Consider the following 57,671-nt stretch of genomic DNA (forward strand, 5'->3'; position numbering starts at 1 on the left):
GAGAACGTCATCGCGAGGGACTTCGGCGCCGAGGGGCCGTGGCAGAAGCTCGGCACCGACGTCACCGAGTTCAAGGTCGCCGGCGCCAAGGCCTACTGGGCCCCGGTGCTCGACTTCTGCACGAAGGAGATCGTGGCGAGCGACATATCGACCTCGCCGGACCTCGCCCAGCAGCACAGGATGCTCGACCGGCTCCTCGAGGCCCTGCCCGACGGGGCGGCACCGACCATGCACTCGGACATGGGCTGGCAGTACCAGCACGAGTCCTACGCCTCCAGGCTGGAGGGGGCGGGCATCACCCAGAGCATGTCGCGCAAGGGGAACTGCATCGACAACGCCGCCACCGAGCAGCTCTTCGGCCACGTGAAGGACGAGTTCTACCGCGGCAGGGAGTGGGGCAGCTTCGAGGACTTCAAGCGCGACCTGGAGGAGTACATAGACCATTGGAACACGCGGCGCAGGCAGGTAAGATTGAAGGGCCTGACGCCGGAGGAGTTCCGGAACCGGGCCCTTGCGGCGTAGTCGCTATTTGTTCAGTCCAAGTTTCGGGGCGCAGTTCACTGTCCCCTTTGTGGTGGTTTTGACCGGAAAGCTAGTTGGCGGGGCGGAAGAAAGCTACGGCTACGGCGCCGGGGCCCACGTGGGTGCCGATGGTGGCGCCAATGGTGTGGATGGGCAGCTCGTTCTCGGTGTGTCCAGCCCACAGTGCCGCGCTGTCCTCGATATACTTCTTGAGCACGGCGTCCGAAAGGCCCGTATAGCCCAGCGCCAGCGGCATGGAAAAGTCGACGCCGCCCGCTTTTTCGACCTTCTGGTTGAGCAGGTTACGGCCGTTCTTGGAACCGCGCGCCTTGCCCAGCTGCACGATCAGGCCGTCCTCGGCGGCCACCACGGGCTTAACGTTGAGCAGCGTGCCCACAGCGCCCGCAGCAGCAGACAGGCGACCGCCACGCACCAAGTACTCCAGCGTCTCGAGCAGACCGATAACCACCACACGGTCGCGCACGGCCTCGACGGCCGCCGCGATCTGGGCCGCGCTACGGCCCTCGTCCACCAGACGCAGGGCATACTCGACCAGGACACGCTCGCCCAGAGTGACGTTATTGCTATCCACCACGTACACGTCGCCGCCCGGCGCCTCGGCAAGTGCGGTACGGGCACTCTGATTGGTGCCCGAAAGCTTAGTGCCCACGGTAATAATCACAGCCTCATCGCCGGCCTCACGCGCCTCGGCAATAGCCTGCGAAAACGCGTACGGGTTGACCTGGCCGGTCTTGGGCAGCTCATCGCGCTCCACGAGCATCTCGTAAAAGCGCTGGTGATCGATGTCGAAGCCATCCATGTACACATCGGTGCCAAAGGTAACGGACAACGGCAGAACACGCAGAGCGGGGTGCTCAGTCGGCGACATATCGCTCGCGGAATCGGTAATAATACGAATGGACATAGCGAATCCTTTCTTTCGCGGACCTCTCGCGGGGAATTTTGACAGCAATGCCCCGGCACGGCATACGCACTCAAACGGGACTATGCAGTTGTTAATTGGAAGCAAATGCCTTGGCGGCCTTAGATCTCGCGCAGGGTGTTGAGAATCGTGCGCAGCGACGCATACATCTGCTCGCGCTGCTCCACACCCATAGCCTTACCGGTGGTATCGAGCACCTCGCGAATGATGCGGTCCGCCTCGCTCATGCTCTCGCCGCCCAGAGCGGTCAGGCGCACCGGAGCACGATACTTAACGGCGGCATCGCCCGAATCATCGACCTCGACGTAGCCACCCTCCTCCAGATGCGCCAGCGTACGCGAGACGGCGGCGCGGGTCACGCCTGCCATGCGAGCCAGGTCGGCGCCAGTCAGGCCGTCCTTGCTGCGCTCAAGATAGTACAGGCACATAACGTCGGAGCCCTTGAGACCCAGCCTTGCGCCCTCAGACGTCTTAATGCGCTGGATCTCCTTGTAGAGTCCGCTGATCAGTCCGACAAAGTCCTCGAAACGTGTCTCGTCGCTCTGCTGCATGGGAGACGACCGCCTTTCGATTGCATAATGCTAACGGGTAAACATCTTAGCCGTACTCAGCGACTGCCGCCTCCACGCGACCCAATTGTTAACCAATCAACATAAAAACCACCACAAAGGGGACAGGCACCTTTGTGGTGGTCTGGGGCATCAATAGGTTCTAGGCGCCGCTACAGCTCCACGCAGGGATTGTCGCGGGTCACAAGCGTCTTAACGACAACCGTAGCGCCCAGATAACGCTCGAGCAACTCGGCGAGACGATCAACGGCAGCCTGGCATTCCCCCATCCGCTCGGGCTCCACGCACTCAATCGCCAGGAACGCATCGGCCGAATCGTCGGACAGCGCCGTGCGAACGCCGTCGCGCCAGTTCCAGCAGCGGCACACGGCGCCCGCATCATCGATGTAGGCAAGCTCGCCGGGCAGCGTCGGATCGTCCGCCTCCTCGCCAAGCGGCCAGAACGCATCGCCACCGTCGGTCACCTTCAGGCGAAGGTCTCCCTCGATCGCATGCAGATCCTCGCCTCCCACGGGCAGCGCGTAGGTCAGCGACACCGTGTTGTAGATGTCCACCGCAGGCGTAATGTGGCCCACCGGCTTGCCCTTAAGCACGCGCTTGAGCAAGTTCTCGATCGAGCAGCGGGCGCCCTTTTTTGTCTTGAACAGCCGGTACGCGTCGCGCCATGCCTTGACCGGCGCGTTCTCGCTGATAGTGTCGCTGGTCAGATGACGCTCCGCATCGATATTGGCGCGGTCGAGCAACGTCGCAATCGCATCCACGTCCTCTTGAGGAATCTGAGCCGTGGGCTTCATGCCCTCCACGACCACAACACCGACCGTTGCCTGCGGAAACAGCCCCCAGAATGAATCCTCGGCAATAAAGCTCTTCATACGCTCTCCCTTCATTGTGCGCGCCCGAGTGAGGGCGCCTAAACAAAAAGCGCCCTTACAACGGCCACCTTCAAAGTCCTACGGTGCCGTCACAAGAACGCTTGCGCTGTCCCCATCCGGAGAAGGGGACGATATGTCAGGCGTATTGTAACCCGAGTCATCCGCGCGAGCAAAACCACCACAAAGGTGCACTGGCCCCTTTATGGTGGTTTTGGGTCTAAGGCGACGCTAGTGGCGGAGTCCCAGCAGGCCGCGGCCGCGATGACGGGCCTCGGCGGACACCTGGGCGTGCGGGCCGGCGGCCTTGACGGACTCGGGCAGGTGCGAGTACTTCTTCTCGAAGTTCTCCTCGAACATCACGGCCAGGTTGTGTGCAGCCTCGTCGTAACGAGCGGTGCTCTGCCAGTACTGGCGCGGCACCAGGATGCCGTCGGGCACACCGTGGCACGTGGTGGGAATGTCGACGTTAAAGATGTCGTCGTGCACGAACTCGCTGTCCTCGATGGTGCCGTCGAGGGCGCGCGCGACCAGGGAGCGCGTGTAGGCAAGCTCAATGCGATGCCCCACGCCGTAGCCGCCGCCGATCCAGCCGGTGTTGACCAGGTAGACGCGCGTGCGGCCGTCGGCGATGCGCTCGCCGAGCATTTTGGCGTAGACCATGGGGTCGAGCGGCATAAACGGCTCGCCGAACAGCGAGGAGAACGTGGGCGTGGGCTCGGTGACGCCGACCTCGGTGCCGGGAATCTTGGCCGTAAAGCCCGTCACAAAGTGGTACATGGCGGCGTCGGCCGTCAGGCGCGAGATGGGCGGCAGCACACCAAAGGCGTCGCAGGTCAGGAAGAGCACGACGCTCGGGGTGGTGCCCATGCCCTTGGTCCACGCGTTAGGAATGTGCTCCACGGGGTAGGCCACGCGCGTGTTATGCGTGATCGAGACGTCGTCGTAGTTGGGCTTACGGTTCTCGTCGAGCACCACGTTTTCGCAGATGGCGCCAAAGCGGACGGCGTTGAAGATCTCGGGCTCGTGGAAGGCATCCAGGCCCTCGCACTTGGCATAGCAGCCGCCCTCGATATTGAAGATGCCCATGTCGGACCAACCGTGCTCGTCGTCGCCGATCAGCAGGCGCGTGGGGTTGGCCGAAAGCGTGGTCTTGCCGGTGCCGGACAGGCCAAAGAACACAGCGGTCTCGTGCGTGACGGGGTCCATGCTGGCCGAGCAATGCATGGGCAGCACGTCGTCCTCGACAGGCAGCAGGTAGTTCATGACACTGAAGATGGACTTTTTGATTTCGCCGGAGTAGCCGGTACCCGCGACCAAAATCACGCGCTCCTGGAAGTTGATGACCACGGCGGCGCTGGAGTTGAGGCCCTTGATGGCAGGGTCGCACTGGTAGCCGGGTGCCGCAAGCACGCAGAAGTCGGGCTCGCCGGTGCGCGCGATTTCACGGGCGAGCGGACGGGCGAGCATTTGCTTAATGAAGAGTGCCTGGCTGACACGCTCGCAGGCAACAAGCAGGCGACGCGTGTGGTTGCGGTCGGCGCCCGCCATGCCGCGCGTGACGAACACGTCGCGCTCGTTGAGATAGTCGACGATGCCGGCCTTGATGGCCTCATAGCTCTCGACGGACAGCGGGCGGTTGACCGCACCCCAGGCGATCTTGTCGTGAACATCGGGGGTGTCAACGATAAAACGATCGTTGGGCGAACGACCAGTGCGCTCCCCCGTCTCGATCACCAGCGCGCCGTTGGATGCCATGCGGCCTTCTTCGCGGCGGATGGCGTGCTCGACGAGCTCCGCGGCGGGTAGATCGACCAGCAGACGGGGTTGATTCTCGGCGGGATCTTCAACGAGCGTAATACCAAAGTTGGACAAAACTTCTGCAGGGGTAACACCAGGCATGGGGCCTCCTTTAAAAACGCGACACATGGACGCGGCGCGCACTTTACTCACGTAAAGCCCGTTGTACCCGATATGCAAAAACGTTTTTGCGGCAAGGACGGCAAGCCCGCCCAACGGTCAAAAATCGCAGGCAAGCGGCCTAGTCATTGGGGACGTTTTTAAACAACTAGTCATTGGGGACACTCTTGAACAGGCAACATTCAAGGAGCGCCCCCGGATGCCGGCACTTAGGGACGTTCCCAAAGTGTCGGCACATAAGGAACGTCCCTAAGTGCCGACTACAGCGGCAGGTTTTGGCCGAGCATGGCTATGGCGCTCATCAGGACCAGCATGCCGGCAGCGTAGGGCAGCACCGCGCCCAGGAGTTCGGCATCCTTACCGCGCACGAGCACGGCGGCAAGACCAATGGCGAGGGTCTGCGGCGAGATCATCTTACCGGCGGCGACGCCCAGGGCGTTCAACGCGACCATCCAGTAGTCGCTCACACCCAGCGCAGTGGCAGCCTGGCTCTGAATGGGGCCAAACAGCATGCCCGAGGACGTGCCCGAGCCGGTCACAAACGCACCGACTGCGCCGATCCACGGAGCCAGAATCGGGTACAGCCCACCGGCGACGGCGATGCAGAACGCGCTGATCGAAGAGATCATGCCCGCATAGCCCATCACCTTGGCACAGCCCAGCACCGAAAGCATCGTGATCACCGTCGGCATCATCTGCTTCACAGTCGCGGCCAGCACCTCGCCCATCATGCGTGGCGAAGCACCCTGAATGGCACCGCCGGCAAACGCCGCCAGGAAAATCCAGACGCCCGGCGTGTTGATCCACGAAAACGTAAGCGTACCGGGATTCTCACCGCAATACACCTGCACGTGGCTCGCAAACGGCGCGAGCGCGGCATGTACAGCGGGCACCAGGTTAGACGTGCCCAGCAGCAACACAAAGATCAGGATGAAGCACGACCAGGCCGAAAGCGCCGACTTAACGGTGAGCTTCTCCCCCGCCTCGATATTCATGTGAAAGCGTGCGTCCAGACGCCCCGACTTCTCGGCACGCATGGCAAGCGCAGCTGTCAGCGCGAGCGAAACGATGGATCCTACGACCACGGCCAGCTCGGGGCCCACAAACATGGCAACGACCAGAGCCGCGCCGACAAACGACACGCCGGAGAGCAACGCCACGCCGGCAACACCGTGCAGACGCTCGCCCACACTCGCGGCATTGCCCTGGTCATCGGCAACACGGCCCGCAACCAGCACAATAAATAGCGGCATCACCACAAAGAACGGCGCGAGCTGCACCAGCTGAACGGTCGCTAGGTGAAGGGAATCCAAACCCACCAGGTCGGCAACGGACACCGTGGGGATGCCGATGGAGCCGTAGGGCGTGGGCACGCCGTTGGCCAGCAGGCAGATGAGCACGGCAGGCACGGCCTCAAAGCCCAGGCCCGCGAGCATGCCGGCGGGAATGGCGACAGCGGTACCGAAGCCGGCCATGCCCTCCATAAAGCCACCGAAGCACCAAGCCACGAGCAGCGCCAGCAGACGGCGGTCGCTGCTGATGGAGGTGATCATGCTGCCGATCACGTCCATGGCGCCCGTACGAACGCACAGGTTATACGTGAACACCGCGGCGATGATCACCAGGACGATGGGCCACAGAGCCATCAAAAAACCTTCGAGCGAGGCGGTCGCGATCTGCGCTGCCGGCAGGTGCCACCATGCGAAGGCAAGCAAGCACGAAAGGACAAACGATCCGATAGCGGCCTTCCAAGCTGGCCATTTAAAGCACAGCAGCATCACGACCAGCCAAATAATCGGCACAAGAGCCAGTAAGAATGCGGCGACGTCCATAGGTAGAAGCTCCTTGGTACCGCGTGGGCGGCATCGGGGGTGTCACAAAACTTCAACAGGATACCGCACGTTTACCGACAAATTACAGCCGCCCGCCGAAATTATTGAACAATCCGTTCAAAAACACGAGCGAACACCGTCGCGTCTATACTAAAGCGCAGCAATAGAAAGGACTCCGCTTTGAGTATCACGCCCCTCGATAGCATTCGCCGCGCCATCGCCCGCCGCAACGGCACCTCCAACCCCGCTGCATCGAAGGACGGCGCCGCGAAGGCCCAGGGCGGCCGCATCGAGAACGGCCTCTTCCCTGCCTCGCACACTGCCGAGGAACTCGCACGCATCCAAGAGCTGAGTCAGCGCAACGCCGGCGGGCCCGATAGCAGCCAAGCCACACGTCGCCGGCGCGAACGCGATCGGGAGCCCGGCCCCGTCCGCCGCATGGTCAACGCTTGGTGGAACCGTCTGCTCGGCGCCGTCTACGGCGGCGGGTTCTCCATGCAGGAAGCGGAATACGAGGAGCACGCCACCCGCCGCGATTACCTTTGGAACGCTCTCGGCACCGCCGTGTGGGGCTTGGCGTTTCCGCTGCTCACCATCGTGTCCACACAGCTCGTGGGCGCCGAAGAAGCCGGCAAGTTCTCCATCGCCTTTGTCACCGGCACGCTCATCATGATCGCGTGCAACTACGGCGTGCGCAATTTCCAGGTCTCGGACATCGACGAAAAGACGTCCTTCGCCTCCTACCAGCTCAATCGTTGGATCTGCGGAGCGCTCGCCCTAGGCTGCGGCCTCATGTATAGCAGCGCCCGCGGCTATGACGCGCAGATGGCGACGATCGGCCTGGGCGTCTACCTGTATAAGGTCATCGACGGCGTCGCCGACGTGTACGAAGGCCGCCTGCAGCAGGCCGACAAACTCTACTTGGCTGGAATGAGCCAAACGCTACGCTCCGTCGGCGTCATCGCGGTCTTCAGCGTGGCGCTGTTCCTCACGCGCAGCATGCCCATCGCGGCCATGGACATGGGTGTCACCGCGATCGCCTCGCTCGTGCTGGTCACCGCGCCGCTCGCCCTGCTCGAGACCGAAAAATCGCGCCGCGTGAGCCTGCGCGAGGTCGGCCACCTGTTTGTCCAGTGCGCCCCGCTCTTTGGTGCACTGTTCCTGTTCAACCTTATCGAGAGCATGCCCAAGTTTGTGATGGAAGGCACGCTGGCATACAAATATCAGCTGTACTTTAATGCCCTGTTCTTTCCTGCGCAGGCTATTTTGCTGAGCATTGGATTTATCTATAAACCGCAGCTCCTGCGCTTGTCGAACATTTGGGCTAATCCTCGCAAGCGTCGTCGCTTTGACCTGATTATTGTTGCCGTTATGGCGCTGATCGTGGTCATCACCGGCATGTGCGCCGCATTTATGGCAGGTCCCGGTATTCCCCTCATGAGCTTTATGTACGGCCTCAGCTTTGAGCGCTACCGTACGCTGGCGCTGCTGATGGTCGTCGCCGGCGGCGTCACCGCGGCCATCGACTTTATCTACGCCATCATCACGGTGCTACGCCACGCTAGAGACGTCACCAAGATCTACCTGATCTGCTTCGCCGTAAGCGTGGTGCTGCCGGTGATCCTGATTAAGCTGCTGGGTCTGATGGGCGCTGTAGTGAGCTACCTAGCCATCATGGCCCTACTCCTGGTGCTGCTGATAATCGAGTACCGCCGCATCCGCCAACGCATCGAACGCGACCGCAACCCATACGGCGCCTAATTAGCTGCCCGGTCACCGGAATTTGCGATGGAATCACCCCGTCTGGGGTCTCGTTGCGGACAATATTCATCACGCAAAACTAAGTGAGTAGACTTTTACCGAATCCCCGACCACACCAACAGAGCACAAGTCTGTGACCTGCGGTTTTATTGAGGCAAATATGTTGGGTGCTCGGCATTTCCAAAAAAGTCTACTCACTTAGCAAGCGGGCAGCCAAAAAAGAACCGCCGCGACGTCGTTTGACTCCGTTGCGACGGTTTTTCGAGCATTTTCGCGCTGTCGAGGACGCAGACGCTCCTCATTTCTAGCGCTTACCGAGCAAGAAGGCGCTACTCTCCGAAAGTAGTCAAAAAAGCCCCGTCCCAAATTAGCTACGGTAGATCGGCGGAACAAGGTTATTCGCCCGGGTTGATGTTCGCGTAGAACTCGGCCCCGTCGTCCAGGCGCAGGATGCCCACGCGGCCGAACTCGGAGCCGGTGGCGGCGGCGCAGTCGATGTCGATGCGATCGGGCACACCAGCAGTGTCCTCGCCGCCCAAGCGCACGATCTGCCCGCGTCCCGATTCCTCATCGAGCCCCGCCAGACCACCGACCTCGCAATAGCGCCCAAGCGATACCGTGGGCGTGTGACCGCTCACCACGACCGGGCCCTTGCCCTCGGCAGAAAGCAGCCCGGTCGACGCATCCCAATAGCCATGACGAATCCACAGCAGGTCATCGGACGACTGCACCGCGAGCATCTGCTGCAGCAGCTCGCGATCGGCACCCACCGCTCCAACGCCATCGGCACAATCGACGCCATGCTCAAGCAAAAACGCGCGCGCCGCCTTCATCTCGATTCCAGCATGTACCAGCAGATACGGGCGCTCCTCGGTCTCGACCACTGCGTAGAGCGGCAGCGCGGCCATCCATCGCACGAGCTCCTCGTATGCCTCAAATTCCATGTCGTTGAGCTGCTCGCGCGTCGTCCAACCACCGTTGATATCCCAGGTCTCGGCATCGAGCGGATCCTGGCCAATGATGGCATCGAGCATGATCTGCTCGTGATTACCCTTGAGCACGTGGGCGTTGGGCAGCGAGCGCACGAGCTTAATAACGCCGACCGGATCGGGCCCGCGATCGATCATGTCGCCCAGCACGTACAGCGTGTCGTCGGACGTCAACGAGATCTTAGACAGGGCTTCGTCAAGCGCACGCACGTGCCCGTGAGCATCAGATGTCACATAGATCGCCATGGTACGCCTCTCCTTGCATTGCGGCCGAAGCCCGGCGCCGCAACTAAAACTTCAAGTTGAACTTAAACGTTACCCATTGTACTCCGTTGCAATAAAGCTGGAAAGGGTTTCCGAGCAGAGGCAAAGACGGCAGCCGTCTATGACGATATCGCGCACGCCCGCAATCCAACCCCATAAACCCACCATCTTTGGGTACAAATAACCGCAGGCAACTGACCGTGCCACGCCAACCAACCAGGAGCGGACACCATCCATGAACCAGATCCTTCTCTTTATCGGCCTCGTCATCATTCTGTGTCTGACCATCAAACCCGTCGGCAAAAAGCTCCCCTTCCCCACCCTGCTCATCTTTATCGCGCTCGGCATGCTGTTGGGCGTCAACGGCCCGGCGCATATCGACTTTAGCGACTATGCGCTCACCGAAACCGTCTGCAGCACGGCGCTGCTGTTCATCATGTTCTACGGCGGCTTTAACACCAATATCGACCGTGCCAAACCCGTCGCTGTGCCGGCGGTGCTGCTGAGCACGCTCGGCGTCGTCATCACTGCCGGCATCACCGGCGTGTTCGCCCACTTCGCGCTGGGGTTCGACTGGATCGACGGCCTGCTGTTGGGATCGGTCGTGGCATCCACCGACGCGGCCAGCGTCTTTAGCGTGCTGCGCGAGCACAACCTTTCGCTGAAGGGCGGCACCGACTCGCTGCTCGAGGTCGAATCGGGCTCCAACGACCCCGTCGCCTACATGCTCACCGCCGTGCTCGCCACACTCGCGGCCGGCGGCGACATTAACATCCCCGTGCTGCTGGCCAAGCAGATTATCCTGGGCGTGGGCCTGGGCCTCGCCATCGGCTGGGCGGCGGGCCGCCTGATTGAACGCGCGCACGCAACGGCCGAGGGCGCGCAGACCATCTATTTGTTCGCCGTGGCCATCGTCGCCTACGCGCTGCCGAGCTACCTGGGCGGCAACGGCTTTTTGGCTGTATACCTGGCCGGCATTGTGCTGGGCGCCAGCGACATCACCGGCAAAGTCGAGATGGCGCACTTCTTTGACACCCTCACCGAGATGGCCGAGATGACGATCTTCTTCTTGCTCGGCCTGCTCGTAACGCCCGCACGCCTGCCGCAGATGCTGCTGCCGGGCCTGGCACTCATGGCGTTCATGCTCTTCGTGAGCCGCCCCATCGCCGTCGGCGTGCTCCTAGCGCCCTTTAAGACGAATCCCCGCCAGGTCGCGCTCGTAAGCTGGGCGGGCCTACGCGGAGCGGCTTCGGTCGTCTTTAGTCTCTTTGCCGTAGTGGCCGGCGTTCCCGGCGGACACGACCTATTTGACCTGGTGTTTGCGATTGCCGTGTCGAGCATTGTGGTGCAGGGCTCGCTGCTGCCGGCGGTGGCGAAGAAGCTCGATATGATCGATGCGACCGGCGACGTGCGTCGCACCTTTAACGACTACCGCGACGAAGACGGCATGTCGTTCGTCAAGCTCAAAGTAGGCGCTGGACATCCGTTTGCCGGACGCTCGCTCGCCGACATTGGCAGCGCAACGAACATGCTGGTGGTCCTGGTACTGCGCGACGGTGCGCACCCGGTGTTGCCCAACGGCGATACCGTAATTGAGGAAGGCGACCTATTGGTGATGGCTGCCCCGACGTTTGAAGAGCGTGCCGAGGTTACGCTGCGCGAGGTCACCGTGACGCCCCACGGTCACCTGGCCGGCCAGCGCCTGCGCGATGTGCCGCAAGGCAAGCATCCGTTTATTGTGGTGATGCTCAAGCGCGAAGGCCAAACGATCATCCCCGACGGCAACACCCTAATATACGCCGGCGACGAAGCCGTCATCGCCACGCTCGCGTCGTAGCGGGCAGGAGGTAGCTAATTTGCGACGAAGAGATCAAGCGCCTAGAAAGCCTCATGCCTTCGCTCGCAGATTTGGATTTGCCTGAGGAGTAAAGCACCCCTCCCCCATGTAACCATCCTGCAAATCATAGCGGCGCAGTCGAGTTTTACCGTGATGCGGTCGCGCCTGGCGCTCCACTGTGCTAAAGTATCCCGAACGTTCAAACGACTACGAGGGGGAACTAGAAGATGGCACGTGTGCACAACTTCTCAGCTGGCCCGGCCGCGCTGCCTACCAGCGTGCTCGCCGAGATCGCCGACGAGATGATGGACTACCGCGGTTGTGGCATGTCCGTGCTCGAGATGAGCCATCGATCTAGCATGTACCAGCAGATTATCGACGACGTCGAGGCAACCCTGCGTCGTCTGCTGAGCATCCCCGACAACTACCGTGTCCTGTTTTTGCAGGGCGGCGCCACGCTGCAGTTTGCGGGCATCCCCATGAACCTCATGCGCCGCGGGCGCGCCGGCTACATCGTGACCGGCAACTTTGCCAACAAGGCATACAAAGAAGCCGCCAAGTACGGCGAGGCCGTGCTGCTCGCGAGCTCCAAGGACACCAATTTCGACCGCATACCCACCATGGCCGACGTCAACGCGCGCATTGCCGCCGAGGCCGCAAGCAACGGGCTCGACTACGTCTACATCTGCCAGAACAACACCATCTTTGGCACCATGTACCACGAGCTGCCCAACTGCGGCGACGTACCGCTGGTCGCCGATGTCTCGAGCTGCTTTCTGTCGCAGCCGCTCGACGTTGAGCGCTACGGGCTCATTTACGCCGGCGCGCAGAAAAACGCCGGCGCCGCGGGCGTGACCGTGGTCATCGTGCGCGACGACCTCATCGCAGATGGCTCCGCCTTTGCGCAAACGCCGCAGTACATGGACCTCAAGGCCCAGGCCGCCAAGGGCTCCATGCTCAACACGCCCAACACCTTTGGTATCTACGTATGCGGCAAGGTGTTCCGTTGGGTTGAGAAAACCGGCGGACTTGCCGCCATGGCCGAGCGCAACTGGGCCAAGGCCAATCTGCTCTATGACCTGCTCGAGCACAGCGAGCTGTTCCATAGCACTACGCAGGCCGACAGCCGCTCCATCGCCAACGTCACCTTCCGCACCGGCGACGCCGAACTCGACGCGGCCTTTGTCGCAGGCGCGGCCGGGCACCAGATTCAAAACGTCAAGGGCCATCGCCTGGTGGGCGGTATGCGCGCCAGCGTCTACAACGCCGTAACCATGGAAGACGTGCAGGCACTGGCCTCGTATATGAAGGACTTCGAAGCGCAGCATAGTTTGAGCCCGCGATCTAACTAGCCCGCAACGCGCGGGCCGACCAGCCACTTCAAACCACTTGTTTTAGACAAACCTGCTAAGGAGTTTTTCCATGCGTAAGATTAAGACCATCGACGACATCACTAAAGACGGCAAAGTCGAGTTTGGCGAGGGCTACGAATTTGTGAGCACCGCCGAAGAGGCCGACGCCATCCTGATGCGCTCGACCGACCTGCACGGCTACGAGCTGCCCGAGGGCATCCGCGCCATCGCCCGCTGCGGCGCCGGCGTCAACAACATCCCCGTCGAGGAGTACGCCAAGAAGGGCGTCGTCGTCTTTAACTCCCCCGGCGCCAACAGCAACGCCGTCAAGGAGCTCGTCCTAGGCATGCTGGTGCTCTCGAGCCGCGGCGTGGTGCAATCGATGAACTGGGTGCGCGACAACGCCGACGATCCCGAGATCCAGGTCGATGCCGAGAAGGCCAAGAAGGCCTTTGTGGGCCGCGAGCTCAAGGGCAAGCGCATCGGCGTCATCGGCCTGGGCAACGTGGGCTCCAAGGTAGCCAACGCCTGCGTCGATCTGGGCATGGACGTCTACGGCTACGATCCGTTCATTTCCGTCGAGCACGCATGGGTGCTGAGCCGCGAAGTGCAGCGCGTAGGCACGCTCGAGGACCTGTGCCGCGGCTGCGACTACCTCACCGTGCACGTACCCAGCAAGGCCGACACCATCGGTATGATCAGCACCCAGCAGATCGATCTGCTGGCACCCGACGCCGTGCTCATCAACTACGCGCGAGAGACCATCATCGACGAAGACGCCGTCGACGCCGCCCTGCGCGAGGGCAAGCTCAGCTGGTTTAGCTGCGACTTCGCCACGCCCAAGACGGTCAAGATGCCCAATACGTTTATCACCACGCATTCGGGCGCCGGCACCGGTGAGGCTGAAGCCAACTGCGCAGACATGGCCATCAGCGAGCTCAAGGATTACCTGGAGAACGGCAACATCGCACATAGCGTCAACTACCCCACCTGCAGCATGGGCAAGGCGCGCGCCGCAAGCCGCATCGCCTGCCTGCACGCCAACGTGCCCAACATGATCGGCCAGATCACGGCCATTCTTGCCAAGGACAACGCCAACGTGCAGCGTATGACCAACGAGTCCGCTGGCGAGAACGCCTACACCATGTTCGACACCGACGAGCACCTGGACAGCAGCACCATCGAGGCGCTCAAGCAGATTCCGTCGATGTATCGCGTGCGCGTGATCAAGTAGCGCCGACTGACCTGACGGGCAGCTCCCCATGTGGCCTGCCCGTCACTGACATTGAATGCCCGCGGGGGTGCCTTTCGCACGAGAGGCGCCCCCGTTTTTGTGAGCGCTCCATTAAGTGCACCGAGCCGCTTCTTGGCATACAATCTGTATGTTGACCTAACTATCTGTGAGGTGCCTATGGTTGATACAGATTTTGCTTGGCGGCTTACGCAGGGGCTCGTGCGGATCGACAGTTCCGACCCAGGTGCGTATGAGGGCGAGATTGAACGCTATATCAAAGCGTTGGTTGAGGAACGGTTAGCGCAGCTGAGCCATCCGGTACTCGATGCCGTGCAGATTGCAGAGCACGAAGTACTCCCCGGGCGCCGCAACCTTATGGTCACCGTGCCGGGACTGAGCGACGAGCCACGGCTCGTCTATATCTGCCATATGGATACCGTTACGCTGGGCGATGGCTGGGACGCGGACATTCCGCCGCTCGGAGCGATCGTGCGCAACGATAAACTCTATGGCCGCGGTGCCTGCGATATGAAGGGTGGCCTGGCCTGCGCCATTGCCGCACTGGTCCATACGCTCGAGCGCGTGGCGGCAGAAGGCGAGCTGCCCCGCCGTGGCTTCTCACTCATTTGCTCGGTCGACGAGGAGGACTTTATGCGCGGCTCAGAGGCAGCCATCGATGCCGGCTGGGTCGGCTCGCGTGAATGGGTGCTGGACACCGAGCCCACCGACGGACAGATCCAGGTGGCGCACAAGGGGCGCACGTGGTTCGAGATTGAAATGGCTGGCGTAACGGCGCATGCGAGCCAGCCGTGGAAGGGCGCGGATGCCGTCGCCGCCATGGCCGAGGTCGTGTGTTCGCTCCGTCGCGCGTTTGTGGCGCTGCCCGCGCACGATGAGCTGGGGCCTTCGACCATCACGTTTGGCCAAATCGAGGGCGGATATCGCCCCTATGTCGTGCCCGACCGCGCCAAAGTCTGGGTCGACATGCGTCTGACCCCGCCGACCGATACGGCCGCCGCAATCAATATGGTCGAGCATGCTATTGCCGCCGCCGAGGCCGCGGTTCCCGGTTGCCACGGCAGCTACGCCGTGACGGGCGACCGCCCCGCTATCGAGCGCGATCCGGTCTCTCCCCTTCTAGCTGCACTCAAGTGCGCAGCAGACGATGTAACGGGCACGGACACGACCGTCGGCTTCTTTACCGGCTACACCGACACTGCCGTCATTGCCGGCAAGACGGGTAACCGTAGCTGCATGAGCTATGGCCCAGGCTCGCTCGCACTCGCCCACAAGCCCAACGAATATGTGCCCCACGCCGACATCGTTCGCTGCCAGAGTGTGCTCATCGCGCTCGCCGACAACACGCTCTGGGGCGCGGATGGCCAAGTTGGGGCATAATAAGCCGCGAACAAACCAACTCGTGCGTTAGGACCGCCCATGAAAGCACTTCCGTTTCCCTGCATCCGCCCGGCTCAGGACCGCGTGCTCGAGGCGTTGCCCGCAATGGGCAGCATCCTGAGCGGCAACGATGCTCTGCGCGGAGCCATTGCCGATGGCCTGATGCTCAAGGACCCGGGTGCGGCGTATTACGTGTACGAATGCTCGGGGGAGCCGGGGCGCGTGACGGGCGTTGTGGCGATCTGCCCGGTTGGTGCGCTGGCGGGCGGCGACGCGGTTGCCGCCGATACGGCCGCCGCTGCGCGCGCATTCGCCGACCTCAAGGTACAGCCCCGTCCCGTAACGCTCGCCTACGAGGCCTCGCCCGTCATGGATATCATCCTGGGCGCCGCCAAAGAGGGCGCCTCGCTCTACGCCGTCACCGATCCTGCGGGCATTACACACCGCGTGTGGGAGGTTAAGCGCGAGGACGCCGTCGGCGCCATCCGTGCCATGCTCGACCAGGCGCCGGAGCCGGTACTGGCCGACGACCCTGCCTACGCTGGCGCACTAGTCGGGGTATCACAGCTCCTGGCCGATGAGGCCCGTTCCGCCGGAACGTACACCGGCAAGGAGCCGTTCAACTTTACCGTTGCCGCGCTCTTCCCCGCTGCGCAGGTCAGCGGCGGCGCACCGCAGGTTCCGACGGGTCTGCTCACGCACCAAGTCGCGCGGTTCTAGCAAGACCAGACCGCGCAGCACAAAAATCGGCAGCTCAACAAACAGGGGGCGGAGATGCAGCAGGTACATGCATCTCCGCCCCTTTTGCGTCGAGAAGTTATGCCGGCGACCCGAGCCGCCACGCTCGCGTTATCCGCGCTGCGGACCTGCAGTAGCCACAAGCGGTTCAAGGCCCAGCTCGCGTGCGTAATCCTCCTGCGTAAAAATCTCAATCAGCTCAAACGTGTCGGATTCGTCGTCAAACGCAAAGTGCAGCACCGAGCAGTTGCCCGGCACACGATCGCGTTCGTCGGTCGCCGCACCCTTCACGTGGTCCATGAACTCCTTGATGGCCGAGCCATGGCTTACCGCGAGCACGCACGTATGGTCCGGACGCTGCATAAGCTCGGTCAACGTCGCCACCATGCGCTCGCGCACCTGCATCTGACCCTCGCCGCCAAACTGGCGATAGAAGTCGCGCCACGGGCGCTCGGGCATGAGCACCACGCGCTCGGCCTCAAAGTCGCCAAAGAACCACTCACGCAGGCCGTCCAGGCGCTCGTACGCCAAGCCCGGCCACAAGTTGGCGATAGTCTGCTCGGTGCGATGAAGCGTGGAGGTGTAGGCATGATCGGGCTCAATGCCGCGCGCACGTAAAAACATGCCGGCGCGCGCCGCCTGGTCGCAGCCCAACTGCGTAAGCGGCGAGTCACTCCACCCCTGAATGATACGCTTGAGGTTGAATATCGTCTGTCCATGACGGACCAGATACAGATCTTTATTCATAGGGGTCCTTTCGTTCGTTACCAATCAAGGAGCGAAAACGCCCCGTCGCAATAGCCAAAATGAAGCACGGCGCCGTTGTCGGGTAGCTCCCCCTCGCCAGTCACATACTCAAGAAACTCCTGGCAGGCTGAGCCGTGGGAAACCGCCAGCACGCAGTCGTGCTGCGGCCTGGCCATGATGCGGGACAGCGCCGCGACCATGCGCGACTGAAGCTCACTTTCCGACTCGCCACCAAAGGCAACCGGATAATCACCCCAGGGCTGCGGCGGCATCTCGCGATTTGATGCGCCCTCCAGCGAGCCAAAATGCCACTCACGCAGGTCATCGACCAGCTCTATGGAACGGCCCTCGCCAACGATAAGCTCGGCCGTATGCCGCGCCCGGCCCAACGGCGAGGAATACACATGATCAAAGGCCACGCCACGCGCCGCAAACGCCGTACGCGCCGTCAGCGCCTGCTCGCGCCCGCGCGCCGTAAGCGACGAATCGTGCCAGCCCTGCAAAATGCTCTGCACATTGAGCTCAGTCTGCCCATGCCGCACCAAATACAGATCTGCCACACACCCTCCCCTCGTACCACCACAAAGGGGACAGGCACCTTTGTGGTGGTTTACCGTCTGATCACGCCGCGATGACGCTCAGCTACACCAGCACGTCAGCGAGCGAACGCTTAGGTACGTGGTGCACCTGCGCCTCGTCACGCCAGTAATTAATAGAGCCGTCGGGGTTGGAATCGATCGCATCGATAACTTGAGTCTCGGCCGGAACGCCAAACGCCATGATCAGCTTGAGCTCATATTTGTCGTTATCGAGCCCCATGGCATCGATCGCGCGGGGCGTAAAGGCCTTGAACATACAGGCTGCCACCTCGGGCGTGGCGCTGCGGGCGGCGAGCATCATCGTCTGCGCGGCAATGCCCGTGTCGACCTCGGTAATGGGAGCGGCTGGCTTGCCCGGAACGGCGCGCTCAGCCAAAATCGCGATGTAGCCGGTCGGGCGCTCACCCTCGGCAGGACCCGGCCAATCCTTAAGCGCACCGGCCCATGCAAGCTCATCAAATACACGCGCGCAATCCACGGCACCGCTCACCACATGAAAACGCAGACGCTGAGCATTGGCGCCGCAGGGAGTCAGGTGAGCCAGCTCTGCCAGCTCGAGCAAAAACTCACGCGGCACGCGCATGGACTCGTCAAAACGGCGGCACGTACGGGCACGACGGACCAGCGCATCAAACGCTTCCAAGCCGAGCTTTTCGCAACCCTGCTCTGCCATCGATTCGACACTCGACGGCGCCTCGGGAACTGCTTCGTTCATAGGGACCCCCAATACAAGCCAATTGTCCTTAGGAAAATCTAACCTAAAACGTAGGCAATAACGAACAGGGCTGCAATGTTCTACACCTGTTGAATAGAAAATCGCAACGTGGGGAACAACGGAAACAATTCGGGGCCTTTGGGTTACGTTTCGCCCTCTCCGACCCATACGCCAGCGCCTTTAGGCGATACTGGTTGTAACGATCAAGGCTTACGCCGCACGGAAAGGAGACATTATGGGCATCTTTAAGAACGATGACCAAAAATCGAGCCAGTTTGGATTTGACGAGAAAAGCATGGCGGGCAAAGCCGTCAAGGCCGTGCGCTGGATTTACGCCATCACGGGCGTCTTGGCGCTCGTCGCCGGCATCGCACTGCTGTTTGCGCCCGCCAAGTCCCTCGTCTTCCTAACGACCGTCTTGGGCTTCTACTTTGTGATCACGGCCGCGATCAGGCTGTTTACCGCTGTTTTCGAGCCGCTGCTGCCCACCGGCTGGCGCGTGACGAGCATCATCTCCAACCTACTCATTATCTTGGGCGGCGTCATAATCCTGCGCAACCAGGCCTTCTCGACCGCGACGCTCACCACGATGGTGGTTATCGTGGCCGGCTTTGGCTGGATCGTCGAAGGTGTCATGTCCATTCTGGAGTCCGAGCTTTCGTCCAACCGTGCCCTCGCCATCCTGAGCGGCGCGCTCTCCATCATCGCCGGCATGTTCGTGTTTATCTATCCGCTGTGGTCGGCCAAGATGCTCGTCATCTTTAGCGGCGCCGCACTGCTGGTGTTTGGCGTAACGCTGATTGTTCGCGCTATTCAATTTGGCAAACTGGTGCACTAGATGCCGCGAACGCTCTTTATTGATGCAGACGCCTGCCCGGTCACGCGCGAGTCGATTGACTGCGCGCGGCGGGCGGGCGTCGCCGTTGTTATCGCCGGCAACAGCACGCAAAACCTAGAACGGCACATTCGCCGCGACGACCCGCGCGATGCTGAGCACGCGCGACGCGGATTTTGGGTCACGACGCTCGATGTGAGCGTGGGCGCCGACAGCGCCGACTTTGCCATTGTCGAACGCCTGCAGGCGGGCGACGTGGTCGTGACGCAGGACATTGGCCTGGCGAGCATGGTGCTCGGCCGCGATGCCGCCGCCATCGGTGTGCGCGGGCGTGTGTACGACAAAGCAACCATCGACATGCAGCTGTTTATTCGTCACGAGGAAAAGAAGGTGCGTCGCGCTGGCGGTCGCACCCGCGGGCCGGCAGCCTTCACCAGCGAAGACCGCGCCCGCTTTAAGCGCAACCTCACCGAGCTGCTGCACTAACCAAGGTAGATTTTTGGGACATGTCCGGAAATCTGCTTTTTGCTTTGGGCGGTGTGAACGCTCAAAATCCATGGCTCAACAAAAAACGGGCTTCAAAATGCCATGCGTCGCCGCATTGTGCAGGCGCCGAGCATGGCTATTTTGAAGCCCGTTTTGTTAGGCCCACTTAGAGGCCGAAGGCGGATAGGATGAGGCCCCAGCCCGCGCCGATGACATACATCATGATCAGAAACACAGCGTTTTCGCGGGCGCTGCGGTTGGTGCGGAACAGCACCAGGTAGCCCACGCCGGCGGAAATGAGCGTGCCGGCGAGCATCGGTGCCAGCTGCAGCGCGCCTTCCAGGTACAGTTGCGTGATGACGACGCTGGCCGAGCAGTTGGGGATCAGGCCGACGAGTGCCGAGCCCAGGACCGCAAGCATCTCGTTGCCGCGCAGGAACTGCTCGATCGCCGACTCGCCAAAGGTCTCGAGCACGGCGACCAGAATCAGCGTCACCAGGAAAATGAATACCGACACCTGCACGGTATGCGAGATCGCGCTGCGGATGATCGACACGATGGGCGCGCCCTCGTGGGAGTGGCTGTGGTCGTGGTGGCGCTCGTGCTCGTCCGCGTGACCATGATCGTGGCTGTGGTCGTGCCCGTGCTCGTCCTCATCCTCGTCACAGCCGCAATGATCGCGTTCGCACAGCTCGTGGATGTGATCAGCACTTACTCCCGCCTCGGCCACTTCATCAATGATGTCGCCCCCGGTATGGTCGTCGTGCGCGCAGTTCACATGAGCCGGATTGGCAGCGGTCCCCAGCACGGTACGGCGAATCGCCGCATGCGCGCGGGCATTACGACGAAGGCCGCGGATAGCCGCATCCACGATAAAGCCCGTGACCAGCGCGATCAGCGCCTTCGAGGCGAGCAACATCGCCATGGTCTGCACGGGTACCTGCTCGGCGAGCAACAGCGGCAGCATCTCGTCGGAGGTCGAAAGAAACACCGCCACCAAGGTGCCCAGCGTCACGACGCGACCGGCGTACAGTGTGGCCGCCATTGCCGAAAAGCCGCACTGCGGCACCATGCCCAGCAACGAGCCAACCACGGGACCCGCGGCGCCGGCGCGCTTGATGGCCCCGTTAACGCGGTCGCCCGCGACGTGCTCCAAGGTCTCGAGGGCCAGATACGTCACCAACAAAAACGGCACCAGCGAGAGCGTGTCCTTGCCGGCGTCGAGCAGAATATCAATCAGCAAATCCATGACGGATGGAACCTTTCGTGTCTTTCGGCAGCATTGTAAAAGTCCTAGCGGTCAACTAGGGTATTGTAGTTGTCCTAGGCGCGATGCCAATAGTTGCCCATGGTAAACTATCATCTCGCCATAACTCAATGCCACCGAGCCGCGCGACGCGGCCCGTCCAAGGAGCAGTCTATGAACGTTTCACAAGCACTCGAATACGAGCGTCAGCCGTTTATCCCCATGTTTATCTATGGCGATCACGGCGCCATGGAGTCCGAGCGCCAGAAGGGCGAAGAGGCCCTCAAGGTGCTCGAGACCGAGTACTTTACCGCCGAGGGCGACCCCGGCTTCGACTTTGCCACCGTGCGCGACCTGGCCGACCGCAACCGCGACCTGTGCGACCAGATTGGCGAGGCACGCCTGCGCAACGTGACGCCCGCGACGCTTTCGCGCGGCCTGTCCGATGCCGACACCTGCGCCGCCATCGGCAAGATGCAAAAGCGCACTGCCGCGTCCGTCATGCGCGAGATCCGCGGCGACCGCGACGCGCTCGGCGTCGCCTACGCTCGCAAGCCCATCCAAGGCACGGTGCTGGGCATCGACATCGAAACCACCGGTCGCGCGCCCGAGCGCGGCTACATCATCAACGTGGGCTGGGAAATCATGGAGCTCACCAGCGACGCCGTGCCGCATGACGCCGAAGCACACTACTGCGGCCTGCCCGACATCTATCGCGGCGAGGACGTGCCGCTGTCGAATATCCACCACATCACTTGGGACGACATCGACGGCAAAACGCCCTTCCGTGAGAACAAGGGACTGCAGAAGCAGCTGCTCAAGCTTATGAAGAAGTACCCGTACATGGCGCATAACGCCGCGTTCGAGGACAGCTGGTTCAAGATTCACCTGGACGGTTACGCCGAGGCGCGTCGTGCCGGCAAGATTATCGTCATCGACTCGCGCCAGATCTGCCGCAGCCTGGATGCCGACGTCCGCTCGCTCCCCCGCGAATCCGCCCCCGCCGCGCTCGAGAACTGGGCGCGCCGCCGTGGAACCCTCGCCGCCGACGCCAACGAGCAGCATCTGGGCCTGGACGACACCGACCTCATGCTCCGCACCGTCCAAGCCGAGTTCAACCTCAAGAACCTATTTGCCAAGTAGAAACGTCTACGACAAACACGGCGTAGATCACGAGCGGCCTCGCAGCGGGAACCCCCCGCAGCGAGGCCGCCCTACGTTCCACAAATAAATCTGCCATCACAAATTCTGAACCCTCATTTTGAACGATTTCGGCCAATTCCCGACACGTAATTCGTTATCGGATGGTGATGCATCACTATCAAATGTGCGGCAGTTGAGTAGTTATATGCTATAGCTAAGCTGCGAAAACTTTTATTTAGGGCATACCAACTCATAATTGCGTCAAGTTTTTGGACAGCATTTGGTTAGACCTCTAAAACGACTTTTTCACTCAGCGCCATCAACACGGCATTAGCTGACACGATATATACCATGAGTATCGTATTGTCACATACCACTGCAAAAGCGGTCTACCAGGCCGCGCATTCGGTGTCTGCGAAAGGCATCGAGTCCTGTAACCCTGCCGCGATTTACGGATCATGTCCCACCGGAACGCTCCTTGACGCAGCCGCAGAATGGCTCACCAAACATGATGTTTCCCTCGACGCAAATGATTCCCTCGAGGTGATGGTGTTTGATCGCAGGAATGCGCGCTATGCAATGAACTGTCAATGCCACGTTTCTTCAAAACGATTCTCGAACTCACGCTTTATAGAGCTCAAAGATGGCATCTTCATTGTTGGCGTTGAGCTTTGCGCACTTCAGGCCGCCACCTATCTTTCTTTTCGCGAACTAGTGGAGTACTACTTTGAACTGTGCGGCGCTTATTCCCTTGGAACCGACTCTTCCACCTCCTATACCGAGCGTTTCGCGCTCACCTCGACCGAGAGGCTAAAACAGTTCTTTAATTCCATTACCAGATGCGACGGTCTGGCTCTTGCCCGAAAGGCGATCCAATGTGTGCGCGACGGATGCCGGTCTCCTATGGAAACGGCCTTTGTCATGATGCTAACGCTGCCTAAAAGCGAAGGAGGACTTGGTATTAAGGGAATTGAGACCGATTACGAGGTGCAGGTCACCGCTGCCGCAAAGAATCTCACGAGACGCAAAAAGTTCTTTATGGATGCATATCTAAAGAAATCTCGCACAGACATTGAATACAACGGTTTTTATCATGACGCGGAAGAAGACCGCGCCATCGATGAGGAGCGCAAGAATGCGCTTGCGTCCATGGGATACGGAATCATCACCGTCAGCCGTTATTCCTTTATGCATGCCAGCTCTTTTGTTAGGGTCATGGAAGCAATCCAGCGGAAAGAGGGCGTACGCCCCTCGCGTCTGCCAAAAGACTTTCAAATCATGCAAGAGGACCTGAGACAGTTTGTGCTCAGAAGGTTTATAGAAGAGAAAAAGCGAATTCAGAAGCAGCTTCGCCAGGATTCCGAAGAGCGTCAACGAATCGACCTCGAAAAAGCAACACTCGAAGGCATCACGCTGGATGACCCGACAATTAATGAAGTTGCAGCAATCGATGACATGCAGACTGTCGAATCCGACAGCCCATCATTTGCCCAAACAAGCAGTCTCACGCCCGAGGGCAAGGTCTTCGGTGCCGGAAACTAGGCCGGCTAACAAGGTGGGTACCCTAACGATGTGCAAAATTGCGAGTATTCAGCAAGGTCGGGTGTCTATCACCCTCGAGTGGATCCAAATGTGAAGCGAAATCACTCTTGCGTGAGAGCGTTAGGCAACATTTGAGGAAGAACTCATCGGATTAACACCCTAAGATAACTCTTGAACTGCATTATATGACCTGCAATAAATTAGCGGACCCCCTATAGTTGCAGAATACTCCATTTTTTGCACGGCACGAGGGTACCCACCTTGGCATCGACTATCAAAAAACGCTCAGTCCGGGATCTCGTCACCTATTCCCCATCATTTTGTACAACGAATTACCTGAACGTCATTGACATATGAACATGCACTCATATAATCGAAAGTAAATTATATGAGCGCATGTTCATATGAAAGGATATTGCAATGAGCATCCGCGTTGATGAAACGAAACTCGACATCGAGGCCACCGAACCCGCGATCCCGACCACCTGCTCGCCCGAGGACCTTCCCGACGAGGAGCTTCTCTACGACCTCGCCGACCTGTTCAAGGTCTTCAGCGACACCACGCGCATCAAGATCCTCTATGCCCTCATGGGCCGCGAGCTCTGCGTGGCAGACATCGCCGAAGCGACCGAAACCTCGCAGTCCGCGGTGTCGCACCAGCTGCGCACACTCAAGCAGTCGCACCTGGTTAAATTCCGGCGCGACGGGCGCAATATCCTCTACTCGCTCGCCGACGACCACGTCTACACCATGCTCAACCAAGGCATGAGCCACATCTGCGAATAGCGACCAACCACGGTACCAGCGCGGCCTGCACCCAAGCCGCAAATACAGAGAAAGGAACCCCCATGAAAAAGCAGTTCAAGCTCGACGAAATCGACTGCGCCAACTGTGCGCGCGAGCTTCAGGACGAGCTGGCCAAGCTCGAGGGCGTCAAATCCGTGTCCGTCAACTTCATGACCCAAAAATTGACGCTCGAAGCCGATGACGCCGAGTTCGACGAGGTACTCAACCGCGTTGTAGAGTTTACGGCCGACGCCGAGCCGGACTGCGAGATCATTCTCTAGCCCGGGTTTACGCCAACCTGCAAGGCCGCGCTTGCCGCGGCCTTTGCTCGCGAAATTATATGAGCGAGTGTTCATTCATTCAAATGGGAGGATACGAGTCATGACCACCGCCGATCCCAAAAAGAAAAAGAAGAAGCGTAAGAAGAAAGAGTCCCTTGAGCATAAGCGCAACCGCATCGTGGTAGCGCTGGGCATTTTTGCCGTGGTGTACGCCCTCGATGAGTTCGGCACCCTCACCGCCGCATTCGGTACCCCGGGCGACATCTACGCCAGCTTTATGCTGTTCCTCATACCGTTTTTGATTGCCGGCTACGACGTGCTGCAAAAGGCATTCAATAACATCCGCCGCGGCAAGGCCTTCGACGAGAGTTTCCTTATGGCCGTCGCGACCATCGGCGCGTTTGCCATGGTGCTCTTCCCCGATACCGACCCGCACATGGCCGAAGGCGCCGCCGTCATGCTGTTCTACCAGGTCGGCGAGCTGTTCCAGGCATACGCCGTGGGCAAGAGCCGTAAATCGATCAGCGCCATGATGGACATAGCACCCGACTACGCCAACGTCGAGCAACCCGACGGCTCACTCGAACAGGTCTTCCCCGATGACATCGCGGTCGGCACCGTGATCGTGGTCAAGCCCGGCGAGCGCGTGCCCATCGACGGCGTCATCGTCGAGGGCGAAACCCAGCTCGACACCGCCGCCCTTACCGGTGAGTCGGTCCCCCGCCCGGCCAAAACCGGAGACGATATCATCAGCGGCTGCATCAACATGACGGGGCTCATCCACGTGCGCACCACCAAGCCCTTTGGCGAGTCCACCGTCGCACGCGTCCTGGAGCTCGTGGAGAATGCCAGCGAAAAGAAGGCACGCACCGAGAACTTCATCACGCGCTTTGCCCGCATCTACACGCCCGCCGTCACCGGCGCTGCCGCGGTGCTCGCGCTCGGCGGTGGCCTGGTCAACGGTGCCTGGTCCGACTGGATTCTGCGCGGCCTGACCTTCTTGGTCGTCAGCTGCCCGTGCGCGTTGGTGATCAGCGTGCCGCTCAGTTTCTTTGGCGGCATCGGCGGCGCGTCCAAGCTGGGCGTTCTCATCAAGGGTTCTAACTACCTCGAGACGCTCGCCGACGTGGACACCGTCGTCTTTGACAAGACGGGCACCCTCACCAACGGCACGTTCTCGGTGGTCGCGGTACACCCCGAGGCAGGCTATACCGAGCAATCGCTGCTTGAAGTCGCAGCCCTTGCTGAGTCGTTCTCCGATCACCCCATCGCGCAGTCCGTACGTGTCGCCTACCAGGGCGAGGTCGACCCCAAGCGCGTAAGCGACTCCACCAACGACGCGGGCCATGGCGTGACGGCAACCATCGACGGCAAGCACGTCGTCGTTGGCAACGCAAAGATGCTCGCCGCGGCCGGAGTCGAAACGCCCGATTGCGAGGTCGTCGGAACGATTCTGCATGTGCTCGTTGACGGCGTGTACGCCGGCCACATCGTGATTGCAGACACCGTCAAGGCCGATGCTGAGCAAACGATTCGCGACCTGCACGCCGCCGGTGTCAAGCGCACCGTCATGCTCACGGGCGACCGCGAGGAGGTTGCGGCGTCTGTGGTCAAGCAACTCAGTCTCGACGAGTTCCACGCGCAGCTGCTGCCGGGCGATAAGGTCGAGCGCGTCGAGGCGCTGCTTGCAACCGAGAGTGGCAAGGGCAAGCTCGCCTTTGTGGGCGACGGCATCAACGATGCGCCCGTGCTTACGCGCGCCGATGTGGGCATTGCCATGGGCGCTATGGGTTCTGACGCTGCGATCGAGGCCGCCGATGTCGTGCTCATGGACGACAAGCCGTCCAACATTTCCCGCGCGATCCGCGTGGCACGCAAGACCATGACGATCGTCTGGCAGAACATCATCTTTGCGCTGGGCGTTAAGCTGCTGATCCTTGTGCTGGCAGCGCTGGGCATCGCCAACATGTGGCTTGCCGTGTTCGGCGACGTAGGCGTGGCGATCATCGCCATCCTGAACGCCATGCGCGCGATGGGTGTCAAGAACTTGTAGCGTTCGTGGGCTGTCCGGCCGGGGCCGGGCTTGGTTTTGAAAACGTCCTCGACCAATGAAGTGCCCCCGTTCTGCTCCTTCGGAGCTACGAACGGGGGCACTTCTGGTCTGCGGAATGTTTTCAAAACCAAGCCCGGCCCCGGCCTGCGGTAACGTTGCTGGCGGTTCTTGGGCATCGCTTGCTGGTGGGGTTCCTTGTCTGAGTTGGACTTAGTTGGTGGGACCACTCATCTCGGTCGCTGTCCCGCGCCGTTCCGGCGCGGGAGGCGCGCCGCTGCGGGAGTGCTAGTCGGTCATTATTGGCGCCGAAGCACCGTCCCGTCCCAGCATCGCCCTCAGCTTCTCGAAGCTTTCCTCGCTTAGGCAGTGCTCCATGTGGCAGCCCTCTTGCGACGCGACCTCAGCCGAAACACCCGCATCCTCCAGCAGCCCCACGAAAAAGCAGTGACGCTCCCACATTTGACGAGCGACCTCCAGACCACGCTCCGTCAGATGAACATCTCGCTTGCCCATTTCGACGTAGCCGTTGTTCTCCAACGTCGCCATAGCTTTTGAAACGCTTGCCTTAGTTACGCCAAGGTACTCTGCAACATCAATCGAGCGCACGATGCCCTGACGTTGCGACAGAACGTAGATCGATTCGAGATAGTCTTCTCCGGATTCACGTAGGGCCATGGGCCGCCTTTCGCAATGATTGCTAGTTAGCCTTTGGATACTTTCCACGGCTAACTTTACCGCAAAAGTTGCCCATGTCTTACTACTTTGCCTAAAAGTTAGCCGCGTTTCACAAAACGTGCGGGACGAAAACAAAATGGGGACGCCCCGCAAGGAATGTCCCCAGGTGCCAGGTGCCGGCCCGCAGCTACACGAGTCCAAAGTGCTTCGCAGCGTTGTAGATGCCGTCGTCGTCCACGGCAGTCGTCACATAGGTCGCTGCAGCTTTCACCGTGTCCTGCGCGTTGCCCATGGCCACACTTGTGCCCACGGCCGAGAACATCGACAGGTCGTTCTCGCCGTCGCCAAAGGCAATCGCCTCGCTCGCGTCGATACCAAGCCGCTCGAGCGTCGCCGCCACGCCCAGGTCCTTGCCGCCGTTAGCGGGAATAATGTCGCAGAACAGGTCGCACCAGCGCGTGGTGAGCGAATGCGACACGGCGTCGGTCACGATATGTTCGTCGGCCGGGTCCACAAAGGCGCAGAACTGGTAGACCGGTGCGTCAAAGGCGTGCTCAAACGGCTCCTCGTGGTAGACGATTCCCGCGTTGCTGCCAGCCGTCACCACGCGCTCGGACAGGCGGTTCACAAACGAGTTCTCGCCCTGCATGCACAGCGAGTCGTAGCGCCCCTGCGCCACCTGGTCCACAATCACTGCAACGTCGTCCGGATCGATCGGACAGCTGCGGTAAACCCCCTCGGCATCAAAGCAGTGCTGGCCCGAAAGCGTAATGTACGCATCCCAGCCCAGGTCGAACAGCCAGTCCGGCATCTGGTAGGTCGGACGGCCCGTGGCGATCACGCACGCAATCCCCTGCTCGCGAAAGCTGTCGAGCACCTGCTGCGCCGACGCCGGAATCCGGTGGGTCTTAAAGCTCAGCAGCGTACCGTCGATATCGAAAAACGCGGCTTTGATCATTCTCGCCTACTCCTCGCCCTCGAGCTTTTCGCTTGCCTCGAGCCACGCCATCTCTAGCTCGTCCATGGCAGCGTGAGCCTCGTCGATCTTTGCCTGCTGCTCGCCGAGCGCCGTGTAGTTGGTGGGATCGACTTGGGCCATCGCGGCCTCGGCCTCCTCCACGCGGGCGCGCTGCGTTTCCATCTTGCGCTCGAGCGAGCTCACCTCGCGGCGGAGCTTCTGGCGCTCGGCGTTGGACAGGCCGTTGGGCTGACCGCTCGACTTGGGCTTTTCGGCCGCAGCTGCCGCGGCACCGGTGTCAAACGTGCCGGTCTTGGCGCTCGGCGCGCCCACGGGCTCGCCCTCGGCGGTAGCGTTGCACAGGCGCAGGTACTGGTCCACGCCACCGGGCATATGCGTCAGGTGGCCGTCGAGCAGCGCCCACTGCTGGTCGGTCACGCGCTCCATCAAAAAGCGGTCGTGCGTCACCAGGATCAGCGTGCCGGGCCAGCCGTCCAGCAGGTCCTCGACAATCGCGAGCATGTCGGTATCCAGGTCGTTGCCCGGCTCGTCCAGGATGAGCACGTTGGGCTCGTCCAGGATCGTCAGCAACAGCGACAGGCGACGGCGCTGGCCGCCCGAAAGATCGCCGATGCGGCTCCAGAGCTGCTGCGTCGTAAAGCCCAGACGCTCGCAGAGCTTCTCGGGCGAAGTCTCCTTGCCGTCGATGACGTAGTACTTCTTATAGTTGCCGAGCACCTCGCGGATCGTGTCGCCCATGTAGGGCTTGAGCTCCTCGAGCTGCTGCGACAGCACGCCAAAGCGCACTGTCTGGCCAATCTTCACGCGGCCGCGCGTGGGTTCAATCTTGCCCTGGATCACGTCGAGCAGCGTCGACTTACCGGCGCCGTTCTCGCCTAAAAGGCCATAGCGGTCGCCCGCACCAATGAGCCAGGTCACATCGGTGAGCACCTGCTTGGGCGCGCCGTCGGTATCGGCATAGCCGGCATCCACGTCGACCACATCGATAACCTGCTTGCCCAAGCGGCTCACGGCCAAGCGCTTGAGCTCCAGCTCGTCACGCACGGGCGGCACGTCGGCGATCAGCTCACGAGCGGCATCCACGCGAAACTTGGGCTTGGTGGAACGAGCCTGGGCACCGCGGCTCAGCCACGCGAGCTCCTTGCGTGCCATGTTGCGACGGCGCTCCTCGGTAACGGCGGCCATGCGGTCGCGCTCCACGCGCTGCAGGATGTATGCCGAATAGCCGCCCTCGAAGGGATCGACCTGGCCGTCGTGGACCTCCCACATGCTGGTGCAGACCTCGTCCAAGAACCAGCGGTCGTGCGTGACCACGAGCATGGCACCCTGGCCGCGCTGCCAGCGGGCCTTTAAGTGACGCGCGAGCCAGTTGATGGTGCGCATATCCAGGTGGTTGGTGGGCTCGTCGAGCATGAGCACGTCGTAATCGCCGATCAGCAAGCGCGCGAGGTCCACGCGACGGCGCTGACCGCCCGAAAGCTCGCCCACCGTGCCCTCCCAGGGCACATCGCTGATGAGGCCGGCGAGGATCTGGCGCGTGCGGGGGCTCGACGCCCACTCGTACTCGGGGGCGTCGCCCACAACGGCATGATGCACGGTATCAGTATCGACCAGGTTGTCCTTTTGGCCGAGCAGACCGATCGTCGTGCCGCGGCGGTGCGTCACGCGTCCGTCGTCGGGCTCCAGCGTGCCAGCGAGCACGCTCAGCAGCGTCGACTTGCCGTCGCCGTTTTTACCGACAATACCAATGCGGTCGCCCTCGCCCACGCCGAGCGTCACGCTATCGAAAATATGCTTGGTGGGAAACTCTAGGCTGACGGAATCGCATCCCAAAAGAATCGCCATATGCCCTGCTCCTTCGTAGAAATTCAACGTTGTCCATGATAGCAGCGAGCCCCACCCCAAACCACCACGAAGGCGCCTGTCCCCTTTGTGGTGGTCGTTTCGGTCGCAGAGCAAAAGGCGGGCCATCTCCCGCAAGAGATGACCCGCCTCTCCAATCAGTCCCGCGGTAACCGTGGCCGCCGCGGGCCTCAAGCATGTCCCGGACTAGGAGAACATGCCGGTGAGGTAATCATTCAGCCGCTTATCCTTGGGCCGTTGGAAAATCTCATCGGTCTCGTCGTACTCGACCATATCGCCCATGTAGAAGAACGCCGTGCGGTTGGACACGCGCGACGCCTGCTCCATGTTGTGCGTCACGATGACGATGGCGCGCTCGGCCACGATCGACGACATAAGGTCCTCGATCGCCAACGTCGAGATGGGGTCGAGCGCCGAGCAGGGCTCGTCAAACAGGATCACGTCGGGGTTGAGCGCCAGCGTGCGCGCAATGCACAGACGCTGCTGCTGGCCGCCCGAAAGCGCGTAGGCGCTCTTGTCGAGCTTGTCCTTGACCTCGTCCCAAAGCGCCGCGCCGCGCAGGCTTTCCTCGACCATGCGGTCGAGCTCGTCACGGTCGGTGATGCCGTGGCGCTTAGGCGCAAACGTGATGTTGTCGCGAATGGACTTGCGGAACGGGTTGGGCTGCTGGAACACCATGCCAATGGAACGGCGCAGCTCGTAGGTGTTTTCGGTCTTGGTGTTCACGTTGCGCCCGCGATAGTTGATCTCGCCCTCCACGCGGCAGCCGCGAATCTCGCGATTCATGAGGTTGAGGCTACGCAAGAAGGTCGACTTACCGCAGCCCGAAGGCCCAATGAGCGCCGTGATCTCGCCCTTGTGGAAGTCGAGCGACGTATTGTGCAGTGCATGGTGGTCGCCATAGTACACGTTGACGTCCTTGGTGGAGAGCACAACCTCGTCGCTCACGGCCTTGCCGCTCACGCGCACGCGCTTCTCGCTCTCCCCCACGCTCGACAGGAAGTCCCGGGTGTCGGACGATGCCGCTTCGGTTGCGGGCGTTACATTCATCTCGCTCATTCGGCCGTCATCTTCCTTGCCAGTTGCTTGCCCACAATGCGGGCGATTACGTTAAACAGCAGCACGCAAATCATCAGCAGCGCCGCGGTGCCCCAAACGATCTGCTGGGCCTCGGGGCTGCCCTCGCCATAGATCTTGTAGATGTGCACGGCGAGCGACTCACCGGGGCGGAACACGTTCCAGGCGCAGGTGGGGCTCGACAGGTTAAAGCTCAAGAAGTTCAGACGCACCGGCGAGCTCATGCCCGAGGTAAAGAGCAGCGCCGCGGCCTCGCCAAAGACGCGGCCGGCCGAAAGCACGATGCCGGTCACGATGGCGGGCATGGCCTCGGGAATCAGGATGTGCAGCGTGGCCTCCCAGCGGGTAAGGCCCATGGCCAGGCATGCATCGCGCTGGGCCTGTGGCACGTCCTCGAGCGCCTGCTGAATCACGCGCACCAGGATGGGGATATTGAACATGGTGAGAGCGACGGCGCCGGAGATGATGGAGTACTTCCAGCCCAGCTGCACCGAGAACACCAGAAAGCCGAACATGCCGACGACGATGGAAGGCAGCGAGGACAGCGTCTCGATGGCGGTAGAGGCGATGTCGCGGATAGGGCCGTTCGGCGCGTACTCAACCAGGAAGACCGCTCCGCCCAGACTGATGGGCACCGAGATGACCAGGGTGATCAACAGCAGATAGAACGAGTCGAACAGCTGGTAGAACACGCCGCCCTGGGTTCCGTTGGCGCGCGACGGCTCCGTGAGAAAGCCAGGTTTGAACAGCGTCGAGATGCCCTCGAACAGGATGTAGGCCACCATGGAGATGACGATGAGCATGACGATGGCGACGATCGCCGTCAACACGCCCGTGGCGAAGCGGTCCTGCTTTTGGACACGCCCGAGCCTCGCCTCGTCGATGTGGATACGCGTGCTAGCCACGAGCCTTCGCCCCCTTGCGGCCGATAAGGTGGATGATCAGGATGAAGATGAGACTCATGCCCATCAGCAGCAGGCCGAGCGCCCACAGAACATCGTCTTGGGCCGAGCCCTCGGCATAGACTGCCATGGACGTGGTGAGCGTGGTGGTGATGGTCGAAGCCGGCGACAGCAGCGACGTCGGCATGGCCTCGATGCCGCCGATGACCATGCGCACGGAGAGCGTCTCGCCAAAGGCGCGGGTCATGCCCAAGATAACCGCGGTCATGAGCGACGGCATGGCGGACTTGAGCACCACGTGCCAGATGGTCTGCCAGCGGGTGTAGCCCAGCGCGAGCGAGCCCTGGCGGTAGCCGTCGGGCACGGCGCGCAGGCCATCGACCGAAAGCGTGGTCATCGTCGGCAGGATCATGACGGCCAGCACGATGGCGCCGGGCAAGATGCCCAGGCCCGTGCTCACGTGGAAAACGCTCTTCATAAGACCGACGACCACGTGAAAACCGATCAGGCCAAAGACGACCGAGGGGATGCCGGTCAAAAGCTCAATAAGCGGCTGAAAGACCTTGGAACCAAACTTAGGCTGAATCTCGACCGCAAAGATGGCAGAGCCGATGGCGATGGGCAGCGCGATGAGCGTGGAGAGCACCATGACCGCAAACGAGGTGACAATCAGGGGCAGGGCGCCGGTGTAGGGCAGGCCGCTTTCGGCTGTGTTGGCCAGGTCCCACTTGGTGCCGGTGAAGAACTCGACGACCGAAACGCCGTCCTTGAGAAAAGCCGAGAGGCCCTTTTGGGCGACCATAAAGATGAGCGCGGCAACGACAAGCGTCACGAGCGCAACGCACGCGCCCGTGACGCCCAGGCCCACGTTCTCAAGGTCGCGCTTTGGCAGCTGTTTTGCCATTGCAAACCTTTCCGGGGCGATTACTTATTTAGCGGAGACCTTGCCGCTGGCGTCCTTGACGACCTTCATGGCAGAGACGGGGATAAAGCCCTGCTCCTCGACGAGCTTGCCCTGGACGTCATCGGAAAGCATGAACTCCAGGAAGGCCTTGGTGGCCTCGTCGGCATCCTTAGCGCAGTACATGTGCTCGGTAGCCCAGATCTTGAAGGAGTCGTCGGTGACATTCTTGCTCTTGGGCTCGACGCCCTCGACCTTGATGGCGTTGAACTTGGAGTCATCAAAGTGCGAGAAGTCGAGGTAGGAGATGGCGTTGTCGGTACTGCCCATCTGAGTCTGGACATCGCCGGACTTGTCGAGTTCGGCGTCGCCCTTAAAGTCGACGGCCTCGTCGCCAAAAACGGCGGCCTCGAAGGTGGCACGGGTGCCAGAGCCAGCCTTGCGGTTGAGAACGACGATCTTGGCGTCGTCGCCGCCGACCTCCTTCCAGTTGGTGATCTGGCCGGAGAAGATGCCCTTGAGCTGCTCGAGGGACAGGTCGTCGACCGTCACGTTCTTGGAAACGACGGGGCCCATGCCCACGACGGCAACCTCGTGGTCGACGAGGTTCTTGACCTGGTCGGCCTCGAGCTTGGTCTCGGCGAAGACGTCGGAGTTGCCGATGGTGACGGTGCCGGCGGCAACAGCGGTCAGGCCCTTGCCCGAACCGTTACCCGAGCCGGAGACGGAGACATCGGGGTTGGCGTCCATGAACTTCTCGGCAGCGGCCTCGACGAGAGCCTGGAACGAAGAGGCACCGTCGTAAGTCACCTCGCCGGAGACGGACTCGGCAGCAGCGGCGCTACCCTTGTCGGCGGCATCGGATGCGCCGGAGCCGCCGCAACCAACGAGACCGAGACCGACGATGCTGGCAAAACCACCAGCGAGGCCGAGGAACTGACGACGAGAATAAGCCTGATCGAGCATGATCTTCCTTTCATACATGCGACTCGCGGGCACCCCACCCGCTTTGCTGTTTGGAAAGATACGGCCCCGACCGGGCAGCGTCCGCGCCAACTACGGTTTCTTACGGGCATTTGATAGACCCTTACCGCAAGCGCAGCACGGCCTTTACAAACGAATAACAAACCCGCCACCAAGCATGACCCGCCTTTTACACCAATAAAAACAAAGTTGCGGTGAAATAGTTCCTGCTTGGCCATCAAATGGCCCATTCTAGGAACTATTCCACCGCAACTTAGATTGGGAAACCGCGAGACCTTAAAGCTCTAATTCATTCAAACGGAGGATCGCAACAATATAGATCTTGAGCGCCTGCTTGAGCTGTTCCTCGTTGGCGCACTCGTTGGGGCCGTGCATCTGGCCGCCCCACGAGGGCAGCTCCAGGCCGGTCTCCTCGGGGCCAAACGAGACGGCGCGGGCAAAGTTGCGCGCGTACGTGCCGCCGCCCATGGCAAAGGGTTCAGCATGCTTGCCGGTGAACTCGTTATAGGTATCGATAAGCGCCTTCACGGCCGGATCGTCGGCAGACACCGAGAACGGCACCTTCGCGCGACCCAGCTGGCACGTCACACCAAAACGGCCCACGAGCGGCTCGAGCTGCTCGCGGATGGTATCGGCACTGGTGCTATCGGGGAAGCGCACGTCGATGACCTGCTCGATGTGGCCATCCACCACACGGATGACGCCGGGATTGCAGGTGAGCGGGCCAAACGCCGGGCTCGTCGCGTCGATACCCAGGCCGCGGCCATAGGCGTCCGCATGCACAAAGGCCAAAAACTTGACAAACTCGTGCTCGGCAGGCGTCAGCAGGCGCTCGTCGCGTGCACCAAACGCGTCCTCGGCCTCGCGCAGATACGCCACGATCAGGCCGACGGCGTTGATCGTCCCCTCGGGCATCGAGGCGTGACCGCCAATACCGTGGGCGAAAATCTGCACATGACCATTGTCGAGAGCCGTGATCTCCAGGCGGTCAGCATTCTCGACCGGCGCCGGCAGCTCATCGGCGGCAATCGCGAGCTCGCAGATGGACTGCGACGGAATGGCATTGCTCGCCTCGGCGCCGCTCCACGACACGATGCGCCCGCCGTCGATCTTGGGACTCACGAACGTCGCCCCAAACTGGCCCTTCTCGGCATTGCAGACCGGGAACTCGGCATCAGGCGTAAACAGAAAGTCAGGGTTGGGGTAGTTCTCCAGATAATGGTGAACGTCGGACATGCCCACTTCCTCATCGCAGCCCAGCAGCGCGCGGAAGGTGTAGCGCGGAACAATGCCGTGCTTGAGCAGGTACGCGCCGGCATAAAGCGACAGCACTGCCGGGCCCTTGTCGTCGATCACGCCGCGGCCGAGCAGCCAACCCTCGCGACGCTCCATCGCAAACGGGTCGGTGTTCCAGCCGGGGCCGGCGGGCACCACGTCCACGTGGCAGATGGTCGCGAGCTGCTTGTCGCCGCGACCCGGGATATCGGCGATGCCCACAAAGCCCTCGTCGTCGCTCGTCTGATAGCCGAGCTTTTGCGCAATGCCGAGCGCGCAATCGAGCGCGTCACGGACCGGGCGGCCAAACGGCGCACCGGGCTCCGCATCGGCAGCAACGGCCACGGACGGATAGCTCACCAGCTGCTCGATATCGGCGACGACATCTTCCCAGACCTCGTCAACATACTCGGCAACGCTCTGCTCCACCTGATTCATGGACGACCTCCTAACCCATGAGCGGCGATCACGCCCGCCCCTCACATTACGTCTATTAGATAGCGAAAAGTTTAGCAAGCTCGGCCACCGAGTGCACCACCGCATCGGCACCCGCCGCCTCGTGCTCCCCCGGCGCCGCCGCACCCGAATAGATGCCGATGCACGGCACGCCCATTGCGTGCGCGCCCTCAACGTCGTTAAAGCGGTCGCCGATCATCACGGCATCGCCCGCCGTCGCGCCGAGCGCCGCCAGGGCGTCGCGAACCGAATCGGCCTTGGTCTCGCGCCCCTGCGGAGGGTTCATGCCGACCACCGCCTCAAACTGCGAAAGCCCGAGCTCACGCACCATGTCGATGCACTTTGCCTCCATGCGCGACGTCGCCACGGCCATACGCTTGCCCCAGGCGGCTAACCCATCCAGCAGCTCGGGGATCCCATCGAACACGGGGTACTCTTCCGGTCCCAGCTCATCAAAAAAGGCACGGTACTCGTCTGCCACCACAAGCGACTCCTCGCGGGAGAAGCCATAAAAGTCGTGAAAACTCTTCCACAGGGGCGGCCCAATCATGCGGCGCAGGTCACCCATCTGCACCTCAGAAAACCCGCGTGCAGCCAGCGTCTTGCGCGTCGAGGTCATCACCGCCCGACCCGTATCGGCCACCGTGCCATCGAAATCGAACAGCACAACCGGCCGCCTGCATATCTCCAGCGCCTCCATCGGCATCCCTCTTCCCCAGTTGATGATTTCCACACCGTCACTTCAAACTGTTGACTATTCAACAATTGAACCTAGCAATGTAGAGCAACTCCACTATACTTGTCGCACTTTGCTCTCAGAAGGCGGCACGCAAGCGCCCCAACGAAAGGTGCAATTATGTCTTTTGCCATCATAACCGACTCCACGTCGGACATCTCCCCCGCCCGTGCTCAAGAGCTCGGCATTTACGTAATTCCGCTGCATGTGATTATCGAGGGAGAGGACCTGCTCGACCAGGTGCAGATTACCGCCCAGGAGTACGTCGCCCGCATGGCCGACTCCGAGCAGCTGCCGCACACCTCGCAGCCGAGTGCCGGCGAGTTCAAGGCACTCTTTGACCGCGTACGCACCGACGGCCACGATAGCGCCATCTTTATCTCGCTGTGCAGCGAGTGGTCCGCCTGCTATTCCAACGCATGCCTGGTCGCCGAGACCCACGAGCTCGACGTGCGCTGCATCGATTCGCGCACCGGCTCGGGCGCCGAGGGCCTGCTGGTGGAGTACGCGCTGGCCATGCGCGAAGACGGCCGCAGCCTGGACGAGACCGAGGCGCAAATCCGCGCAACGCTGCCCGACGCCCATCTGCTGCTGATTCCCCGCACGCTCGAGAACCTGGTCAAGAACGGCCGCGCCCCCAAGCTCGCCGGCCAGCTCACGCAGATGCTCAACATTCGCCTGGCCGTTTCGCCGGAGTGGCAGTCGGGCGAGATCAAGGCCATCAAGAAGGGTCGCGGCTCTAAGCGCATCGTCGCCAACACCATGGCCGACTGCCTCGCGTTTTTGGCCGAGCACCCGGGCTCGAGCGTGCGCGTGCTCACGACCGGCGCTGCCGAGGAGCAGGAACTCGTCAACCAAGCGCTCGCGGGCCAAGACTACGTCGACGCCGGCACCGGCCCCATCGGCTGCACCATCGCAACCCACGTGGGCGTGGACGCCATCGCCATCAGCTACTGCCCCCGCTACCAGCCCGTTCACTAGAGGCACCTTTACCACTTGCGGTGGAATAGGGACTGTTTTTTGGCTTATCAGCCGCAAATCAATCCCTATTCCACCGCAACTTTTTTGCTGCGCCATCCGCATACAAGATATTGCTGGCAATCGGCGCGTTCCCAGCTGTACGGGGAGCTCTAATTGGCCCCCGACGATACCCAGTGGAAAAAACGGCAAATATGAGTACTGTCACAATTTTAGTAACAGCAAAATTTCGCTGAAATTGCCCACTTCCACCGATTTTCAAGCTCCATAAAGCACCGAATCGTCGTGTTTAGGGGGTTGATATATGCAATCGCAGCCAATTGGTCTTAAATACTTTCCAAATGATATGATTCTATCCTAGCAACAGTACTCATATTTGCCATTTTTTGACCACGGGGTCTCCTGGTGGCTTGACCCCCACGCCTCCAGCCCATCTCATGACCGCTAAAGCCATTTAAGACCAGCAGCCACACGTTCCGGCGCGGGCCAGGCACCGTTCACGGAGCGACAACCCACCGTTGCCGAACCAAAATCGATGTCGAGTATCCCAAAAAAACGAAATGCCGTACTCTCATCTCAATAAACTCCTTTAAGACGAGAGTACGGCATTCGAATGTCCAAGCCTTTACATCAATACGCCCTCTTTGGGACCGCACAATTTAAATACGATCAGACGATCGCGCACACCTCGGACCCACACCGACAAATCGTCATTTGCAACAACGGTTCAGACGTACGCTACGCCACACTTGAAGAGTGGGAAGAAGCTGGCGCTTTGTTCGATGAACGAGCGCGAATCGAGGGCATCGTCACCAGCGCGAGCCCAGCACGTGACAAACTCGAGCTCTTTCGCAGTCTCTTTACCGGACGTAAAGATGTTTACGCTCATGGATATCGCAGAAAAGACGGAGGTATCGGCTATACGCCCGCTTGCGCAAACGAGTGGAAGTCGGGAATTTGCCCCAAAGCAGCCCATCAAAGAGTCAAATGCGCAGAATGCGGCAATCGCATCTTCCCCGAATTAAGCGATGCCGCAATCATTGCTCACTTTAAAGGCAACGATGACCGGTTCCGCGATGTCCTTGGGCAATATGTTCTCGACAGGGACTGCAACACGAAAGTTCTCGTCATCGATTTTGACAAAGCGGACTGGAAAGAGGCAACAAATGCCGTACGGCTTGTTGCAAAACGACGGAGCATTAACGCCGCCGTTGAGCGCTCAAGGTCCGGCAACGGCGCACACATCTGGTTTTTCTTCCTCGAGCCAATCGACGCAAAGGCTGCCAGAGAGTTTGGAAGTTACCTCATAACCGAAGCCGCGGTGCTTAATAAAACAATCACGTTCGAGGCCTTTGATCGAATGCTCCCCGCTCAGGTCACTATCCCCGATGGAGGCTTTGGAAACCTCATCGCACTTCCCTTTCAAGGCAAGGCACAACGTGAAGGAAACAGCGTATTTGTAGACGAACAATTCGAGCCCTTTCCCGACCAATGGCTTTATCTGTCGCAAGTCCAGCTGATTCCGCGCTCGACAGTGCAAAATCTGATCGAAACCACTGGGGACAACCCACACGGGCTAGCAACAGTTACGGTGGCAAACAAGACCAAACGGTATGCCCAAACGCCCCGCAAACGGCTACCGCTCACATCGCGGGACTTTCCTTCATCGCTGCCCGTCACACAAGCCGATATGCTGTACATCCCCGAGAAGTCTCTGAGTCCAGCGGCTCAAATGGAAATCCGCGGGCTCGCAACATTCGCCAACCCGGAATTCTTCCGCGCGCAATCTATGCATCAATCAGTATTCGGTAAACCGCGGCTCATAGACCTCAGCGAGCTTAGAGGCGGCTGCGTCGCGATTCCCAGAGGCTGCAAAGCTCAACTTGAGCGACTGCTCCAAGAAACCGGCGTCTCTGTCCACTATTCAGACGAACGCAAATCTGACAATCAAATTGTGATGACATTTAAAGGCGCCCTTCGCCCTGAGCAGCAAATCGCCGCTGATCAGATGCTCATATACGAAGACGGAATCATGTCCGCTCCGACAGGCTTCGGTAAAACCGTCATCGGAGCTTACCTTATTGCCGCCATTGGTCTTCCAACGCTCGTCATCGTTCCCAAGATCGCGCTCATAACCCAATGGAAATCCCAGCTCGAGCGATTTGTCGACATTACGGACAACAGGGAGCCCGTCCGAACCCCAAAAGGACGAATCAGCAAAAAGCAGCCTCCGCTCATCGGGCAAATTGGAGGAGGCAAGACCGCCGTAAGTGGCCTCATCGACGTCGCTTCATTTCAATCGCTGTCTGGCAAAGACCGCCAAACCGGAGAGCCAATAGTTAAGGACCTTGTTCGCAATTACGGCCTCATTATCTGCGACGAATGCCACCATGCCGCCGCGCCGCAGCTCGAGCTTGTTCTCAAGTCTGCCCCGGCCAAATACGTATACGGCCTTTCCGCAACGCCCGAGCGCTCCGACGGTCTTACGCGGGCACTCTCCATGCTCTGCGGCCCGCTTCGCTATGTCATCGATCCAAAAACGCAAGCGATCCAGCAGGGCATCCAGCGCATCGTACGGCCTCGTTTTACCGGAATTCGACTACCGGCCTACGAGCCCGGTGCAAGCTTCAATCAGATTCTCGACCTTCTGTGCGCGCATACGGCAAGAAATGAATTGATTGTCGACGACGCCCTCGAAGCCGCATCAAGCGGTCGACATCCACTTGTGCTTTCAAAAAGGAAAAAGCATGCCGAGGAGCTTTGCAGGCTCTTTCGCGACCGCGGACACGAGCCCATCCTCTTAACCGGGGAAATCGATGCTAAAGAGAGGAAAGCGATATTGAGCAAGCTTCCCGGCTTTGAGCACGAGCACAGAATCATTGTTGCCACCGAAAGCCTCCTGAGCGAGGGGTTCGACCTTGCATATCTCGACAACTTGTTTATTGCGACGCCGATAGCCTGGGATGGCAGCGTAACGCAACAGGCAGGCAGGCTGCATAGAAACTACGACGGCAAACAGCGGGTTGAGATATTCGACTACGTTGACCTGTCGATACCCATGCTCGCCCGCATGTGCCAGAAGAGACTCAAGACCTACGCCAAGCTCGGGTACGAAGTCTACGCGACCGGAGGCAGCGAGCAGTCCGATCAAAACATTCTCATAGAGCCGGCGAATGCCGTAGAGACATTGGTTGAAGACATCGTCGACGCCGCCAAGAGCATCTTCATTGCCGCGCCCTACGTATCTGCCGCCTGCCTTGCAAAGCTCGGCGATGCAATCAAAGGCGCCGCTGCCCGAGGGATTGCCCTTGAGATTTACCTTGCCTCGACTCCGCGTGAAGATGCAAAAGAGACTTTGGCCGAAATGAACGTCGAGTATGCCATCAGAGCAGAAGGACGTTTGTGTGCAGCGATAATTGACGAAGAAACTGTCTGGTACGGAACGATCCCGCTGCTAGCTTTCCCAAAGAACGAAGACTGCAGCATCAGGTTCAAAAACAGCGAGATCGCAGCGGAGCTCTTAGACGAAGTCAGCCACAAGGGAAAGCCAGATGCCGCGTCAACAGACGGAACATCTCCATCACTTGCGGTGAAATAGGGACTGTTTTTGGCTTATAAGCCGCAAATCAATCCCTATTTCACCGCAACTTAGAAGTGAGTGGCTAGCTCAGTGGGCCCTGAAATAACTCTTGATGCGAACCCATTCTTACCAGTCGAATCACCGGATTGGTTTTATGCGGCAGGTAGAGAACGACCACGTCGACCAGGCCATCGGAAAGATGAAAATCGATGTGACCGTTGTAATTGCCGCCCGGGTTGGAGAGCTCGTGGGCACCGTACTCTGCCGGAAGCACGCCGTGTGCCGCAAGCTCGGCAACTGCCGCCTTAAACTCGGTTTTTAGCTGCGGGTGGCTCTGCATCGCTCGCTTATAGTCGGCCTTAAACTGAGCCTCGACCTTAATTTCAAACATCGTCTAATCCTCATCGAGGAACGACATCAACTCATCAACGTTATCGAATGACGGGCTATCGTCCGGCAAAATCCCCAACTCATGAGCCTCGGCGATCACCATGGCACGCCTCGTCGCCTCGTTGGTCACCTCCGCCCTTCCTACAATCTCAAAAGGAATCTTTCGTTGATTTACCAGCTGCCGAACGGCAAGATTGAGATAGGAATTGAGGCTGAGGCCGACCGAATCCAAGAACTCAGTCGCCTGTTCCTTGAGCCCCTCTTCGATGCGAACCGTCGTAGGCTTAACCGTTGCAGTAGACATACGCGACCTCCTCGCCCTCGTCTTTTACACCAGTATACCCAATATAAATGGCAATCTGATGTTAGATAACATCAGATTGCCATGCGTATTCATGTCGCGTGAGCACGATTGATCTACATCAGCCCGCTCAGGGCAATGTCGACGGCCTCGTTGAGGTCGTCGGTGATGTGCACGAGCTCGGGATCGAGCGGGCTGATCATACCGGCGTCCAGCACCGGACCGTTAAGCCAGTCGAATAGGCCCTGCCAGTACTCGCTGCCTACCAGCACAAGCGGCATGCGCTTGACCTTGTGCGTTTGCACCAGCGTGAGCACCTCGAACATCTCGTCGAGCGTACCAAAACCACCGGGAAACACAATGGCACCCGAGCTGTATTTGACGAACATGGTCTTGCGCACAAAGAAGTAGCGGAAGTCCATACCGAGGTTCACGTATTTGTTGAGCCCCTGCTCGTGCGGCAGTTCAATGCCCAAACCAACTGACTTGCCGTTGACGCTCGCCGCTCCCCTGTTGGCCGCCTCCATGATGCCGGGGCCGCCACCGGTAATAACCGCCACGCCGCGCTGGGCGATCTTGCGACCGACCGTGCGCGCCGCCTTGTAGAGCGGATCGGTCTTGGGCGTACGGGCGCTACCGAAGATGGTCACCGCAGGCCCGAGCTCGGCAAGTGCGCCAAAGCCATCGACAAACTCGGCCTGGATGCGCAGTACGCGCCACGGATCGGCATGCAACCAGTCGGTCGACTCCTCGGGCGCCAGCAGGTTGGCGTAGGTGTTGTCCTTAGGAATCATGGGGCCGCGCATGACCACGGGACCACGGCGGTACGTCTCGTCGTAGGCAGGCTCGCCCTCGACGTTCTCATTCTTAATCATGGGGCACTCCTATCGAAAATAGAAGCGGGTGGGGTCGACGCCATGCGTCAAACACCCGCCCGAACATCAACTATTCGGTATGGTACCCACGATGCATCATGCGCTTGCAAGGCATCGGTCAGCGGTCGCGCAGCCGGCGTCCGCGGATGTGACGAGCGGCTGCCGCTCAGCCTTTGCCGTTGCCCACGCTCTGCAAGCGTGTCTGTCGCCCTTAGTAGTCCACCGCCGCAGGGCTGTTCATCCAGTCACTCACGAACGCGCCGTAACGGCCCTCGATAATGGCCTGGCGAGCACGCTGCATAAGGTTGAGCAAGTAGTAGATGTTGTGCATCGACAGCAGAATGCCGCCGAGCATCTCCTTCTGCGTGACCATGTGACGGATGAGCGCGCGGCTGTAGCCGCCCGTGCACACCGGGCAGGTGCAGGTGGGGTCGATGGGACCATCGTCGTGCGCAAAGCGCGCGTTGCGGAAGTTAAGGCGACCTTCACTGGAGAACGCCGTACCCATGCGGCCAGTGCGCGTCGGCAGCACGCAGTCGAACATGTCGATGCCCACGCCCACACCGCGCACGAGGGTGGTGGGGTTGCCGACGCCCATCAGGTAGCGCGGCTTGTGCTTGGGCATGTACTCGCTTACGAGCGGTGCCAGGGTCTCGAACATGGTCTCGTGGTCCTCGCCCACCGAGTAGCCGCCGATGCCGTAACCGGGGAAGTCACCGCACTCCTCCAGATGGCGCAGCGAGCGCAGGCGCAGATCTAGGTGCATGCCGCCCTGAACGATGCCAAAGAGCGCCTGGTCGTCGCGGGTATGCGCCTTATAGCAGCGCTCGGCCCACATACTCGACAGCTCAACGGCGCGCTCAACGTAGGCGCGCGTGGCGGGATAGCCGGGGCACTGATCGAGCTGCATGCAGATGTCGGAGCCGAGCTTCATGGCGATTTCCATGTTGTCCTCGGGTGTCCAGAACACGTGGCGGCCGTCGTAGTCGTTGACGATAAAGCGCACGCCCTCGTCGGTGAGCTTGACCGCATCGTTGTGGCTGAACACCTGGAAACCGCCCGAGTCGGTGAGGATAGGGCCGTGCCAGTTCATAAACTTGTGCAGGCCGCCCAGCTCGGCGATGGTGTCCTCACCGGGACGCATAGACAGGTGATAGGTATTGGCAAGCACGATCTGGGCGCCGAGCTGTTTGACGGTCTCGGTGGGAATGCCCTTGACGTTTGCCTTGGTGCCCACGGGCATGAAAATCGGCGTCTCGATGTCGCCGTGCGGGGTGTGCAGCACGCCGGCACGCGCGTGCGTCGTCGGATCCTCGGCGATCAGGTCGAATTTAAAAAGGCTCTGGTCCATAAACTGGAACTCCTTGGTTGCGGTTCATACGCAAACCATTATACGGGCAACCCGCAAAGAGCACCGACTCGACAGAAACTGGTGCAAAGGAAACCTGCCCCTTGCGACAACGGATCATTTCCGACAGCCACAGCAACGCCGATGCTATGGCACCGACAGCGAAAACCCGCCAGAGCGAGCAAGGTGCCTTCAAGCAAAATGGCGCCGCAGGTTGAGCATAAGTCAGCGAGCGGGCCGCATTTGAGACAAGGTGACGTGAAACGAAAGGGCGCTGACCTTCTGGTCGCGCCCTTGAAGTTGAACGTCAGATTGTCCAAATGCGGCCCGCGCAGCGTCGAGCCGTTACGCGGTTTGGTAAAACCGCGTAACCCCTACGGCCGCTGGCCCATGCCACCCTCGAGGGTGACGGTCTCGCCGTTCATGTACTTAAAGTCGGGACCGCAGAGCTGAACGACCACGCGGCCGATTTCCTTCTCGACGTCGCCGTAGTGACCTGCCGGCGGCATGTGGACGTTGGCCTTGAACGCCTCGGGATAGGCATCCTGGAAGTTCTCGAGCGCAGCGGTCCAAGCAAGCGGGCACACGATGTTGACGTTGATGCCGTCCTTGCCCCACTCGTTGGCGGCAACGCGGGTCAGGCCGCGGATGCCCTCCTTGGCGGCAGCATAGCTGCACTGGCCATAGTTGCCAAACAGGCCGGCGCCCGAGGCAAAGTTGACCACGGAGCCCTTGGTCTCCTTCAGGTGCGGATAGGCCTTCTGCATGTACAGATAGGTAGCATACAGACCGGAGTAAATGGCCAGGTTAAACTGATCCATGGTGTGATCGGCGATGGTCACGCCCGAGGCGCTAGCCTGAGCATTGTTGACGACGGCGTCGATGCGGCCGAACTCCTCAATGGCCTTGTCGATGACGTTCTGGACGACGGCCTCGTTGTCCTGACCAGCCGAGACATCGGCCTGAACAGGCAGAACCTTGACACCGTACTCGGCCTCGAGAGACTCCTTGGCAGCCTCGAGCTTGGCAACGTTGCGGCCGGTAATGACGAGATTTGCGCCCTCCTTGGCAAAAGCGATATCGATGCCGTAGCCGATGGAACCAGCGGAGCCGTCCTTAAGCGTGGCCTTGCCGCCGCCGGTAACGATCACGGTCTTACCAGTGAAAAGTCCCATACAAAGTCCTTTCAAATCGCGACGGGCCTGCCCGTCGACTGCGCGCATCCAACTTCACGCGCCAAAAGCTGAAATGCAACTTTAGCGGGTTCAAGCGAAAAATAAAGCCCATGGCAGGCGAACGGCGCAACGTCTTTCGGCGAAGGGAATGTCAAGTACAAACTGGATAAAGTGGCCGAGTTTTTGCTATCGACGCGAGCCATCGAACACGTTTTGAAACTTTGCTGCAGCGCGCGGGATGTCGGCGCGAGACTTTATCATAGGGTGACAAACTACGATGAGGAGCACATGCCTATGACAGACGAGCTGGACCCCCAGACTCAACAGCATATTGATGATTCCGCAGACGTCACTGCAGATGCCGACGCTGTGACCTGCGATGATATTGACCTCGACGACCCCATCTTGGACGAAAGCGCTACGGCGGAAACCCCCGGCGCCGAAGATGCCGGCGAGCAAAACGACGATGCGCCCGCTCAGGACGACGACCCCGTACAGGATGCCGCTCCGCAAGCTGCGGGCCCTATCGAGGTTTCTTCGGAAGAAGAGCTCGACGCCGTCATGGACTCCATGATGGATGCCGTCAAAGCGATGAAAGACGCCGTGGCCGACACTGACGTTGACGCCGAGGAAGAGGAGGCCGCCGAGGCAGCCTCGACCTTCGTACCCGGCGAGACTCCGGTTGCCGACCAGGGCAGCACCATGCCCTCGTTTCTGCAGCTCGAGCATCCCACGATTGGCACCGATGCGGTCGACCCGCACGCAGCAGGCTTTTCTGTGATCGAGGGCGGTACCGGCAATATCGCCGCGCCGCAGACTGCCGATGCGGACGCTGCCGACACCACTCGCCCGACCGCCCCGCACTCCCCCGCCGCGAGCCGCGATCTGGGGACCGCTGTCTCGAACACCGCGAACGCCGTGGGCACCTTTATCGCCCAGGGCGCCTCGGCCATGCGCGAGATGAACGCCGCGAAAAAGGCACTTGCCGATGCCCGCGCCCACCTGACCGAACTTGAGCAGCGCATTGCCGATCAGGCCGAGGAACTCGAGACGCGCCAGGATATCGCAGGCCGCTACGACCAGATCGTCGCCGACCAGCGCCAAGCGATTGCTACAGCGCAAAAGGCCGCCGCGGCAGCCGAGATTGACCGTGATGCCCACGCCGCCAAAGCGACAGAGCTCAAGGGTCAGTTCGAACAAATGAAGACAGAGGATGACGCGACTGAGCTCCGCCTGAAGGCCGCGCTCGACGCCGTGGAGGCCCGCGAGGCAAGCTCTCGCGAGACCGGCAACCGCCTCGTTCGACGTCTTGAGGATTCCAAGCGCATCCGCGACAAGGTGAAGGCCGAGCGAGACGCCGGCATTGCGGCCGCACAACAAACCGTCGACGCCACGCGCGCCCAGCTCGAGACGCTGCGTCATGAGTATGCCGAGCTGCAACGCAATCCCTCGGCAAATCCCGCCAACTATACGGTGCGCACCAGCGAGCTCTCGATGCAGATCTCCGACACGGCAGATGCCCTGCGAAAAGCCGAAGAAGATGTCCCGCGCATCACCGCCGACCTTGAGCACTCGCTTGCCGCAGCCGAGCAGGCCGTCGAGCAGGCTCAAGCCCCCATTGCCGAAGCCAAACGCGCACACCAAGCCGTGACGACTGAGGCCGATGCCGCGCGCGACGAGCTGCAGACGGCGAAAACTGCCGCCACGACGCGCCAGCGCGAACTGCGCGAGAAGATAGCCGCCGAGGACAAGGCACGCCGCGACCAAGAGCAAAGCATCGCCAACGCCCAAGCAGATGCCGCACATGCACAGTCGATCATCGAGCAGGCGACCGAGGTGCATGACCATCCAGAGATCACTGAGTCGCTTGCAGGATCCTTGGCCCGAGACAAAGCCGAACACGCCGAGACCGAGCAAGAAGTCGCCCAGCTCGAGGCCACCGAGGACGCGGTGCGCGAGCGTACCCGCGACTCACGTATCAAATTCACTGGCGCCATCGTCTGCATCGTCGCCGTGATTCTGGTAATCATCCTGATCTGGCTGTTCGCGAGCAAGTAAACCAGCTGCCAAAAAACGCCTCAACTCAGTTGCGGTGAGAAAGTTTCTGTTTAGCCCCAAAAAGGCCAATTCAAGAACTATCTCACCGCAACTTATTTAGATCGACGCAAGGCAACCTATCCCTCTTGCACTGATCTCTTGACATAAGGACTGTCCCCAGGTGCCGGCACAAAAGGAACGTCCCCAAGTGCCAAGTGCCGTAAGAGTGTCCTCTTTGACTAGTCATTTAAGAACGTCCCCAATGACTACCCAATGACTACCCAATGACTACAGCGACAACCACGGCAACGCCGATGTTTTGGCAACGACAGCGAGCGGGCCGCATTTGAGACAAGGTGACGTGAAACGAAAGGGCGCTGACCTTCTGGTCGCGCCCTTGAAGTTGAACGTCAGATTGTCCAAATGCGGCCCGCGCAGCGTCGAGCAGTTACGCGGTTCGTAGAACCGCGTAACTAACAAATGAGCATCGCGTCGCCAAAGCTGAAGAAGCGGTAGCGCTCCTCGATGGCAGCGGCGTAGGCATCCATGATCTGGTCGCGGGTGGCAAGCGCGCTCACGAGCATCATGAGCGTGGAGCGCGGCACATGGAAGTTCGTGATCAGCGCGTCGACCACGTGATAGGTCGAGCCGGGCATGAGGTAAAGCTGCGTCGTGGCGTTCTCGCGCACCACGATGTCACCGCGGCCAAGCGTATCGGCCCCGTCCTCGCGGCCTTCAAAATAGCGCGCCGTCACGGCCGGATCGGACACCGGCGCGTCCGTGTCAAACGCGCTCTCGAGCGAGCGCACCGCGGTAGTGCCGACGGCGATCACACGATGACCCTCGGCCTTGGCCTTATGCACGGCGTCGACAACCTCCTGCGACACGTGGTAGCGCTCGGTGTGCATGACGTGCTGCGTGGGATCGTCCTCCTCCACCAAGCGGAAGGTATCGATGCCCACCTCGAGCTCGACGGCGGCAAACTTGGCACCCTTGGCCTCGATAGCGACCATGAGCTCAGGAGTAAAATGCAGGCCCGCCGTGGGAGCGGCAGCCGAGTGCTCCTCCTTCATGGCGTACACGGTCTGATATTTCTCGGGATCGCCCTCGTAATCGGTAATGTAGGGCGGCAGCGGCACGTGACCGGCAGCATGGATGGCCTCGTCAAGCGTGCGCGGCTCGCCGGCGGCATTGCAACCGGCCGGCTCAAAACGCACCAGGCGGCCGCCGCGACTATCGGTGACAAAGTCGACGACCTCGGCCGTCAGCACCACGGGAGCCCCCTCGGGCGCATGAGCGCCACCGGCGCGATACTCAATCTGAGCACCGGGCTTCAGGCGCTTACCCGGCTTGACCAAGCACTCCCAAACATGGCCCAGCGGGTCAACATCCTCGCGGCGCTTGAGCAGCAACGTCTCGACCACGCCGCCCGAGCCCGTCTTGCGACCGATAAGACGGGCCGGCATCACGCGCGTCTGGTTGATGACGAGCACGTCGCCCGGCTCGATATAGTCGATGATGTCACGGAAGATGCGGTGCTCGACGGTGCCGCCATGCCCTAACGGCGTTCCTGTCTCGGAGCCTTTGCGATCAACCACCAGCAGGCGGCAGGAGTCGCGCGGCTCGGCAGGCGCCTGGGCGATGAGCTCTTCGGGCAGGTTATAGTCAAAATCATCGGTACGCATAGACACGTCGGATTCTCCTTATATAGCTAAAGTCCGCTCTACATCCTAGCAGGCTGACGTCCCAAGTGAACTACTTTTTGGCGGCTTTGCGCTCGTCGCGGATGCGGGCGCGGTCCATGGCCGCCTCGACGGCCGAGAAACGGCAGCCGCAGTAGTTCTGCCGATACATGCCCAGCTCGCGCGAACGACGTGTCGCCTCGGGGTAATACGTGCGAAAATCGCGAATCACCGGAGTGAGACCGCGGGCAGCAGCCAGACGCTCCAACACATCATTGCAGGTTTCGAACAACTGGTACGGCGAGACGGCGAGCGTCGTGCCCACAAACTCAAACCCGCGCTCCTGGGCCACACGGCACGCCTCGGCCAGACGCAGGGCATAGCATGAGCGACAGCGACGGGCTCGATCGGCGCCCAGCGGGGCCACGCCGGCCTCCCAGCGCTCCCGGTCCTCCCCCGCCTCGATAAGCTCGATGTCGCCATCGGCACACCACCGGCGCAGCTCGTCCAAACGCCGCTGCCATTCATCGTGCGGCTGAATATTGGGGTTTGTCCAGCAGATTGTGGGCTCAAACCCTTCCTCGCGCAGCAGGCGGACCGGCTCAAGAGAGCACGGCGCACAGCACGCATGCAGCAACAACGGCTTCATCGACATCTCCTCACCCGAAAAAGCGCACGCCAAAGGACGTATCCTCGCAGGCGACAATGCGGCGGTCGCGCAAAATGGTCCGCACGTAATACCAGTCGCCCACACAGCCCGACAAATGCAAGCCGGCCGCCAGGTAGCACAGCAGCGGATAGCCCGAAAACGCAAACCCCAGGGCAAGCGCCGCCGTCACAACAACCGTCGGCGCCAGGCAAACCGCCATGTACCGCCGGCGCGAATACACAACGCCCTCGGCGCAGGCATAGATCATCGCCGTCTCGCGATTCGCCCCAAAGGTCACCTTCGCGCCCGCAGGCGCCAGCAGCTTAAAAAACACACCGTGCACCAGCTCGTGCACGGCGAACGACGCCATTGAGATCGCAGCCAAGCCGACTATCCAGCCCACGACAGCCATCCAGCCGCCCGCGTCAGCCGCATCCAAGTCTGCAGGCCCACCCAGCAACATAAACACCGGCACCAAGCACACGGCAAACACGCCGACTACGACCATCCCCCACACAAAGCAAGCGTGCAGAAAATCCTCGTCTTCAAACGCATGTATGTTGGAAATCTCATTCATAGCATCTTAGGATAGCGCCCCTGCCACGTACCCGTCCGCATGTGCGATAATGTCGAACGATATGCACGAATTGACCACCGCGTCGCCAGACCTTGCGCCCGGCTGCGCTCCCACCATATGCGAAGGAGTCCCATGGCATCCAAATACTCCATGAACGACCGTCCCAGCTGGCCTCGCCGCGCCATCGTTACCGCCGGCGAGCCCTATGGCAACAAGGGCCTTCACTTTGGCCACGTTGGCGGCGTCTTTGTCCCGGCCGACTTCTTCGCCCGCTTCCTGCGCGACCGCCTGGGCCGCGAGAACGTCATCTTCACCTCGGGCACCGACTGCTATGGCTCGCCCATCATGGAGAGCTACCGCAAGCTCAAGGAGAACGAGGGCTACGACAAGTCCATTAGCGAGTATGTCGAGTCCAATCACTCCCGCCAGGCCGCGACCCTCAACAACTACAATATCAGCTGCGATATCTACGGCGGCTCGGGCCTTGAGCCAGCTGCGCAGATTCACAACGAGGTGACCGCCGAGATTATCAAGCGCCTGCACGAGCAGGGCACCATCTCCAAGCGCTCCACGCTGCAGTTCTACGATGCCAAGGCCGGCACGTTCCTCAACGGCCGTCAGGTGATCGGCCGCTGCCCCATCCAGGGCTGCAAGTCCGAGAAGGCTTATGCCGACGAGTGCGATCTGGGCCACCAGTTTGAGCCCGAGGAGCTCATCGCGCCCAAGAGCCAGCTCACCGGCGAGGTACCCGAGCTGCGCCCGGTAGACAACCTCTACTTCGACCTGCCGGCCTACCTCGACTTTATGAAGACCTATACCGCCAAGCTCGCCCAGAACCCGCAGGTTCGTTCCGTGGTCTCCAAGACCATGGAGGAGTGGCTGCTGCCGGCCCAGCTCTATATCCAAAACAAGTTCCGCGAGGCCTTCGATGCCGTCGAGGACCAGCTGCCCGAGCACACCGTGCTGGAGCCCGAGGGAAACAAGAGCAGCTTTACCGTCACCTTCCCCAGCTGGAAGGAGCGCGACGACGCCCATGCGGTGCTCGCCAACGGCGGCGTGCGCTTCCGCAGCGGCAAAGCGCTCGTGCCTTTCCGCATCACCGGCAACATCGACTGGGGCGTTCCGGTGCCCCAGGTCGACGGCGTTTCCGACGTCACCTGCTGGTGCTGGCCAGAGAGCCTGTGGGCGCCCATCAGCTATACGCGTACCGTGCTCGCGCGCGATGCCAAGGCCGCCGGCGTGACCGAGGGCGTCGCCGCCCAGGATGCCGCCCTCATGGGCGAGCCCGCCGCCGACTCCACACAGGTGCCCGCGCCCACCTACCAGCACAGCTCGCTCGACTGGCGCGACTGGTGGTGCTCGGACGACGCACAGATCTACCAGTTTATCGGTCAGGACAACATCTACTTCTACTGCATCGCGCAGACCGCCATGTGGGAGGCCCTGGGCTGGGACCTCACGCAGAGCACCGTCAGCGCCTGCTACCACCTGCTCTACATGGGCAAAAAGGCCAGCTCGTCCTCGCAGACGCCTCCCCCGCCGGCAGACGACCTACTCAACCACTACACCTGCGAGCAGATGCGCGCGCACTGGCTGTCGCTCGGCCTGTCCGAAAAGCCGGTGAGCTTTAGCCCCAAGGCATACGACACGCGTGTGACCGGCAAGGACAAGGACGGCAACGAGGTGCGCGCCTGCGACGACAAGCGCGTTATCGATCCGGCCCTTAAGGAGAGCGCCCTTTTGACCGGCGTCTTCAACCGCCTGGCCCGCAGCTGCTTCTACGGCGTCGCCGTCAAGGAGGGCGACGAGAGTCCCTATCGCAACGGTTGCATTCCCGCCGGTACCGCTTCTGGCACCGTGATCGAAGCCGCCCAGCAGGCAGCCCTCGCCTTTGAGCAGGCCATGTACAAGTTCGAGACGCACCGCGCGCTTGCCGTGTGCGACGACTACCTGCGCGCCGCCAACAAGCGCTGGAGCGACGCCTCCAAGGCCGCCAACAAACTCGAGGGCGAGCCAGCCAACGCCGCGATGAAGCAGGCCCTCGTCGACGCCTTTACCGAGCTGCGCGTGGCGACCGTCCTGATGCACGGTATTGTGCCGGCCGGCTGCGAGCTCATCTGCGAGTACTTCGACGTTGACCCGGTCGCCTTCTTTAGCTGGGATAACATCTTCGCCTCCACGGATGAGTTTGTGGAGAGCCTGGGCGAGAAGCCCGGCGAGCACCGCGTAAAGCCGCTGCCCCCGCGCTTCGACTTCTTCAGCAAGCACGAGAGCCAGTACTAAACACTCGACATGTAATGGAATGGGAAGGAAAGACGGATGTCCAAGCCGCGTCGTCGTAAGCAGAAAAAGCAGGTCAAGGCCGAGCTCAAGCTCAGGCAGTTTGCTGCTACCGAACTTTCCGACCAACTTGCCGCCCAACACTCCGCCGCCGACCTGCCGCGCTTTATGGTCGACACGGTCGCCGGCGCCTATGCGCCCGCCGATGCCGAGCTCATGATCGAGGGCTTCGGCGCCGCGGCCACACGCCCGGTCACGCTGCGCGCCAACACGCTCAAGGCAACCGTCGAGGACATCGCTGCGGCGCTCGATGCCGCCGGCATCGCCCACAACCCCGTCACCTGGTACCCAGACGCCTTCATCCTGCCCGAGGCCCAGGTTTCCGACCTGTGGGACCTCGACATCTACCGCGACGGCAAGATCTACTTGCAAAGTCTGTCGTCCATGATGCCGCCGTTGGTCCTGGGCGCTCAGGCAGGCGAGGACATCCTGGACATGTGCGCAGCCCCTGGCGGCAAGACGACGCAGATCGCCGCCCTCACGCAGGGGCAGGCGCACCTTACCGCCTGCGAGATGAGCATTCCCCGCGCCGAGAAGCTCGAAGCCAACCTCCACCGCCAAGGCGCAAAAAACGTGCCCGTCATGCGCACCGACGCACGCGAGCTCGACGAGTTCTTCCGCTTTGACCGCATCCTGCTCGACGCTCCCTGCACCGGCACGGGCACCGTAATCAGCGGCAACGAGAAAAGCCTGCGCGGCCTGACCGAGCAGTTGCTGAGCAAGTGTGCCCGCTCGCAGCGTGCGCTTCTGGACCGCGCCATGGGAGCCCTCAAACCGGGCGGCACGCTCGTCTATTCGACTTGTTCGATCTTGCCGCAGGAAAACGAGGACGCCCTGCAAGAGGCCCTCGACAAGCATATGGACTGCGAGCTCATCCCCCTCGACGGCACGCCAAGCGAAAGTGAGGCACGCCGCGCCCAGGAAGCTGGTGAGGAGCCGCGCATCGAGTCCAACGCCCTGACCGAGGCCATTGCCGCGGGTCAGGTATCGGCCATCGCCAACGGCCTGCCCGGCACGCTCACCATTCCGCCTAGCCGCGACTTTGAGGGCTTCTACATTGCCCTGATCCGAAAACGCAGCTAGCGCACGGATCCAAAACTCAACAAGCTATCTCCGTGCGCGTTTGCTCTGCTGGTCGCGATGCTGTTTAAGCGTCGCGCGCTCCTTGCGTTCGGCCCTTTTGCCCTTAATGGCCGTGACCACAAAGTAGATGACCGCGGCGGCAACGATTGCGCCCACGCACAGGCCAATCGAGCTAAACATTGCTGTCAATTCCATACCGCGTCACCTCTCTTTTAAACGGGACATTCAAGATAGCACCTCAATACCCGCCACCACAGCTCCTTCACGTTCGCCGGCCCTTCGGTCTAACGGATGGCGCGGCGGGGAAAAATCAACTCGTCAAACGATTTAGCAAGCACAACGCTGCCGGCACCCTGCCGGCCGCCATCGCATAGAATCGAGCCTCCATGGATACTCTCAACGATTTGAACGAGCGCGTCGACGCCTTTGTCGGCACCAGCTCCTTCGACACGCCTGCCGCGACAAACGACCAAGCTCCCATCGATGTACCCGCCGAGGTTCACGAGGACATCGTCGCCTCGGTCGATTTCTCCGAGGTCGAGCTCGCAGACGAGTTCACCGAGCCCCAGGTAGCCGTAACTCCCAACGGACTGCTCCCCATGGAGCCGCTGCCCATCGACGGGCGCCTGCGCAAGGCGGCCCTCCGCATGCCCGACGAGATCGAGGAGGCCAGCGGCTTTACGCTCTTCGGTCGTCGCATCAAGTCGCTTATCTACACCACCGACGTGGCGGTCATCCGCAACTCCAACGCCGATGCCGTCTTTGCCGTCTACCCCTTCACGCCACAGCCTGCCATTACGCAGGCGCTGTTGACCGTCGCCGAGTGCCCAGTCTTTGTAGGCGTGGGTGGCGGAACTACGACCGGTAAGCGCTCCGTACAGATGGCAGCCGTCTCCGAGATGCAGGGCGCGGCGGGCTGCGTGGTCAACTCCCCAGCCACTGCCGAGATGGTCGAGCACATCACCAACATCGCCGACATCCCCGTCATCGCCACGGTCGTACGTTGCGACGATGATGCGCATGCCAAAGTGCGCGCCGGAGCCAAGATTCTCAACATCGCCGCCGGCAAAAACACGCCCCAGGTCCTACGTGAACTGCGCGAGCACTATCCCAACCTGCCGCTCATCGCGCCGGGCGGCAAGACGCCCGAGAGCATCCGCGAGACCATCGCCGCCGGTGCCAACGCCATCATCTGGACGCCGCCTTCGGCCCAGCAGCTACAGACCGACATGATGCAGCGCTACCGCAAGATGAAGGAAGACGCCACGCCCGTCATCTCGCGCGACGATGTGCCCATTATCGACCAGGTTGCCGCCGCCGAGGTCAGTCAGGTCGAGAACATGAATCCCGACGTGCCGATTCCCGACGAGGTTATCGAACGCGTCGCTTCGATCCACGATCATATCGAGGAGCGTCGCGCCAACCGTGGACTCAAGCCGTCACTGCATGGCTTCTTCTTCCGCGGCAAGAAACGCTAGCCGCAACAGCAAGGCCCGCCCCACAAACGTGAGGCGGGCCGTTTTCGTTTGAGCAATCGTGCGCGACGTGATGGGTCAAGTTAATCCACGCGCTTGTCGCCCATAAAGAAGAGCGCCACCGTGCCAGGTCCGGTGTGCGAACCGATCAGAGCACCGATATTGTTGATCTCAATCTTGCCTTTGAGCTGCGGAACTTGTTCCTCAATCAGCGCCGCAACGGCCTCAGCGTCCTCGCGGCACGCCGAATGGGACAAGACGCACTTACCCGAATAATCCGCACCGTCCTGCACGTGTGCCATCATGGTCTTAGCCATCTCGGAAATCGCGCGCTTCTTGGTGCGAATCTTCTCACGTGGCGACAGCCCACCTTCGCAATCGACCGTCATAAGTGGGCAAATCTTAAGCGCTGTGCCGATAATCGCGCTCGCGGCCGAAATGCGACCGCCGCGCAGGTAGCTCGACAGATCGGTCGAGAAGAACCAGTGGTGCAGGTTGAGTTTATGCTCCTCAATCCAAGCGGCCGTCTCGTCGAGCGAAGCGCCGCTATCGCGCACGTCGGCGGCATATTCCAGCAATAGGCCAAAGCCCGAAGACGCCGCCAACGAATCGATAACGCGCACCTTGCCGCCCTGAGGATAGCGATCCGCGAGCATCTGTGCCGCAACGCAGGCCGATCCATACGTGCCCGAAATACCCGACGACAACGCCAGGTGCAGCACGTCTTTACCCTCGGCAACAAACGGCTCCCAAAACTCCTCGTACTCACCCACGCTCACCTGAGACGTCTTGGGCATGGCGCCCGCGGCAATCTGGGCAAAAAACTCGTCCGGCGTAATCGACTGATACAGATCGTCCGTATAGACAACATCGTCGATCTCGTAATGAAAACACACGACAGGGATATTGCGCGACGCAAAGAACTCACGGGTTCGGTCGGCGGCGGATTCACAGGTCAGGACAAAATCACTCATATGAGGCTCCTTAAGTATTGCTGCGCAAATTATCGCACAGCAAGCCTAAATACGATACAAACGTCCACTATTTACCAATTCGAACCATTTGCATTGAATATCTTTATCATGAACATCCCCATCCCCGCCATGGGCCAACATGGGCAAAATCACCCCCTTCGTCTCCACTTAACCGACACATCAACCTCAACTAAATCGATTTAGCAAACCGTTCAGCCGACAATTCAGCCGCCGGCGCAAAATCGAAACAAAGCCGGCGCATACTGGTAAACGCTTGACGCTGTTTTATCAGTTTTACCAACCATATCGGAAGGTGCTTCATGGTCGCATTCGATCGCAATCCGCAAGACTTTAAGTATCTGCGTCTGCTGTCGAGACAATTTCCCACCGAGCAATCCGCGTTTACCGAAATTATCAATCTCTCGGCCATTCTCAACCTGCCCAAAGGCACCGAGCATTTTATGAGTGACGTGCACGGCGAGTACGAAGCCTTTATGCACATCCTCAACAACTGCTCGGGCGTCGTGCGCGAACATGTCGACGAGATCTTTGGCGACACGCTCACCTTTGACGAAAAGGGCGAGCTGTGCACGCTTATCTACTATCCGCGCGAGAAGATCGATCTTGTCCGCAGCCAGCACGAGGACTCCCCCACCTGGTACAAGACCACGCTCGACCGGCTCATCATGGTTGCCCGCTCGCTTTCGAGCCGCTATACGCGCTCCAAGGTGCGTAAGGCCATCCCACGCGATTACGCCTACATCATCGACGAGTTGCTGCACACGCATCCAGACGAGAACAACTACCGCGTGCGTTATCACGAGCGCATTATCGAATCCATCTTGGAGACCGCCAGCGCCGACGACTTTATCGAGTCGCTCGCCTCGCTCATCAAGCGCCTGGCCGTCGACCACCTGCACCTGGTGGGCGATATCTTTGACCGTGGCGGCGGCGCTGCCAAGATTATGGACCGCCTGCTCACCTACCATTCGCTCGACATTCAGTGGGGCAACCACGACCTGCTGTGGATGGGCGCCGCTGCCGGCGAGCCTGCCTGCATCGCCACGGTGCTGCGCAACAACCTGCGCTACGACAATTACGAGATCCTCGAGAACGACTACGGCATCTCGCTGCGCGAGCTCGTCGCCTTTGCCGATGCCACCTATTCCGCCGGCGAGTCCATCAGCCCGCTGATCAAGGCCATCAACGTCCTGCTCTTTAAACTCGAGGGCCAGATTATCCAGCGCCACCCCGAGTTCGACATGGCCGACCGTCTGCTGCTCGACAAAATCGACCACGACACCGGCACGGTCACGCTCGCCGACGGCAGCGTGTGGCCGCTCACGACCAACGACTTCCCCACCGTCGACCCGGCGGACCCCTACACGCTCACGTCTCAGGAGCAGCACATCATCGACAAGCTCGTGTCAGAGTTTGTCACCGCCGATCACCTGCATCGCCATATCGATTTCCTCTATTCCCACGGCTCGATGTACAAGGTCGCCAACGGCAACCTGCTGTTCCATGGCTGCGTTCCGCTCAACGAAGACGGCACCTTTAGCAGCATGAACTGCCTGGGCACCTGGCACGCTGGCCGCGATTATCTCGATTTTTGCGACCACATCGCCCGCCGCGCGTGGCGCGTGGGCGACCGCGATGCCCTCGACTGGATGTGGTACCTGTGGATTGGCTTCAATT

50 protein-coding genes (1 of these 50 running past the window's edge) are annotated in these 57,671 nt (G+C 60.8%); 21 read left to right on the forward strand and 29 right to left on the reverse strand.

Annotation, left to right across the window (positions count from 1 at the left end; translation table 11 throughout):
• Positions 1–522: IS3 family transposase (locus AB5Z25_RS06210; protein WP_368135058.1), on the forward strand; the 522-nt coding region annotated here is incomplete at its 5' end.
• 70 nt (positions 523–592) lie between these two features.
• On the opposite strand, the gene AB5Z25_RS06215 is transcribed toward AB5Z25_RS06210, so the two are convergent.
• From AB5Z25_RS06215 to AB5Z25_RS06235, 5 genes are all read right to left on the reverse strand, one after another.
• Positions 593–1,447: a DegV family protein gene (locus tag AB5Z25_RS06215; protein ID WP_368135059.1), complete on the reverse strand. Its 855-nt coding sequence runs from the start codon at positions 1,445–1,447 to the stop codon at positions 593–595.
• 119 nt (positions 1,448–1,566) lie between these two features.
• Positions 1,567–2,016 carry a MarR family winged helix-turn-helix transcriptional regulator gene (locus tag AB5Z25_RS06220; protein ID WP_117820503.1) on the reverse strand — a complete coding sequence of 150 codons (450 nt, stop codon included), beginning with the start codon at positions 2,014–2,016 and terminating at the stop codon, positions 1,567–1,569.
• A 170-nt stretch (positions 2,017–2,186) separates the two neighbouring features.
• Positions 2,187–2,906, reverse strand: coding sequence for a B3/B4 domain-containing protein (locus AB5Z25_RS06225; protein WP_368135060.1), 720 nt, complete (start codon positions 2,904–2,906; stop codon positions 2,187–2,189).
• Between the two features lie 228 nt (positions 2,907–3,134).
• Entirely contained in the window at positions 3,135–4,805 is a 1,671-nt protein-coding gene (pckA, locus tag AB5Z25_RS06230; RefSeq protein ID WP_368135061.1) for a phosphoenolpyruvate carboxykinase (ATP), read from the reverse strand.
• A 278-nt stretch (positions 4,806–5,083) separates the two neighbouring features.
• Complete coding sequence (locus AB5Z25_RS06235; protein ID WP_368135062.1) at positions 5,084–6,655, reverse strand: L-lactate permease; 1,572 nt, start codon at positions 6,653–6,655, stop codon at positions 5,084–5,086.
• A 180-nt stretch (positions 6,656–6,835) separates the two neighbouring features.
• On the opposite strand from AB5Z25_RS06235, the gene AB5Z25_RS06240 reads away from it, so the two are divergent.
• Entirely contained in the window at positions 6,836–8,416 is a 1,581-nt protein-coding gene (locus AB5Z25_RS06240; RefSeq protein ID WP_331253682.1) for a lipopolysaccharide biosynthesis protein, read from the forward strand.
• A gap of 395 nt (positions 8,417–8,811) precedes the next feature.
• Here AB5Z25_RS06240 and AB5Z25_RS06245 read toward each other — a convergent pair whose 3' ends face one another.
• Positions 8,812–9,651 (reverse strand): metallophosphoesterase family protein, encoded by an 840-nt coding sequence (locus tag AB5Z25_RS06245; RefSeq protein ID WP_035137261.1) that lies wholly within the window; start codon positions 9,649–9,651, stop codon positions 8,812–8,814.
• A 253-nt stretch (positions 9,652–9,904) separates the two neighbouring features.
• Between AB5Z25_RS06245 and AB5Z25_RS06250 the strand changes: the two genes are divergently transcribed.
• The 5 genes from AB5Z25_RS06250 (at position 9,905) to AB5Z25_RS06270 (ending at position 16,210) form a co-directional block, all read left to right on the forward strand.
• The gene (locus AB5Z25_RS06250; protein WP_161145168.1) at positions 9,905–11,506 is read left to right on the forward strand and encodes a potassium/proton antiporter; all 1,602 of its coding nucleotides are present in this window, start codon (positions 9,905–9,907) and stop codon (positions 11,504–11,506) included.
• A 227-nt stretch (positions 11,507–11,733) separates the two neighbouring features.
• Positions 11,734–12,858, forward strand: a complete 1,125-nt coding sequence (serC, locus tag AB5Z25_RS06255) for a 3-phosphoserine/phosphohydroxythreonine transaminase (protein WP_161145167.1) — start codon at positions 11,734–11,736, stop codon at positions 12,856–12,858.
• A 70-nt stretch (positions 12,859–12,928) separates the two neighbouring features.
• The gene (locus AB5Z25_RS06260; protein ID WP_161145166.1) at positions 12,929–14,092 is read left to right on the forward strand and encodes a phosphoglycerate dehydrogenase; all 1,164 of its coding nucleotides are present in this window, start codon (positions 12,929–12,931) and stop codon (positions 14,090–14,092) included.
• Between the two features lie 177 nt (positions 14,093–14,269).
• Positions 14,270–15,490: a M20 family metallopeptidase gene (locus tag AB5Z25_RS06265; protein ID WP_195246607.1), complete on the forward strand. Its 1,221-nt coding sequence runs from the start codon at positions 14,270–14,272 to the stop codon at positions 15,488–15,490.
• A 39-nt stretch (positions 15,491–15,529) separates the two neighbouring features.
• Positions 15,530–16,210 carry a DUF1015 family protein gene (locus AB5Z25_RS06270; protein WP_138112838.1) on the forward strand — a complete coding sequence of 227 codons (681 nt, stop codon included), beginning with the start codon at positions 15,530–15,532 and terminating at the stop codon, positions 16,208–16,210.
• 129 nt (positions 16,211–16,339) lie between these two features.
• Here the strand turns inward: AB5Z25_RS06270 and AB5Z25_RS06275 are convergent, their stop codons facing one another.
• From AB5Z25_RS06275 to AB5Z25_RS06285, 3 genes are all read right to left on the reverse strand, one after another.
• The gene (locus tag AB5Z25_RS06275; RefSeq protein WP_368135063.1) at positions 16,340–16,975 is read right to left on the reverse strand and encodes a histidine phosphatase family protein; all 636 of its coding nucleotides are present in this window, start codon (positions 16,973–16,975) and stop codon (positions 16,340–16,342) included.
• A gap of 17 nt (positions 16,976–16,992) precedes the next feature.
• Positions 16,993–17,535, reverse strand: a complete 543-nt coding sequence (locus tag AB5Z25_RS06280; protein WP_368135064.1) for a histidine phosphatase family protein — start codon at positions 17,533–17,535, stop codon at positions 16,993–16,995.
• 82 nt (positions 17,536–17,617) lie between these two features.
• Positions 17,618–18,289 (reverse strand): nitroreductase family protein, encoded by a 672-nt coding sequence (locus AB5Z25_RS06285; protein ID WP_368135065.1) that lies wholly within the window; start codon positions 18,287–18,289, stop codon positions 17,618–17,620.
• A gap of 235 nt (positions 18,290–18,524) precedes the next feature.
• On the opposite strand from AB5Z25_RS06285, the gene AB5Z25_RS06290 reads away from it, so the two are divergent.
• Both AB5Z25_RS06290 and AB5Z25_RS06295 read left to right on the forward strand, forming a co-directional pair.
• Positions 18,525–19,127, forward strand: coding sequence for an HdeD family acid-resistance protein (locus tag AB5Z25_RS06290; RefSeq protein WP_035137275.1), 603 nt, complete (start codon positions 18,525–18,527; stop codon positions 19,125–19,127).
• Positions 19,128–19,610: a YaiI/YqxD family protein gene (locus AB5Z25_RS06295; protein ID WP_055252057.1), complete on the forward strand. Its 483-nt coding sequence runs from the start codon at positions 19,128–19,130 to the stop codon at positions 19,608–19,610.
• Between the two features lie 166 nt (positions 19,611–19,776).
• Here the strand turns inward: AB5Z25_RS06295 and AB5Z25_RS06300 are convergent, their stop codons facing one another.
• Entirely contained in the window at positions 19,777–20,859 is a 1,083-nt protein-coding gene (locus AB5Z25_RS06300) for a putative manganese transporter (protein WP_161145161.1), read from the reverse strand.
• A gap of 171 nt (positions 20,860–21,030) precedes the next feature.
• Here AB5Z25_RS06300 and AB5Z25_RS06305 point away from each other — a divergent pair, with 171 nt between their 5' ends.
• The 5 genes from AB5Z25_RS06305 (at position 21,031) to AB5Z25_RS06325 (ending at position 26,661) form a co-directional block, all read left to right on the forward strand.
• Positions 21,031–21,999 carry a 3'-5' exonuclease gene (locus AB5Z25_RS06305; RefSeq protein ID WP_161145160.1) on the forward strand — a complete coding sequence of 323 codons (969 nt, stop codon included), beginning with the start codon at positions 21,031–21,033 and terminating at the stop codon, positions 21,997–21,999.
• A gap of 351 nt (positions 22,000–22,350) precedes the next feature.
• Positions 22,351–23,541 carry a putative endonuclease domain-containing protein gene (locus tag AB5Z25_RS06310; protein WP_161145159.1) on the forward strand — a complete coding sequence of 397 codons (1,191 nt, stop codon included), beginning with the start codon at positions 22,351–22,353 and terminating at the stop codon, positions 23,539–23,541.
• Between the two features lie 420 nt (positions 23,542–23,961).
• Positions 23,962–24,327 (forward strand): ArsR/SmtB family transcription factor, encoded by a 366-nt coding sequence (locus AB5Z25_RS06315; RefSeq protein WP_035137284.1) that lies wholly within the window; start codon positions 23,962–23,964, stop codon positions 24,325–24,327.
• 62 nt (positions 24,328–24,389) lie between these two features.
• Positions 24,390–24,608: a cation transporter gene (locus AB5Z25_RS06320; protein ID WP_035137286.1), complete on the forward strand. Its 219-nt coding sequence runs from the start codon at positions 24,390–24,392 to the stop codon at positions 24,606–24,608.
• Between the two features lie 100 nt (positions 24,609–24,708).
• Positions 24,709–26,661, forward strand: coding sequence for a heavy metal translocating P-type ATPase (locus AB5Z25_RS06325; RefSeq protein WP_368135066.1), 1,953 nt, complete (start codon positions 24,709–24,711; stop codon positions 26,659–26,661).
• A gap of 285 nt (positions 26,662–26,946) precedes the next feature.
• Here the strand turns inward: AB5Z25_RS06325 and AB5Z25_RS06330 are convergent, their stop codons facing one another.
• The 9 genes from AB5Z25_RS06330 to AB5Z25_RS06370 form a co-directional block, all read right to left on the reverse strand.
• Positions 26,947–27,336: a metal-dependent transcriptional regulator gene (locus tag AB5Z25_RS06330; RefSeq protein ID WP_035137287.1), complete on the reverse strand. Its 390-nt coding sequence runs from the start codon at positions 27,334–27,336 to the stop codon at positions 26,947–26,949.
• A 187-nt stretch (positions 27,337–27,523) separates the two neighbouring features.
• On the reverse strand, positions 27,524–28,294 hold the full coding sequence (locus AB5Z25_RS06335; RefSeq protein ID WP_368135067.1) for a Cof-type HAD-IIB family hydrolase: 771 nt from the start codon (positions 28,292–28,294) through the stop codon (positions 27,524–27,526).
• Between the two features lie 6 nt (positions 28,295–28,300).
• Positions 28,301–30,160: an ABC-F family ATP-binding cassette domain-containing protein gene (locus AB5Z25_RS06340; protein ID WP_368135068.1), complete on the reverse strand. Its 1,860-nt coding sequence runs from the start codon at positions 30,158–30,160 to the stop codon at positions 28,301–28,303.
• 204 nt (positions 30,161–30,364) lie between these two features.
• Positions 30,365–31,237, reverse strand: a complete 873-nt coding sequence (gene pstB / locus AB5Z25_RS06345) for a phosphate ABC transporter ATP-binding protein PstB (RefSeq protein ID WP_368135069.1) — start codon at positions 31,235–31,237, stop codon at positions 30,365–30,367.
• The gene (gene pstA / locus AB5Z25_RS06350) at positions 31,234–32,160 is read right to left on the reverse strand and encodes a phosphate ABC transporter permease PstA (RefSeq protein ID WP_368135070.1); all 927 of its coding nucleotides are present in this window, start codon (positions 32,158–32,160) and stop codon (positions 31,234–31,236) included. Before pstA ends, pstB begins: the two co-directional genes overlap by 4 nt.
• Positions 32,153–33,061, reverse strand: a complete 909-nt coding sequence (pstC, locus tag AB5Z25_RS06355) for a phosphate ABC transporter permease subunit PstC (protein ID WP_368135071.1) — start codon at positions 33,059–33,061, stop codon at positions 32,153–32,155. The genes pstA and pstC overlap by 8 nt, the downstream gene beginning before the upstream one ends.
• Before the next feature lie 24 nt (positions 33,062–33,085).
• Complete coding sequence (locus AB5Z25_RS06360) at positions 33,086–34,024, reverse strand: phosphate ABC transporter substrate-binding protein (RefSeq protein WP_346965976.1); 939 nt, start codon at positions 34,022–34,024, stop codon at positions 33,086–33,088.
• 294 nt (positions 34,025–34,318) lie between these two features.
• Complete coding sequence (locus AB5Z25_RS06365; RefSeq protein WP_368135072.1) at positions 34,319–35,755, reverse strand: M20 family metallopeptidase; 1,437 nt, start codon at positions 35,753–35,755, stop codon at positions 34,319–34,321.
• A gap of 55 nt (positions 35,756–35,810) precedes the next feature.
• Positions 35,811–36,473, reverse strand: coding sequence for an HAD hydrolase-like protein (locus AB5Z25_RS06370; protein ID WP_368135073.1), 663 nt, complete (start codon positions 36,471–36,473; stop codon positions 35,811–35,813).
• A gap of 156 nt (positions 36,474–36,629) precedes the next feature.
• Between AB5Z25_RS06370 and AB5Z25_RS06375 the strand changes: the two genes are divergently transcribed.
• The gene (locus tag AB5Z25_RS06375) at positions 36,630–37,490 is read left to right on the forward strand and encodes a DegV family protein (protein ID WP_368135074.1); all 861 of its coding nucleotides are present in this window, start codon (positions 36,630–36,632) and stop codon (positions 37,488–37,490) included.
• A 610-nt stretch (positions 37,491–38,100) separates the two neighbouring features.
• Positions 38,101–41,085, forward strand: coding sequence for a TOTE conflict system archaeo-eukaryotic primase domain-containing protein (locus tag AB5Z25_RS06380; RefSeq protein WP_368135075.1), 2,985 nt, complete (start codon positions 38,101–38,103; stop codon positions 41,083–41,085).
• Positions 41,086–41,149: 64 nt separating this feature from the next.
• Here the strand turns inward: AB5Z25_RS06380 and AB5Z25_RS06385 are convergent, their stop codons facing one another.
• The 5 genes from AB5Z25_RS06385 to AB5Z25_RS06405 form a co-directional block, all read right to left on the reverse strand.
• Positions 41,150–41,458 (reverse strand): type II toxin-antitoxin system RelE/ParE family toxin, encoded by a 309-nt coding sequence (locus tag AB5Z25_RS06385; protein ID WP_195535161.1) that lies wholly within the window; start codon positions 41,456–41,458, stop codon positions 41,150–41,152.
• A 3-nt stretch (positions 41,459–41,461) separates the two neighbouring features.
• Positions 41,462–41,761, reverse strand: coding sequence for a type II toxin-antitoxin system RelB/DinJ family antitoxin (locus tag AB5Z25_RS06390; RefSeq protein WP_368135076.1), 300 nt, complete (start codon positions 41,759–41,761; stop codon positions 41,462–41,464).
• A 113-nt stretch (positions 41,762–41,874) separates the two neighbouring features.
• Positions 41,875–42,633, reverse strand: coding sequence for an LOG family protein (locus AB5Z25_RS06395; protein ID WP_035137311.1), 759 nt, complete (start codon positions 42,631–42,633; stop codon positions 41,875–41,877).
• A gap of 211 nt (positions 42,634–42,844) precedes the next feature.
• Positions 42,845–43,984 (reverse strand): tRNA guanosine(34) transglycosylase Tgt, encoded by a 1,140-nt coding sequence (gene tgt, locus AB5Z25_RS06400; RefSeq protein ID WP_055285790.1) that lies wholly within the window; start codon positions 43,982–43,984, stop codon positions 42,845–42,847.
• A 371-nt stretch (positions 43,985–44,355) separates the two neighbouring features.
• Positions 44,356–45,156, reverse strand: a complete 801-nt coding sequence (locus AB5Z25_RS06405) for an SDR family NAD(P)-dependent oxidoreductase (protein WP_006235414.1) — start codon at positions 45,154–45,156, stop codon at positions 44,356–44,358.
• A 294-nt stretch (positions 45,157–45,450) separates the two neighbouring features.
• On the opposite strand from AB5Z25_RS06405, the gene AB5Z25_RS06410 reads away from it, so the two are divergent.
• Complete coding sequence (locus AB5Z25_RS06410; RefSeq protein ID WP_368135077.1) at positions 45,451–47,214, forward strand: coiled-coil domain-containing protein; 1,764 nt, start codon at positions 45,451–45,453, stop codon at positions 47,212–47,214.
• Between the two features lie 452 nt (positions 47,215–47,666).
• Here AB5Z25_RS06410 and queA read toward each other — a convergent pair whose 3' ends face one another.
• From queA to AB5Z25_RS06425, 3 genes are all read right to left on the reverse strand, one after another.
• Entirely contained in the window at positions 47,667–48,878 is a 1,212-nt protein-coding gene (queA, locus tag AB5Z25_RS06415; RefSeq protein WP_368135091.1) for a tRNA preQ1(34) S-adenosylmethionine ribosyltransferase-isomerase QueA, read from the reverse strand.
• Between the two features lie 70 nt (positions 48,879–48,948).
• A complete protein-coding gene (locus AB5Z25_RS06420) occupies positions 48,949–49,524 on the reverse strand; it encodes an epoxyqueuosine reductase QueH (protein WP_138375223.1) in 576 nt (191 codons plus the stop codon).
• A gap of 10 nt (positions 49,525–49,534) precedes the next feature.
• Positions 49,535–50,101 (reverse strand): DUF3267 domain-containing protein, encoded by a 567-nt coding sequence (locus AB5Z25_RS06425; protein ID WP_138375224.1) that lies wholly within the window; start codon positions 50,099–50,101, stop codon positions 49,535–49,537.
• Positions 50,102–50,233: 132 nt separating this feature from the next.
• Between AB5Z25_RS06425 and AB5Z25_RS06430 the strand changes: the two genes are divergently transcribed.
• Both AB5Z25_RS06430 and AB5Z25_RS06435 read left to right on the forward strand, forming a co-directional pair.
• On the forward strand, positions 50,234–52,384 hold the full coding sequence (locus AB5Z25_RS06430) for a methionine--tRNA ligase (protein WP_368135078.1): 2,151 nt from the start codon (positions 50,234–50,236) through the stop codon (positions 52,382–52,384).
• A gap of 36 nt (positions 52,385–52,420) precedes the next feature.
• Positions 52,421–53,524, forward strand: a complete 1,104-nt coding sequence (locus AB5Z25_RS06435; RefSeq protein ID WP_368135079.1) for an RsmB/NOP family class I SAM-dependent RNA methyltransferase — start codon at positions 52,421–52,423, stop codon at positions 53,522–53,524.
• Between the two features lie 24 nt (positions 53,525–53,548).
• Here the strand turns inward: AB5Z25_RS06435 and AB5Z25_RS06440 are convergent, their stop codons facing one another.
• On the reverse strand, positions 53,549–53,719 hold the full coding sequence (locus AB5Z25_RS06440; protein WP_158558677.1) for a hypothetical protein: 171 nt from the start codon (positions 53,717–53,719) through the stop codon (positions 53,549–53,551).
• 191 nt (positions 53,720–53,910) lie between these two features.
• On the opposite strand from AB5Z25_RS06440, the gene AB5Z25_RS06445 reads away from it, so the two are divergent.
• Positions 53,911–55,002, forward strand: coding sequence for a beta/alpha barrel domain-containing protein (locus AB5Z25_RS06445; RefSeq protein WP_349114978.1), 1,092 nt, complete (start codon positions 53,911–53,913; stop codon positions 55,000–55,002).
• Between the two features lie 80 nt (positions 55,003–55,082).
• Here the strand turns inward: AB5Z25_RS06445 and AB5Z25_RS06450 are convergent, their stop codons facing one another.
• Entirely contained in the window at positions 55,083–55,973 is an 891-nt protein-coding gene (locus AB5Z25_RS06450; protein WP_368135080.1) for a DegV family protein, read from the reverse strand.
• Between the two features lie 320 nt (positions 55,974–56,293).
• Here AB5Z25_RS06450 and AB5Z25_RS06455 point away from each other — a divergent pair, with 320 nt between their 5' ends.
• On the forward strand, positions 56,294–57,671 hold the 5' portion of the coding sequence (locus AB5Z25_RS06455; protein WP_368135081.1) for a fructose-1,6-bisphosphatase. It continues 539 nt past the right edge of the window; only the first 1,378 of its 1,917 coding nucleotides appear in the window; it begins with the start codon at positions 56,294–56,296; the stop codon falls past the right edge of the window.

It is taken from the genome of Collinsella aerofaciens (assembly GCF_040910325.1).
Taxonomy (GTDB): Bacteria; Actinomycetota; Coriobacteriia; order Coriobacteriales; family Coriobacteriaceae; genus Collinsella; species Collinsella aerofaciens_BL.

What these genes read in the sequence shown, in the direction of transcription:
- AB5Z25_RS06330 (WP_035137287.1), bottom strand. Translation starts at nt 27,336, where the DNA reads ATGGCCCTACGTGAATCCGGAGAAGACTATCTCGAATCGATCTACGTT.
- AB5Z25_RS06360 (WP_346965976.1), bottom strand. Translation starts at nt 34,024, where the DNA reads ATGCTCGATCAGGCTTATTCTCGTCGTCAGTTCCTCGGCCTCGCTGGT.
- AB5Z25_RS06385 (WP_195535161.1), bottom strand. Translation starts at nt 41,458, where the DNA reads ATGTTTGAAATTAAGGTCGAGGCTCAGTTTAAGGCCGACTATAAGCGA.
- AB5Z25_RS06425 (WP_138375224.1), bottom strand. Translation starts at nt 50,101, where the DNA reads ATGAATGAGATTTCCAACATACATGCGTTTGAAGACGAGGATTTTCTG.
- AB5Z25_RS06250 (WP_161145168.1), top strand. Translation starts at nt 9,905, where the DNA reads ATGAACCAGATCCTTCTCTTTATCGGCCTCGTCATCATTCTGTGTCTG.
- AB5Z25_RS06365 (WP_368135072.1), bottom strand. Translation starts at nt 35,755, where the DNA reads ATGAATCAGGTGGAGCAGAGCGTTGCCGAGTATGTTGACGAGGTCTGG.
- queA (WP_368135091.1), bottom strand. Translation starts at nt 48,878, where the DNA reads ATGCGTACCGATGATTTTGACTATAACCTGCCCGAAGAGCTCATCGCC.
- AB5Z25_RS06450 (WP_368135080.1), bottom strand. Translation starts at nt 55,973, where the DNA reads ATGAGTGATTTTGTCCTGACCTGTGAATCCGCCGCCGACCGAACCCGT.
- AB5Z25_RS06395 (WP_035137311.1), bottom strand. Translation starts at nt 42,633, where the DNA reads ATGATTAAGAATGAGAACGTCGAGGGCGAGCCTGCCTACGACGAGACG.
- AB5Z25_RS06390 (WP_368135076.1), bottom strand. Translation starts at nt 41,761, where the DNA reads ATGTCTACTGCAACGGTTAAGCCTACGACGGTTCGCATCGAAGAGGGG.
- pckA (WP_368135061.1), bottom strand. Translation starts at nt 4,805, where the DNA reads ATGCCTGGTGTTACCCCTGCAGAAGTTTTGTCCAACTTTGGTATTACG.
- AB5Z25_RS06375 (WP_368135074.1), top strand. Translation starts at nt 36,630, where the DNA reads ATGTCTTTTGCCATCATAACCGACTCCACGTCGGACATCTCCCCCGCC.
- AB5Z25_RS06290 (WP_035137275.1), top strand. Translation starts at nt 18,525, where the DNA reads ATGGGCATCTTTAAGAACGATGACCAAAAATCGAGCCAGTTTGGATTT.
- AB5Z25_RS06315 (WP_035137284.1), top strand. Translation starts at nt 23,962, where the DNA reads ATGAGCATCCGCGTTGATGAAACGAAACTCGACATCGAGGCCACCGAA.
- AB5Z25_RS06300 (WP_161145161.1), bottom strand. Translation starts at nt 20,859, where the DNA reads ATGGATTTGCTGATTGATATTCTGCTCGACGCCGGCAAGGACACGCTC.
- AB5Z25_RS06370 (WP_368135073.1), bottom strand. Translation starts at nt 36,473, where the DNA reads ATGGAGGCGCTGGAGATATGCAGGCGGCCGGTTGTGCTGTTCGATTTC.
- AB5Z25_RS06215 (WP_368135059.1), bottom strand. Translation starts at nt 1,447, where the DNA reads ATGTCCATTCGTATTATTACCGATTCCGCGAGCGATATGTCGCCGACT.
- AB5Z25_RS06410 (WP_368135077.1), top strand. Translation starts at nt 45,451, where the DNA reads ATGACAGACGAGCTGGACCCCCAGACTCAACAGCATATTGATGATTCC.
- AB5Z25_RS06440 (WP_158558677.1), bottom strand. Translation starts at nt 53,719, where the DNA reads ATGGAATTGACAGCAATGTTTAGCTCGATTGGCCTGTGCGTGGGCGCA.
- AB5Z25_RS06265 (WP_195246607.1), top strand. Translation starts at nt 14,270, where the DNA reads ATGGTTGATACAGATTTTGCTTGGCGGCTTACGCAGGGGCTCGTGCGG.
- tgt (WP_055285790.1), bottom strand. Translation starts at nt 43,984, where the DNA reads ATGGACCAGAGCCTTTTTAAATTCGACCTGATCGCCGAGGATCCGACG.
- AB5Z25_RS06285 (WP_368135065.1), bottom strand. Translation starts at nt 18,289, where the DNA reads ATGAACGAAGCAGTTCCCGAGGCGCCGTCGAGTGTCGAATCGATGGCA.
- AB5Z25_RS06245 (WP_035137261.1), bottom strand. Translation starts at nt 9,651, where the DNA reads ATGGCGATCTATGTGACATCTGATGCTCACGGGCACGTGCGTGCGCTT.
- AB5Z25_RS06260 (WP_161145166.1), top strand. Translation starts at nt 12,929, where the DNA reads ATGCGTAAGATTAAGACCATCGACGACATCACTAAAGACGGCAAAGTC.
- AB5Z25_RS06325 (WP_368135066.1), top strand. Translation starts at nt 24,709, where the DNA reads ATGACCACCGCCGATCCCAAAAAGAAAAAGAAGAAGCGTAAGAAGAAA.
- AB5Z25_RS06225 (WP_368135060.1), bottom strand. Translation starts at nt 2,906, where the DNA reads ATGAAGAGCTTTATTGCCGAGGATTCATTCTGGGGGCTGTTTCCGCAG.
- AB5Z25_RS06295 (WP_055252057.1), top strand. Translation starts at nt 19,128, where the DNA reads ATGCCGCGAACGCTCTTTATTGATGCAGACGCCTGCCCGGTCACGCGC.
- serC (WP_161145167.1), top strand. Translation starts at nt 11,734, where the DNA reads ATGGCACGTGTGCACAACTTCTCAGCTGGCCCGGCCGCGCTGCCTACC.
- AB5Z25_RS06430 (WP_368135078.1), top strand. Translation starts at nt 50,234, where the DNA reads ATGGCATCCAAATACTCCATGAACGACCGTCCCAGCTGGCCTCGCCGC.
- AB5Z25_RS06380 (WP_368135075.1), top strand. Translation starts at nt 38,101, where the DNA reads ATGTCCAAGCCTTTACATCAATACGCCCTCTTTGGGACCGCACAATTT.
- AB5Z25_RS06340 (WP_368135068.1), bottom strand. Translation starts at nt 30,160, where the DNA reads ATGGCGATTCTTTTGGGATGCGATTCCGTCAGCCTAGAGTTTCCCACC.
- AB5Z25_RS06445 (WP_349114978.1), top strand. Translation starts at nt 53,911, where the DNA reads ATGGATACTCTCAACGATTTGAACGAGCGCGTCGACGCCTTTGTCGGC.
- AB5Z25_RS06335 (WP_368135067.1), bottom strand. Translation starts at nt 28,294, where the DNA reads ATGATCAAAGCCGCGTTTTTCGATATCGACGGTACGCTGCTGAGCTTT.
- AB5Z25_RS06270 (WP_138112838.1), top strand. Translation starts at nt 15,530, where the DNA reads ATGAAAGCACTTCCGTTTCCCTGCATCCGCCCGGCTCAGGACCGCGTG.
- pstC (WP_368135071.1), bottom strand. Translation starts at nt 33,061, where the DNA reads ATGGCAAAACAGCTGCCAAAGCGCGACCTTGAGAACGTGGGCCTGGGC.
- AB5Z25_RS06420 (WP_138375223.1), bottom strand. Translation starts at nt 49,524, where the DNA reads ATGAAGCCGTTGTTGCTGCATGCGTGCTGTGCGCCGTGCTCTCTTGAG.
- AB5Z25_RS06220 (WP_117820503.1), bottom strand. Translation starts at nt 2,016, where the DNA reads ATGCAGCAGAGCGACGAGACACGTTTCGAGGACTTTGTCGGACTGATC.
- AB5Z25_RS06235 (WP_368135062.1), bottom strand. Translation starts at nt 6,655, where the DNA reads ATGGACGTCGCCGCATTCTTACTGGCTCTTGTGCCGATTATTTGGCTG.
- AB5Z25_RS06405 (WP_006235414.1), bottom strand. Translation starts at nt 45,156, where the DNA reads ATGGGACTTTTCACTGGTAAGACCGTGATCGTTACCGGCGGCGGCAAG.
- AB5Z25_RS06320 (WP_035137286.1), top strand. Translation starts at nt 24,390, where the DNA reads ATGAAAAAGCAGTTCAAGCTCGACGAAATCGACTGCGCCAACTGTGCG.
- AB5Z25_RS06275 (WP_368135063.1), bottom strand. Translation starts at nt 16,975, where the DNA reads ATGAATAAAGATCTGTATCTGGTCCGTCATGGACAGACGATATTCAAC.
- AB5Z25_RS06310 (WP_161145159.1), top strand. Translation starts at nt 22,351, where the DNA reads ATGAGTATCGTATTGTCACATACCACTGCAAAAGCGGTCTACCAGGCC.
- pstB (WP_368135069.1), bottom strand. Translation starts at nt 31,237, where the DNA reads ATGAGCGAGATGAATGTAACGCCCGCAACCGAAGCGGCATCGTCCGAC.
- AB5Z25_RS06305 (WP_161145160.1), top strand. Translation starts at nt 21,031, where the DNA reads ATGAACGTTTCACAAGCACTCGAATACGAGCGTCAGCCGTTTATCCCC.
- AB5Z25_RS06435 (WP_368135079.1), top strand. Translation starts at nt 52,421, where the DNA reads ATGTCCAAGCCGCGTCGTCGTAAGCAGAAAAAGCAGGTCAAGGCCGAG.